This window comes from Staphylococcus americanisciuri (assembly GCF_024814435.1).
In the GTDB taxonomy this organism is placed as follows: Bacteria; Bacillota; Bacilli; order Staphylococcales; family Staphylococcaceae; genus Staphylococcus; species Staphylococcus americanisciuri.
In genome coordinates, this window is record NZ_JANUXY010000007.1 from 57,672 (window position 1) to 115,049 (window position 57,378).

62 protein-coding genes, 1 tRNA gene, 1 other RNA gene and 1 riboswitch (1 of these 65 cut by a window edge) are annotated in these 57,378 nt (G+C 36.8%); of the genes, 11 read left to right on the plus strand and 53 right to left on the minus strand.

Annotated features, from left to right (window positions below):
- From NXS11_RS07900 to NXS11_RS07910, 3 genes are all read right to left on the minus strand, one after another.
- On the minus strand, positions 1-564 hold the 5' portion of the coding sequence (locus tag NXS11_RS07900) for an NAD(P)/FAD-dependent oxidoreductase (protein ID WP_259200371.1). The gene continues 639 nt to the left of window position 1, outside the view; 564 of the gene's 1,203 nt are visible here — the first part of the coding sequence; its start codon is at positions 562-564; its stop codon lies beyond the left edge, outside the window.
- A gap of 332 nt (positions 565-896) precedes the next feature.
- Positions 897-1,256: a HesB/IscA family protein gene (locus NXS11_RS07905; protein WP_259200372.1), complete on the minus strand. Its 360-nt coding sequence runs from the start codon at positions 1,254-1,256 to the stop codon at positions 897-899.
- A 12-nt stretch (positions 1,257-1,268) separates the two neighbouring features.
- The gene (locus NXS11_RS07910; protein ID WP_259200374.1) at positions 1,269-1,505 is read right to left on the minus strand and encodes a YuzB family protein; all 237 of its coding nucleotides are present in this window, start codon (positions 1,503-1,505) and stop codon (positions 1,269-1,271) included.
- A gap of 408 nt (positions 1,506-1,913) precedes the next feature.
- On the opposite strand from NXS11_RS07910, the gene NXS11_RS07915 reads away from it, so the two are divergent.
- Positions 1,914-2,978, plus strand: a complete 1,065-nt coding sequence (locus NXS11_RS07915) for an NAD(P)/FAD-dependent oxidoreductase (RefSeq protein ID WP_259200375.1) — start codon at positions 1,914-1,916, stop codon at positions 2,976-2,978.
- Between the two features lie 52 nt (positions 2,979-3,030).
- On the opposite strand, the gene NXS11_RS07920 is transcribed toward NXS11_RS07915, so the two are convergent.
- Positions 3,031-3,273, minus strand: a complete 243-nt coding sequence (locus tag NXS11_RS07920) for a NifU family protein (RefSeq protein ID WP_044360536.1) — start codon at positions 3,271-3,273, stop codon at positions 3,031-3,033.
- Between the two features lie 103 nt (positions 3,274-3,376).
- On the opposite strand from NXS11_RS07920, the gene NXS11_RS07925 reads away from it, so the two are divergent.
- Positions 3,377-3,712: a YuzD family protein gene (locus NXS11_RS07925; protein ID WP_259200377.1), complete on the plus strand. Its 336-nt coding sequence runs from the start codon at positions 3,377-3,379 to the stop codon at positions 3,710-3,712.
- Between the two features lie 52 nt (positions 3,713-3,764).
- On the opposite strand, the gene NXS11_RS07930 is transcribed toward NXS11_RS07925, so the two are convergent.
- The 3 genes from NXS11_RS07930 to NXS11_RS07940 are packed head-to-tail and all read right to left on the minus strand — an operon-like array spanning position 3,765 to position 5,955.
- Positions 3,765-4,730, minus strand: a complete 966-nt coding sequence (locus NXS11_RS07930) for a 2-hydroxyacid dehydrogenase (protein ID WP_259200379.1) — start codon at positions 4,728-4,730, stop codon at positions 3,765-3,767.
- A gap of 4 nt (positions 4,731-4,734) precedes the next feature.
- Positions 4,735-5,520: a 5' nucleotidase NucF gene (gene nucF, locus NXS11_RS07935; RefSeq protein WP_259200380.1), complete on the minus strand. Its 786-nt coding sequence runs from the start codon at positions 5,518-5,520 to the stop codon at positions 4,735-4,737.
- Between the two features lie 3 nt (positions 5,521-5,523).
- The gene (locus NXS11_RS07940) at positions 5,524-5,955 is read right to left on the minus strand and encodes a DUF86 domain-containing protein (RefSeq protein ID WP_259200381.1); all 432 of its coding nucleotides are present in this window, start codon (positions 5,953-5,955) and stop codon (positions 5,524-5,526) included.
- 98 nt (positions 5,956-6,053) lie between these two features.
- Between NXS11_RS07940 and NXS11_RS07945 the strand changes: the two genes are divergently transcribed.
- Positions 6,054-6,320 (plus strand): DUF3055 domain-containing protein, encoded by a 267-nt coding sequence (locus tag NXS11_RS07945; RefSeq protein ID WP_259200382.1) that lies wholly within the window; start codon positions 6,054-6,056, stop codon positions 6,318-6,320.
- An 87-nt stretch (positions 6,321-6,407) separates the two neighbouring features.
- On the opposite strand, the gene NXS11_RS07950 is transcribed toward NXS11_RS07945, so the two are convergent.
- The 8 genes from NXS11_RS07950 to NXS11_RS07985 form a co-directional block, all read right to left on the minus strand.
- Entirely contained in the window at positions 6,408-6,782 is a 375-nt protein-coding gene (locus NXS11_RS07950) for a YutD family protein (protein ID WP_259200384.1), read from the minus strand.
- A gap of 18 nt (positions 6,783-6,800) precedes the next feature.
- Complete coding sequence (lipA, locus tag NXS11_RS07955) at positions 6,801-7,718, minus strand: lipoyl synthase (protein WP_373319394.1); 918 nt, start codon at positions 7,716-7,718, stop codon at positions 6,801-6,803.
- A gap of 85 nt (positions 7,719-7,803) precedes the next feature.
- Positions 7,804-9,123, minus strand: coding sequence for a bifunctional metallophosphatase/5'-nucleotidase (locus tag NXS11_RS07960; protein WP_259200385.1), 1,320 nt, complete (start codon positions 9,121-9,123; stop codon positions 7,804-7,806).
- A gap of 16 nt (positions 9,124-9,139) precedes the next feature.
- Positions 9,140-9,964 (minus strand): sulfite exporter TauE/SafE family protein, encoded by an 825-nt coding sequence (locus NXS11_RS07965; protein WP_259200387.1) that lies wholly within the window; start codon positions 9,962-9,964, stop codon positions 9,140-9,142.
- Between the two features lie 12 nt (positions 9,965-9,976).
- Positions 9,977-10,825 (minus strand): DUF72 domain-containing protein, encoded by an 849-nt coding sequence (locus NXS11_RS07970; RefSeq protein ID WP_259200389.1) that lies wholly within the window; start codon positions 10,823-10,825, stop codon positions 9,977-9,979.
- Positions 10,826-11,279: 454 nt separating this feature from the next.
- On the minus strand, positions 11,280-12,278 hold the full coding sequence (locus tag NXS11_RS07975; protein ID WP_259200390.1) for a hemolysin family protein: 999 nt from the start codon (positions 12,276-12,278) through the stop codon (positions 11,280-11,282).
- A gap of 414 nt (positions 12,279-12,692) precedes the next feature.
- Positions 12,693-13,550 (minus strand): MFS transporter, encoded by an 858-nt coding sequence (locus NXS11_RS07980; protein ID WP_308445706.1) that lies wholly within the window; start codon positions 13,548-13,550, stop codon positions 12,693-12,695.
- Positions 13,551-13,553: 3 nt separating this feature from the next.
- On the minus strand, positions 13,554-13,883 hold the full coding sequence (locus tag NXS11_RS07985) for an MFS transporter (protein WP_259200391.1): 330 nt from the start codon (positions 13,881-13,883) through the stop codon (positions 13,554-13,556).
- Between the two features lie 525 nt (positions 13,884-14,408).
- Between NXS11_RS07985 and NXS11_RS07990 the strand changes: the two genes are divergently transcribed.
- Positions 14,409-15,188: a hypothetical protein gene (locus NXS11_RS07990; protein ID WP_259200392.1), complete on the plus strand. Its 780-nt coding sequence runs from the start codon at positions 14,409-14,411 to the stop codon at positions 15,186-15,188.
- Positions 15,189-15,337: 149 nt separating this feature from the next.
- Here the strand turns inward: NXS11_RS07990 and NXS11_RS07995 are convergent, their stop codons facing one another.
- From NXS11_RS07995 to sufC, 7 genes are all read right to left on the minus strand, one after another.
- Positions 15,338-16,063 (minus strand): hypothetical protein, encoded by a 726-nt coding sequence (locus NXS11_RS07995; protein WP_259200393.1) that lies wholly within the window; start codon positions 16,061-16,063, stop codon positions 15,338-15,340.
- A gap of 45 nt (positions 16,064-16,108) precedes the next feature.
- Entirely contained in the window at positions 16,109-16,768 is a 660-nt protein-coding gene (locus NXS11_RS08000; protein ID WP_259200394.1) for a HipA family kinase, read from the minus strand.
- Between the two features lie 141 nt (positions 16,769-16,909).
- Positions 16,910-18,307: a Fe-S cluster assembly protein SufB gene (sufB, locus tag NXS11_RS08005; RefSeq protein ID WP_259200395.1), complete on the minus strand. Its 1,398-nt coding sequence runs from the start codon at positions 18,305-18,307 to the stop codon at positions 16,910-16,912.
- Positions 18,308-18,373: 66 nt separating this feature from the next.
- A complete protein-coding gene (gene sufU / locus NXS11_RS08010) occupies positions 18,374-18,832 on the minus strand; it encodes a Fe-S cluster assembly sulfur transfer protein SufU (protein ID WP_103358340.1) in 459 nt (152 codons plus the stop codon).
- Positions 18,822-20,063, minus strand: coding sequence for a cysteine desulfurase (locus NXS11_RS08015; protein WP_373319395.1), 1,242 nt, complete (start codon positions 20,061-20,063; stop codon positions 18,822-18,824). Before NXS11_RS08015 ends, sufU begins: the two co-directional genes overlap by 11 nt.
- Positions 20,064-20,091: 28 nt before the next feature.
- On the minus strand, positions 20,092-21,399 hold the full coding sequence (sufD, locus tag NXS11_RS08020) for a Fe-S cluster assembly protein SufD (protein ID WP_259200398.1): 1,308 nt from the start codon (positions 21,397-21,399) through the stop codon (positions 20,092-20,094).
- A gap of 27 nt (positions 21,400-21,426) precedes the next feature.
- Positions 21,427-22,194, minus strand: a complete 768-nt coding sequence (gene sufC / locus NXS11_RS08025; RefSeq protein ID WP_259200399.1) for a Fe-S cluster assembly ATPase SufC — start codon at positions 22,192-22,194, stop codon at positions 21,427-21,429.
- A 302-nt stretch (positions 22,195-22,496) separates the two neighbouring features.
- On the opposite strand from sufC, the gene popT reads away from it, so the two are divergent.
- Positions 22,497-23,345, plus strand: a complete 849-nt coding sequence (gene popT / locus NXS11_RS08030; protein ID WP_259200401.1) for a polyprenyl-phosphate transporter PopT — start codon at positions 22,497-22,499, stop codon at positions 23,343-23,345.
- A 59-nt stretch (positions 23,346-23,404) separates the two neighbouring features.
- Here the strand turns inward: popT and NXS11_RS08035 are convergent, their stop codons facing one another.
- The 10 genes from NXS11_RS08035 to NXS11_RS08080 form a co-directional block, all read right to left on the minus strand.
- Entirely contained in the window at positions 23,405-23,608 is a 204-nt protein-coding gene (locus NXS11_RS08035) for a hypothetical protein (protein ID WP_259200403.1), read from the minus strand.
- Positions 23,609-23,751: 143 nt separating this feature from the next.
- Positions 23,752-24,285, minus strand: coding sequence for a hypothetical protein (locus NXS11_RS08040; protein ID WP_259200404.1), 534 nt, complete (start codon positions 24,283-24,285; stop codon positions 23,752-23,754).
- A complete protein-coding gene (locus tag NXS11_RS08045; protein ID WP_259200407.1) occupies positions 24,285-25,487 on the minus strand; it encodes an AAA family ATPase in 1,203 nt (400 codons plus the stop codon). The genes NXS11_RS08040 and NXS11_RS08045 overlap by 1 nt, the downstream gene beginning before the upstream one ends.
- 273 nt (positions 25,488-25,760) lie before the next feature.
- On the minus strand, positions 25,761-26,582 hold the full coding sequence (locus NXS11_RS08050; protein WP_259200409.1) for a MetQ/NlpA family ABC transporter substrate-binding protein: 822 nt from the start codon (positions 26,580-26,582) through the stop codon (positions 25,761-25,763).
- Positions 26,583-26,698: 116 nt separating this feature from the next.
- Positions 26,699-27,517, minus strand: a complete 819-nt coding sequence (locus NXS11_RS08055; protein WP_259200411.1) for a MetQ/NlpA family ABC transporter substrate-binding protein — start codon at positions 27,515-27,517, stop codon at positions 26,699-26,701.
- Between the two features lie 23 nt (positions 27,518-27,540).
- Positions 27,541-28,236: a methionine ABC transporter permease gene (locus tag NXS11_RS08060; RefSeq protein WP_259200412.1), complete on the minus strand. Its 696-nt coding sequence runs from the start codon at positions 28,234-28,236 to the stop codon at positions 27,541-27,543.
- On the minus strand, positions 28,229-29,257 hold the full coding sequence (locus tag NXS11_RS08065) for a methionine ABC transporter ATP-binding protein (RefSeq protein ID WP_259200413.1): 1,029 nt from the start codon (positions 29,255-29,257) through the stop codon (positions 28,229-28,231). The genes NXS11_RS08060 and NXS11_RS08065 overlap by 8 nt, the downstream gene beginning before the upstream one ends.
- 100 nt (positions 29,258-29,357) lie before the next feature.
- Positions 29,358-29,466: riboswitch (SAM riboswitch) on the minus strand.
- A 39-nt stretch (positions 29,467-29,505) separates the two neighbouring features.
- Complete coding sequence (locus tag NXS11_RS08070) at positions 29,506-29,820, minus strand: thioredoxin family protein (RefSeq protein WP_259200414.1); 315 nt, start codon at positions 29,818-29,820, stop codon at positions 29,506-29,508.
- A gap of 129 nt (positions 29,821-29,949) precedes the next feature.
- Positions 29,950-30,330, minus strand: a complete 381-nt coding sequence (gene gcvH / locus NXS11_RS08075; RefSeq protein WP_259200415.1) for a glycine cleavage system protein GcvH — start codon at positions 30,328-30,330, stop codon at positions 29,950-29,952.
- A 69-nt stretch (positions 30,331-30,399) separates the two neighbouring features.
- Positions 30,400-30,753: an arsenate reductase family protein gene (locus NXS11_RS08080; protein WP_259200417.1), complete on the minus strand. Its 354-nt coding sequence runs from the start codon at positions 30,751-30,753 to the stop codon at positions 30,400-30,402.
- A 192-nt stretch (positions 30,754-30,945) separates the two neighbouring features.
- Here NXS11_RS08080 and NXS11_RS08085 point away from each other — a divergent pair, with 192 nt between their 5' ends.
- Positions 30,946-31,269, plus strand: coding sequence for a thioredoxin family protein (locus NXS11_RS08085; RefSeq protein ID WP_259200418.1), 324 nt, complete (start codon positions 30,946-30,948; stop codon positions 31,267-31,269).
- A gap of 55 nt (positions 31,270-31,324) precedes the next feature.
- Here the strand turns inward: NXS11_RS08085 and NXS11_RS08090 are convergent, their stop codons facing one another.
- The 3 genes from NXS11_RS08090 to NXS11_RS08100 are packed head-to-tail and all read right to left on the minus strand — an operon-like array spanning position 31,325 to position 33,673.
- Positions 31,325-31,873 (minus strand): nitroreductase family protein, encoded by a 549-nt coding sequence (locus NXS11_RS08090; RefSeq protein WP_259200419.1) that lies wholly within the window; start codon positions 31,871-31,873, stop codon positions 31,325-31,327.
- A 54-nt stretch (positions 31,874-31,927) separates the two neighbouring features.
- Positions 31,928-32,650 (minus strand): type I 3-dehydroquinate dehydratase, encoded by a 723-nt coding sequence (gene aroD / locus NXS11_RS08095; RefSeq protein ID WP_259200420.1) that lies wholly within the window; start codon positions 32,648-32,650, stop codon positions 31,928-31,930.
- 18 nt (positions 32,651-32,668) lie between these two features.
- Positions 32,669-33,673: a D-2-hydroxyacid dehydrogenase gene (locus NXS11_RS08100; RefSeq protein WP_259200421.1), complete on the minus strand. Its 1,005-nt coding sequence runs from the start codon at positions 33,671-33,673 to the stop codon at positions 32,669-32,671.
- Between the two features lie 139 nt (positions 33,674-33,812).
- Here NXS11_RS08100 and NXS11_RS08105 point away from each other — a divergent pair, with 139 nt between their 5' ends.
- Positions 33,813-34,232, plus strand: a complete 420-nt coding sequence (locus NXS11_RS08105) for an Ohr family peroxiredoxin (RefSeq protein WP_259200422.1) — start codon at positions 33,813-33,815, stop codon at positions 34,230-34,232.
- Between the two features lie 64 nt (positions 34,233-34,296).
- Here the strand turns inward: NXS11_RS08105 and NXS11_RS08110 are convergent, their stop codons facing one another.
- From NXS11_RS08110 to NXS11_RS08170, 13 genes are all read right to left on the minus strand, one after another.
- A complete protein-coding gene (locus NXS11_RS08110) occupies positions 34,297-35,061 on the minus strand; it encodes a helix-turn-helix transcriptional regulator (protein ID WP_259200423.1) in 765 nt (254 codons plus the stop codon).
- A 976-nt stretch (positions 35,062-36,037) separates the two neighbouring features.
- Positions 36,038-36,398: a transfer-messenger RNA gene (ssrA, locus tag NXS11_RS08115) on the minus strand.
- A 73-nt stretch (positions 36,399-36,471) separates the two neighbouring features.
- Positions 36,472-36,936: an SsrA-binding protein SmpB gene (gene smpB / locus NXS11_RS08120; RefSeq protein WP_259200425.1), complete on the minus strand. Its 465-nt coding sequence runs from the start codon at positions 36,934-36,936 to the stop codon at positions 36,472-36,474.
- Between the two features lie 16 nt (positions 36,937-36,952).
- On the minus strand, positions 36,953-39,298 hold the full coding sequence (gene rnr / locus NXS11_RS08125) for a ribonuclease R (protein ID WP_259200426.1): 2,346 nt from the start codon (positions 39,296-39,298) through the stop codon (positions 36,953-36,955).
- A gap of 43 nt (positions 39,299-39,341) precedes the next feature.
- A complete protein-coding gene (locus NXS11_RS08130) occupies positions 39,342-40,082 on the minus strand; it encodes an alpha/beta hydrolase (protein ID WP_259200427.1) in 741 nt (246 codons plus the stop codon).
- 101 nt (positions 40,083-40,183) lie between these two features.
- Positions 40,184-40,417, minus strand: a complete 234-nt coding sequence (gene secG, locus NXS11_RS08135; RefSeq protein WP_044360909.1) for a preprotein translocase subunit SecG — start codon at positions 40,415-40,417, stop codon at positions 40,184-40,186.
- A gap of 68 nt (positions 40,418-40,485) precedes the next feature.
- Complete coding sequence (locus NXS11_RS08140) at positions 40,486-40,953, minus strand: hypothetical protein (RefSeq protein WP_259200433.1); 468 nt, start codon at positions 40,951-40,953, stop codon at positions 40,486-40,488.
- A gap of 372 nt (positions 40,954-41,325) precedes the next feature.
- Complete coding sequence (eno, locus tag NXS11_RS08145; RefSeq protein WP_259200434.1) at positions 41,326-42,630, minus strand: surface-displayed alpha-enolase; 1,305 nt, start codon at positions 42,628-42,630, stop codon at positions 41,326-41,328.
- 155 nt (positions 42,631-42,785) lie between these two features.
- Entirely contained in the window at positions 42,786-44,303 is a 1,518-nt protein-coding gene (gene gpmI, locus NXS11_RS08150; protein WP_259200436.1) for a 2,3-bisphosphoglycerate-independent phosphoglycerate mutase, read from the minus strand.
- A 1-nt stretch (position 44,304) separates the two neighbouring features.
- Complete coding sequence (tpiA, locus tag NXS11_RS08155; RefSeq protein ID WP_259200437.1) at positions 44,305-45,066, minus strand: triose-phosphate isomerase; 762 nt, start codon at positions 45,064-45,066, stop codon at positions 44,305-44,307.
- 191 nt (positions 45,067-45,257) lie between these two features.
- The gene (locus NXS11_RS08160; RefSeq protein WP_259200438.1) at positions 45,258-46,448 is read right to left on the minus strand and encodes a phosphoglycerate kinase; all 1,191 of its coding nucleotides are present in this window, start codon (positions 46,446-46,448) and stop codon (positions 45,258-45,260) included.
- Positions 46,449-46,646: 198 nt separating this feature from the next.
- Complete coding sequence (gene gap, locus NXS11_RS08165) at positions 46,647-47,654, minus strand: type I glyceraldehyde-3-phosphate dehydrogenase (protein WP_259200439.1); 1,008 nt, start codon at positions 47,652-47,654, stop codon at positions 46,647-46,649.
- A gap of 28 nt (positions 47,655-47,682) precedes the next feature.
- A complete protein-coding gene (locus tag NXS11_RS08170; protein WP_259200440.1) occupies positions 47,683-48,711 on the minus strand; it encodes a sugar-binding transcriptional regulator in 1,029 nt (342 codons plus the stop codon).
- Positions 48,712-48,991: 280 nt separating this feature from the next.
- On the opposite strand from NXS11_RS08170, the gene NXS11_RS08175 reads away from it, so the two are divergent.
- Positions 48,992-49,201, plus strand: a complete 210-nt coding sequence (locus tag NXS11_RS08175) for a hypothetical protein (RefSeq protein WP_259200441.1) — start codon at positions 48,992-48,994, stop codon at positions 49,199-49,201.
- Between the two features lie 367 nt (positions 49,202-49,568).
- On the opposite strand, the gene NXS11_RS08180 is transcribed toward NXS11_RS08175, so the two are convergent.
- Positions 49,569-50,192: a DUF4887 domain-containing protein gene (locus NXS11_RS08180; RefSeq protein WP_259200442.1), complete on the minus strand. Its 624-nt coding sequence runs from the start codon at positions 50,190-50,192 to the stop codon at positions 49,569-49,571.
- 410 nt (positions 50,193-50,602) lie between these two features.
- Here NXS11_RS08180 and NXS11_RS08185 point away from each other — a divergent pair, with 410 nt between their 5' ends.
- Positions 50,603-51,508, plus strand: coding sequence for a TIGR01777 family oxidoreductase (locus NXS11_RS08185; RefSeq protein WP_259200443.1), 906 nt, complete (start codon positions 50,603-50,605; stop codon positions 51,506-51,508).
- A 34-nt stretch (positions 51,509-51,542) separates the two neighbouring features.
- On the opposite strand, the gene NXS11_RS08190 is transcribed toward NXS11_RS08185, so the two are convergent.
- Both NXS11_RS08190 and clpP read right to left on the minus strand, forming a co-directional pair.
- Complete coding sequence (locus tag NXS11_RS08190) at positions 51,543-52,031, minus strand: GNAT family N-acetyltransferase (RefSeq protein ID WP_259200444.1); 489 nt, start codon at positions 52,029-52,031, stop codon at positions 51,543-51,545.
- Positions 52,032-52,240: 209 nt separating this feature from the next.
- Entirely contained in the window at positions 52,241-52,825 is a 585-nt protein-coding gene (gene clpP, locus NXS11_RS08195; RefSeq protein WP_259200445.1) for an ATP-dependent Clp endopeptidase proteolytic subunit ClpP, read from the minus strand.
- Positions 52,826-52,954: 129 nt separating this feature from the next.
- On the opposite strand from clpP, the gene NXS11_RS08200 reads away from it, so the two are divergent.
- Both NXS11_RS08200 and NXS11_RS08205 read left to right on the plus strand, forming a co-directional pair.
- Positions 52,955-53,026: transfer RNA gene (locus NXS11_RS08200), tRNA-Arg, on the plus strand.
- Between the two features lie 491 nt (positions 53,027-53,517).
- Positions 53,518-53,718, plus strand: coding sequence for a cold-shock protein (locus NXS11_RS08205; RefSeq protein ID WP_259200446.1), 201 nt, complete (start codon positions 53,518-53,520; stop codon positions 53,716-53,718).
- A gap of 58 nt (positions 53,719-53,776) precedes the next feature.
- On the opposite strand, the gene NXS11_RS08210 is transcribed toward NXS11_RS08205, so the two are convergent.
- Both NXS11_RS08210 and NXS11_RS11150 read right to left on the minus strand, forming a co-directional pair.
- Positions 53,777-54,139, minus strand: a complete 363-nt coding sequence (locus tag NXS11_RS08210; protein ID WP_259200447.1) for a DUF1304 domain-containing protein — start codon at positions 54,137-54,139, stop codon at positions 53,777-53,779.
- A 195-nt stretch (positions 54,140-54,334) separates the two neighbouring features.
- On the minus strand, positions 54,335-57,378 hold a 3,044-nt coding region (locus NXS11_RS11150), incomplete at its 5' end, for an SdrD B-like domain-containing protein (RefSeq protein WP_444544738.1).

A 57,378-nucleotide genomic window follows, 5' to 3' on the forward strand; every position in this document is an offset into this window, starting at 1 on the left:
CACACCATATTTATTAGCTAATTCTGGAATACGGTCTGTCAACTCACCTAAAAATTCGACACCTGTAAAACCTGCGCCTCCAACTAAAATAGCTAAATCTTTATCATCTTTTGTTTTTGATGCAGCATAATTTGCAAACTTGTCTTCAATATGACGTGAAATTTGACGTGCAGTATGAACATTTTCAATTTGGAATGCGTGTTCTTTCATGCCTTCAATACCAAAAGTTTCTGATTCAAAGCCTAAAGCAACAACTAAAATGTCAAAATCGAAAATGCCACGTGTTGTCTCAACCTTTTTAGCATTACGATCAATTTTTGTTACTTCTGCTGTAACAAATTCAATATGCTTTTTAAGCACGCTTTTAATAGGATACAATAAGTCTTCGTAACTGATTGTTCCCGCTGAAGCCTCGTGTAACCAAGTTGATTCATAGTGATAATCATTTTTGTTAATTAACGTAATTTGTGCATCTTCTTCTGAAAGTTGTTTTTGGAGTTTTGCCACAGTTTGTAGTCCTGCATAACCAGCACCTAAAACGAGTACTTTTTTACGTTCTGCCATTCTCTTCACCTATTCCTTCATCATATTATTAATACATTTGATACTGTATACCCACGATTATTTAACAGTACACAAATTGTTAAAGTTAGTCATCTATTAGTTTATAGTTTTTCAATAGTGAATTCAAGCTTTCAAACAATTTCTTTCATATTTATTACCCTATTTTGAAAACGCTTCAACAAGCAAAATGGAAACAATCCATCGCTTTTTCTTCACCAATTAGATTATTTCCACATATCCTACATTCTTATATATTTAATTATGAATTTAGCTATCAAACTATAGCTGCCTGAAAGAAAAATAATGCTTTTTCAAGCCACTTCTTATTTTCCCTAACACTCTTCAGGCGTACCTGCAACTTTTTCAGTACGGAATGAACTACCACAACCACAAGAAGCAATCGCATTTGGGTTGTCAATTTGGAATCCACCACCCATGAGTGATTGTTTAAAATCAATTGTAGTCCCATTCAATATTGGTGCATCTTCTGGATCAACTAGTACTTTCAACCCATAAAATTCTAATACTTCGTCCTGTTCTCCAGGCGCCTCTTCAGCCGTCATACCATATGTCAGCCCTGTACAACCACCACCGTTGACTTTGACTTTTAAATAGCCATCGGGCATATCATTTTGTTTCAACATATCTTTAACTTCATATACTGCTGCCTCAGTTAATGTTACTGTAGCCATTATAAACCCTCCTTAAAATATCCAAGTTTCTTCTATATGTGCATAAATATTTTGTAACAATTCATCAGAGGTATCGCCTTCTACCAAATCACCATTCACTAACGCATATAGCCCTGAACTACAAACACCGCAATTTTGCAAACAGCCGTAGTCCAACACATCAACGTTCGGATCTTGATCTAAAGCTTCAAATACAGCTTGTGAACCTCTCGCTAAATTCGAGATACAGAATTCGACAATTGGATTCATCTTACACCCTCTTTTTATTATGGTTTGAACATAGTAGAAGTTGCGTACAACTAGCAGACCATTTCTCAGCTTCTGGACAATCATTAAATGCTAGCTTCACAACCTCATTATCAAATTAACTGCTGTCATTATAGCAAATATTATATCTCGTCGCTATAACAGGGCTCATATAATCACTGAAACCGAAACGATATAGCGCTACAAACCACATGCGCTTTATTAACTCATGCACTCTGTTTCTCTCACAACCTTATTTTATATCATTGTAAGCCCTTCAAAAAAAGTCTATAATTAAATATGAACAATTATCAAACTTTTACGTTCTTGCGTATGATATGCGTACAAGAAAAGGGGCATTGTTAGTGTACGCTAATATTCTTATCTTCGTGATTAAAGGGGAGTCAAAAGATGAAAAGTTTAGTTTTATTAGGTGGCGGTTATGGTAATATGAGAATCTTGTCTAAGATTTTACCCGAGGTATTGCCACAAGATTATCAAGTGACATTAATAGATCGTATGCCATACCATGGCTTAAAAACCGAATTCTATGCACTTGCTGCAGGCTCAAAATCTGACAAAGACGTTCGTGTCAACTTTCCAAAAGATGAACGAATTAACACTGTTTATGGAGAAATCACTGATATTGACCTTGATAGTCAAATTATTTCTGTTGGGCAATCACGTGTAGATTATGATGAGCTTGTAATCGGTCTTGGATGTGAAGATAAATATCACAACGTACCAGGCGCCAAAGAACATACATATAGCATTCAAACTTTAGCTGCTGCACGTAAGACATACCATGATATCTCTGAGTTACCAAGCGGTGCGCAAGTAGGTATCGTAGGCGCAGGATTAAGTGGTATTGAACTAGCAAGCGCTTTGCGTGAAAGTCGAGATGACCTTGATATCTTTTTATACGATCGCGGTGAGCGTATCTTAAATCAATTTCCTGAAAAATTGAGCAATTATGTCAAAAAATGGTTTGATGAACATAACGTAACTGTTGTACCTAACTCAAATATTGTAAAGGTATCACCTGGCGTTTTGTATAACAAGGATACAGAAAATAAACACGACTTAATCGTTTGGACTGCGGGAATACAACCCGTGGCACTTGTGCGTAACTTACCCGTGGAACATAGCCAAAGTCGTCGTGTGATTGTCAACCAATATCATCAAATTCCGACGTATCCAAATGTCTATGTTGTTGGCGATTGTGCTAACTTACCTTTCGCACCAAGTGCACAACTTGCAGAAGAACAAGCCGATCAAATTGCCTATGTTCTTAAGACAATCTGGCAGGGCAAACCACTACCTGAAAAAATGCCTGACATTAAAATTCAAGGTTTTTTAGGTGCTTTAGGCGAAAAGAAAGGCTTTGCTTATTTGATGGATAAAACAGTCACTGGACGTCTAGCTTCTATTTTAAAATCTGGTGTCCTCTGGTTATACAAACATCATAATGGCTAAAATATATTAAGAGCCCGTGGCGCAAAATACCACAGGCTCTTTATCTATGTTATTAAAATACTTGTTCTACCTCAATCACACCTGGTACTTCTTCTACAAGCGCACGTTCAATACCTGCCTTTAGTGTAATCGTACTACTTGGGCATGTTCCACAAGCACCAAGCAATTGAAGTTTTACAATCCCATCTTCAACATCAACTAATGCACAGTCACCACCATCACGCAATAAAAATGGGCGCAACTTCTCGATAACTTCCGCTACTTGATCATACATCGTTGTATCTTCAGTTGGCATATGCAATGCCTCCTTTCAAGGTAAATGGTTCATATTCTTTCTTTTTCTTATTATAATAGAAATGGTATTGAAAATCTATTGTATTAATTAGGGGGATACTCAGATGACAAAAGTAAGCGTAATAGTATATGGTGCTGAAACCGTATGCGCAAGTTGTGTCAATGCACCGAGTGCACGCAATACATTTGATTGGTTACAAACACTATTACCTAAAAAATATCCAGAGCTTGATTTTTCATTCACATACATTGATATTATTAACGATGTCGATTGCTTAACAGACCATGACGAACAATTTATTGAACAGATTCGCAATGACGAACTCTTCTATCCGCTTATCACAATGAACGATGCTTATGTGGCAGATGGCTATATTCAACTTAAACCACTAAAACGCTATATCACAAAGACGTTTGGTGTCACTGATACAACGGACTAATCGTTAAAAAACGGCAATATCTCCTAACAAAACTTGAGATACTGCCGTTTTTTTATTTAGCAAATACTTGATTACGTGCAGATTTACCATGTACAACGTCTTCAATATTTAACACACATGTTTGTACCATCTGATCACGTGTTAACACCGTAGCACTACCAATATGTGGTGTGATCAGTGCATTCGGTAACTTGAGCAGTGGGTGATCCATACGAATAGGTTCATCGCGTACTACATCTAAAGCACAACCCGCAATTTCACCAGTCTTGAGTGCCTCAACTAAATCTTCTTCTACCACAATATCGCCACGACCAATATTGACAAATATGGCGTCATTGCGCATCATTTTAAATACTGCTTTGTTGAACTTATTCTGAGTTTCAGGCGTTGATGGTGCTGTACACACTATAAAGTCACTCTCACGAACCAGTGTTTCAAACGAAGTATAAAATGCACCAAGCTCATGTTCCGCCTTCGTATTACGTGTACGATTATGGTAAAGGATGTCTGCATTAAACCCTTTTAAACGGCGTGCTAACGCTCTGCCAATCTCACCCATACCAAATATACCGACTTTCGCGCGATAAATGTCTTTACCAGCAAGAAGATAGGGTCCCCAGCTTTCCCATTTACCTTCTCTGACATAATCAATTGCTTCAGATAAACGGCGAGAAGCTGCCATCATTAATGAGAACCCTAGCTCGGCAGTAGTTTCTGTTAGGACATGCGGCGTGTTAGAAATTACGACTTGACGTTGTTCTGCTTCAACTAAATCAATATTGTCATAGCCTACTGCCATATTTGCAACAATTTTCAAATTCGGTGCATGCTCAAACAATGTACGATCAATTTGCTCGCTCAAAGTCACAAGCAATACTGTTTTATCCGCTGCAACGTCTAAAAATTGGTCACGTGGCATTGGTGTTAGATGATGATCCCACATTACGACTTCACCGAGTGCTTCTAAACGTTGCTTAAATTTTTCAGGAATTCGGCGTGTTACTAAAATTTTCTCCATGTCATCACTGCCCTTTTTCAATTTCATTCAACAAGACTGTTAAATCTTTAATACTATATGTTGGTGGTATGTCTTTTGCTAACGCTTCTTCTTTGGATGTTACACCTGTTTGCACATGAATCGTATCAATTCCAATATTAATACCTGACATAATGTCTGTATCGTATAAATCACCAATCATCGCAACACCTGATTTGTCTAACTGCAATATATCTAACGCTTTTTGCATAATAGGTTTTTCAGGTTTGCCAATAAATATTGGTTCCGTTTTGGATGAGACTGTTACAACACTTGTCAAAGAACCATTACCTGGTAAAAAGCCCTGCTCTTTAGGAATCGATGGATCTTTATTTGTTGAAATGAACGTTGCACCACGTTGAACGGCTAGTGTTGCCTTTGTTAATTTTTCATAGTTAATCTGTTCATCCAAGCCAACAACGACGTAATCCACATCAATTGCATCTTTTACAATCAAGCCCGCGTCTGTTAATGCCGATTTCAAACCTGTATCGCCAATCATATAGACTGTTGCTTCTGGCTTTTCGCTACTAATGTAATCTGCTGTCGCCATTGCAGACGTTACCACTTCTTCTGGTTGTGCTTCAATACCGATTGATGCCAACTTTTCTACCACATCTTCGGGTGATTTCGTCGAGTTGTTCGTCACATATAAGTGTGGAATATCGTAACGATTCAAGCCATCAATAAATGCCGATGCCCCTTCGATTGGTTGGCTCCCTCTATAAAGCGTACCATCTAAATCTATTAAATATGCTTTGTATGTTTTCATCTACTATTGTGCTCCTTTGCCAAATGCTGTTACTGGTACATTTTCATTTTCCAAAAAATGTAAGACTTCCTCAATAAATTGTTGATAATAAGGTATCGCTCGATCGAACAAAGGTACTAAAGACGCACTGTCCAGCGTATCGTAAAGGTGAACAAATTGACGACGCACATCAATTGTTTCATGGAGTACGACTTTTGTCTCTTCTGATATTGCACCTTCTAATGCCAAAATATCAACAACATCTTTATAGTTGCCCGGATCGCGTAAAATGAATGCATCAATAATCATATTACCGATATCAACAGATGCCTCAATCAACATCTGAGCAACACGCTCAAATGCGTAGTGATTGGCTTTGACTGACTCATAATCTTCTGTTAATTGCTGTAAGTATGTGAGTTTTTTTGATAGTTGTTCTTTATCTACAAAATACATACACGTCACCTCTATTCCTATCTATCATATCATAATTTTGCACCGAACTTCATTTCTCGCTATACTTGCTATAAATGAATTTAAAGGAGTCGCTAAAAATGATAGATATGTTTTTATATGATGATATCGAGCCCTCACAAGTTCGGTTCGTTGGCTTTATTGGGGAAGAAAGTCGCTATGATCTAATATTACTCCAAACAGATAGACATTATGGCAAAACACTTGTGCTGAACACACAAACAAATAAATTCGGTATTATTGGCACAGATGACTTAGAGGAAGAAGGTTACATTGCTTATATTCTAGGTGTCAATGAAGCGGAAGGCAAAGAAATCACAGAATATCTCAGTGATATCATTGCCTAACTGGGCAGTATGCCAACGCTTCAATGATACAAAAACACCCTTTATACAAAAGATGTGCTGATGCCTCTCATGCATAAAGGGTATTCATTATGATTCGCCTTGAATTGTCGGCTGAATTTTGACGTCTTTTAATTTATCTGCTTCATCAATATCAGCTGCTTCTAATGCGTGATATTGCTCGACTTCTTGTTTAGATAAACGACGAACAACGAAATAAGCACAACCAAAATTACAATACTCTAATAAATAATCTTGAATTGTAGAAAAACGCTTATTGAAATCCGCCTTTTTATAAGAATCTCGATAAAATCCTTTTAATCGGAGTTGGTCATAACCATAATCTCCGACAACAAAATCATACTTGTCGAGAATTTCTGAGTAGCGTGCGATAAAATCCTCTTCATTAAAGCCAGACCGATATGATTCAATCAATTCGAAATAGTGATTGCCTGCCTTGATCATCCTCGTATCACCTAATTATTATGAATTAAGCTGCTCATCGCCAAGACGTTGCTTTGCTTTAGCTGCCTCATTAACTTGCTCATCAGCATGATATGAACTACGTACTAACGGACCAGCTTGACAATGTTTAAAACCTTTTTGCATTGCAACTTTGCGCAGTTTACCAAACTCTAGTGGTGTGTAATATTTTTGTACTTTTAGATGCTTACGTGATGGTTGTAAGTATTGACCAATTGTTAAAATATCTACACCATTCGCGCGTAAATCATCCATTGTTTCATGAAGTTCTTCAATGGTTTCACCTAAACCAACCATGATACTTGATTTCGTTGGGATATCAGGTTGTAATTCTTTAGAACGACGTAAGAATTCCAGCGTACGATCATAAGTTGCACGTGCACGCACTCTTGGTGACAAGCGACGTACTGTTTCGATATTATGATTCAAAATATCTGGACGTGCAGCCATTAAAGTTTTCAACGCTTCATAATCCCCACCCATATCTGATGGTAAGATTTCGATTGTTGTATATGGGTTACGTTCACGAACTTTGCGTACTGTTTCAGCATATACATTAGAACCTGCATCCTTCAAGTCATCACGTGCAACAGCCGTAATAACAACGTGCTTCAAGTTCATCATTTCTACAGACTCTGCCACGCGTTCTGGTTCACCTAAATCCAATTCGTTTGGCAACCCTGTCTTAACAGCACAAAAACGACACGCTCTCGTACATACAGCGCCTAATATCATAAATGTAGCTGTACGACGTGCACCCCAACATTCATGTATATTTGGGCACTTAGCTTCTTCACATACGGTATGCAAGTTTTTCTCACGCATCATCTTCTTAAGGCCAGTGTAGTTCTCGTTAGTATTTAACTTTATTTTCAACCAATCTGGTTTGCGTAAAATTTCTTCATTTTTTGTAGCCATAGCAGCGGATACCCTCCTGTGAAATTTAACTCTTCGTTTATTATAACGGACTTTCTGTAAAATTAAAATGCACTTGCTTTATGTTTTAACTGCGTTGAAGGTGTGCTTTAAAAATATCTCTCAAAAATTCCGGCATTAGATATTCCATCTTTTGCCCTTTCAACATTGGAAAATAGCGACCAAAAGTGTACATATCAACTGTCCCGAGCACATATATTTTATCATCTTCTATTTCTTCACCTTTAATAAAATAGCGATTGCTCGATGCGATATAACCGGCATCATATAAAATATATCCACCAAAAACATCTCCTCGAAAACCCAGACCTTGAGCTCGTTCATACATATACGTCTGTTCACGTGCAGTGAGCAAGATTTCTTTAAGTGTACGCCCAGAAACTTTGGCACGCACCGTATTAATAGGATGCGGTAACATTTGGTGAATATCGTACTCTGTTAATACTTTATCTTGATAGCCTGTAACCATAAGACCAGCATTAATAATCGTACAATCCGCACCTATAAATTCATGAATACTTTTCGCCAATTCATAGCTGGCTTGTGTGATAAAATTCGTCTCTCTCTGCAACGTCATTGCTTGAGAAACTACTGGCTGATCTAACAATTGACGCCCTTCTTCATCAAAGTAAGTCGACACTTTGGGCAAAGTTTCTAACGGATGTAGTATCGCTTGCTTATTGACAATTTGCTTGTTCTCAATATCCAATGTCACTTCGCCTAAAAAATGACCATATTTACCTGCTGCAGCCATCAACACACCATTCACCATTTTACCTTCTAAAAAATGATGATGTGTATGTGCACCAAGTATCACATCCGCTTCAGGTAATACTTCACACAACTGTTCATCGAAAAAGATACCTACATGACTCAATACAATCAAGATATCGTATGCTCCTGCATATCGCTTCACTTCATCTTGTATCGCCGCAAGTGGATCTGTCACAACCCAATCTAATGCACGATAAAAAGGGGTAAAGGCTGCGGTCACTCCAACAAAGAGAAAACGCACGCCTTCTATCTCTCTAATATGTGCCTGAACAAAATGATTGGGCAATTGTCCCTTTACATCAAAAACATTTGCACATGTCACCGTAAAGCGCGCATCATCATACAACGTGTTCAAGGCATCATGCGCCATCGTCATACCTTCATTATTACCAATTGTCACAATATCGCACTGTGCTTCGTTCAACAATTGCACATTTCGTTTCCCCATCGTACCTTCTGTCACGGGTAAAGATAAATCTATATGATCACCAATATCTACATATAACGATGGATGATCAAGCTGAGGACGATGTTCTGCCATGTACGCAGAAATGCTCATGAATGCATCGAGATGACTATGTATATCATTCGTATGATAAAGTGTGACACGCATCTATATACACCTTCCTTTAGCTAAAAAATGAGCTTGTAATTAAATAAATACCTAAGATTAACATGACAATTCTTAAAATAAGCACCACCGTATCTGACTTAACCGTTCGATTAATTTTAACGCCAAGTTGCGCCCCTAGCCAACTTGCAATAATTAATATCAGGCTATAGCCCCATAAAACATGGCCCAAGACGATGTGACCAATCGAACCTGTGATACTCGAGAAAAAAATCATCATCATACTCGTACCTACAGCAACATGTGGTGGAAAACGAAATACGAGTAACATCAATGGTGTCATCAAAGCACCCCCACCGATACCAAATAAACCTGATGTTAGACCAATAAGGAATGACATAGTAATTGCAATAGATGGGACAACACCGTAGCGATATGTTTCACCATGTGCGTCAGTAAATGATTTCATATAACGTTCCTGCTGAAATGCTTGGATAGGTGGAATTTTATGACGAATCATTAATAAAATCGCAATAAAAATTAAAAAGATACCAAAGTAACGATTGAATGAATGTAATGTTAAAAATTGGCTAAGATAGGCACCAATGAGCGCCCCAGGAATAATACCCACGGAGAAAATCATACCGTTTTTAACATCAACTTGTTGTTGCTTTAAGTAACCAAGCGTAGATGAGAGCCCCGTTACAATCAGAATAATTGAAGATGTTCCAATCGCAGTCTGTGGAGTAATCCCTTGAAGAACATCGAGGGTAACACCAAAATAAATTAATGTTGGCACGATGATAATACCGCCACCAATACCTACAATAGAACCGATAACAGCTGATAAAAAACCAACTAATATTAAAATAATGACACTCATAATAACGTCTCCTTAAAATAGCTTTAACTGTTGTGGTGCCAACCCCTCATAATCAATACCGAGATAGCGCTGCAATGTTTTAGCGTTTCCTGCCGCATGGCCTCCCGAATTATTGTTAAAAATCACATAAATCTTCTCTGCCTTATGTTCAAGTATCCGTATATTCGTCGCTAATTCTGTTAATTCTTCGTCGCTATACTGGTACAAGTAACGAACATTGCGCCATTCTTGATCCGTCATATCTTTTTTCGTCCAACCATTTACATTACGCCCATGCAAACGAACTAACCCCGTTGCATGTGTAATACGATTCACAAACGGCACACAGCCTTCACCAACCTGTGGCTCATCACATACCGCATGAATCAATTGGTTGTCAGTTAAAAAAGTAAGCGTATGTTCTTTCATATCATCAGAAAACCATGAACGATGTCGAAACTCAATACATACAGGGAGATTTTCTAATTGCTTACGCACATAACGAATATAGTTCACATTCGGTGTTGTACAGTCAAACCATGGTGGAAACTGTACTAGCACCATCGCTAACTTATCCGCTTCAATTAACGGTTTCAACATTAACCGAAATTCATGAAATAAATCGTCTATCGATTCCGCAAAATCGTGATAATCTGCATGTAACGTCAACGCTTGATGAATCTTCACAACAAACTTAAAGCGATTCGGTGTTTCTTTCACCCATTTCACCATATTACGTTCAGGTTGAATAGCATAATATGAGGCATCCAACTCCACAATTGGAAAGTAACTCGCATATGTCGTTAATTTGTCTGTTTTTCTCTGTAAATCTTCATATAAGCTATCATGGTCTCCCCATCCTGTCAGGCCAATCTCTATCATTCAATTTCTTCCTTTCTATTTTAGCACATTCATCGTACCACACTGACAACAACACCTTATAGCATTCTGTTTTCACCTCTAAAAAGCAGGCACAACTACAAGTTGAACTGGTCTACTTATAGTTGTGCCTCCGTCATAAGTTGATGTATCAAATTTTTACATCTGTATCTCTGGATAGTCGTGCACCTTGTCCACTCCATATATGTGTCCATTCCGCTTGACCATTTTTGCTGCTGTTGCACGTATTTGTTTTGTCAAATCATTTTGAATTGGCTATGGCAAAACTTGATGCTTAATGCCTCCTATCAATATCAGCATTTCGTATCCCTCTTGTTGCTTTACCACTTAAGATTCTGTTTCAATGCTGTTTAAAATAACTGATGCGCCGATTTTACGCCACTTTCTCAAGTCGTTAAAAATGCAGTGCCAAGTTGAACATACGCTTTATTTTCTACTAACGAATACGATTTAACTTTTCTTGTTCTTCACGATCCAATTCATCTTCAATTTCCATGCCTAACATTTCTTCAATTAAATCTTCATGCGTAACAATTGCGTCCGTACCACCGTACTCATCCAAAACAATCGCCATATGTTTACGTGTAATAGTCATCTTACGTAATACCCACTCTGCACGGTTGTGCTCGTACACAAATAATGGTTCAGAACAAAAGTCCATCAATGTTTTTTCAGGTGTTTTACTCCACGCCAACAAATATTTCGAGTGAAACACGCCAACCACATTGTCTATATCTCCTTCATAGACTGGATAGCGTGTATATGGGTGATTCATCACAACATCGTAAACTTCATCGTACGTATCTTCTACTGATAAAGATGTCACATTGACCCGTGGCGTATTGCTGACATCATCAATCTTTAAACGATCAAAATTCATGACACCTTGAATACGATTGCGTTCCATCTCATTGAAAGCACCTTCTGTTCCAGCAATGGCAACCATTGTCCGAACTTCTTCTTTCGACATCTTCTCTACTTCACGTCCGCGCGATAAAAAGTGTGTCAAACCATCTGTAATCGCATTAAGAATGACTGTAACAGGTCGAAAAATAATCATGAAAAAACGAATGATTGGAAACACGAGTCGTGCAATTGGGTCAGCGAATGTCGCAGCAATAGACTTAGGAATCACTTCCGCAAACATAATAATGACTACTGTTAAAATTGCTGATGCCACACCAACGTTGATACCCATATCCACAGCAAGAATTGTCACAAGTGTCGGTAATAAAATATTGGCGATATTATTCCCTATTAAAATTGTTGTAATAAATTCGCTCGGTTTCTCTAATAACTTTAATAACTTTGTAGCCTTTGCATTTCCATTATCAGATTCTGATTTGAGCTTTACTTTGTTTACTGCAGTCAGTGCTGTCTCACTTCCCGAAAAGAAAAATGATACAAAGATTAATAAAATGATCGCAATGATCACTAAGCAGTCCTCCTCATCAACTGTTGCATTTAATAAAAAACGCTTCTACCATCTTTTATTGGCGAAGCATTATATACAATTATATTTTCTTATATGACTGTTTGAAAAGCAAGCAACAGGTATCCATATTCTACGATGGAACAATGCAAGAGGGACAATCATGAAATTTTATGAACACCGCACATTGAACAACGTTTTATTCAGTAACAACTAATCGTTCAGGATACCTTATTGCTTTTCAATTCTATGTGCAAGTGTCATAACCCATAATTTCTGTTTCTATTCGTTTGTCACCCTCATTTCTTTGTCTTGTTCATCTGACATTTCGTTTTATTTATCAGCAGCTACAAGTGATATTACTTTTACTTCGCTTATAAAGCTTTCAAATCGACTAGCATACATTCTCTAACACCATTAATCTATAGTGACACCTGTAAATGGCTTCATCAATGCGATAGCACCAATAACGATCATACCTAATAAACCATATATTAATATCGCTTCTACAATCCCCACTTTTTCAGAAATCACTCCTGAAAGGGCGTAACCAACACTTGATAAACCAGTTGATAAAGCAACCATGCCACCCCTCACTCTGCCTAGATAAGAGTTAGGTACATATTTCTGTAAAATTGTCGTAAATGGCACATTGAATAATGAAATAAACGTACCTAGTAAAAATAATAATACCATTGCTATACCGATTGTGTGATTAAAACTTAAACAGATAATACACATACTTTGTAACAGAGCTGCAATAATAAACCAATGAAATAGTTTTTGTATTTTGAATTTGCCAATCAAATAAGCCATACTCATACCACCTAAAATACTAGCTATTTCTAATATAGAGTAATGAAATGATTGACCTTGTAACACCTTAGACGTATACGGAATAAGCAATGTGACCGTCGGCGTAATCGCTAAGTTTGCTGCAATAGCAGTGACCGCAATCCACAATAACCACCTTGTTCTAAAAATATAAGTAATCCCATTTTTCCATAGTACAAAATAATTAGTTGATTCCTCTGTTTCTTCATTAACTTTATACGTTTCTTGAAGAAAATAGAGTAAAATATAGCCGATAAAAAATGAAACTGCCTCGATAAGTAAAATCATTTCCATCTCAATGACTGCGATAATAATACCACCTAATAACATCCCTATTAAAAATCCCATACGGTCAAGTATAGATAACCAAGAATTTGCTGTGACATATTCATCTTCTTTAACAATCCTTGTAATAATCTTAATTGATGAAGGATCATAAATAGATTACAAAGCAACTAAGAGAATCATCATAGTGACCATATAATAAATGCTTATATCAAAAAAATACATCATCAATCCTACAGAAAGTAATAATATACAACGAATCAACATCGTCGTTCTCATCAAAATTTTAGGATCATATTTATCGCAAAGTGGCGTTAAAAACAAATTGAACACAAAGCCCGCTAAAAAAGTTGCTGTTGTTAACAATGTTAATGATGTGACCGTCGTCTGTTCAAAATAATACCAATACAATGCAATATATGTCATAGATGCCCCCAACGTCGACACACAAGATGCTAAAAATAATAATGTATAATTCTTGTTAATCATTGTCCGATCCCCTTTTATAACATTCAGTAAATATATGGTGTGATTTCTTTTGATACAAATTTCATTTAAGTTAGCCACCTATAACTATTGAATCACTCATCAATTTTGGTTGTCGAACCTGTTGAGAATGGATTAATTTTAATTCTTCTAGCCTCAACAGGTCATCAAAGCTAAGTATTTAGCCTTGGATTATTTAATAGAGACTAAATACTGTGCCATTTCATGATGTGCTGTACTGTAATTCAAAATCTTATCTAGGATAGTCATTCATATATTATTGTATTTTCTTTATAAATAATTCTGAGATATTAGATATATTATGTGCTTTCGGTATAAAACGATGAATCATTTTTTATTAGTTTTCACTAGTTCCAATTTGAATTCATTGTATCAAATCACTATATCAATAGATTATCACATCAATTTACTAATAATCATTTTGTTAGAATTTTGTACAAAAATCTTAATAAAAAGATAATTACGGTATAATGATACTTTAATATTATATTGAGAAGGAATGATAAAATGAATATTCTTCATAATATTAGAGACGGAAAAAACCTGTCAAAATTCGATATTTATAATGGCTTAATGTCCAAATATGCATATGATAAGCTAGAAAAAGATATATCTAATGCAATTGTAGGAGACCTTCTATTATCATTAGATAGGTTAGGGATTTCTATTGAAGAATTTATATTTTTATCTAAAGATGATAGTAAATTATCAAAGTATCATTTGATAAAGGAAATTAAAAAACTAGAAATTTCAAACAATGAAAATGAACTTATGTGTTTAATGGAAAAATACAAGTCGTTAGATAAAAATATGTACTATCTTTTAAAAAGTATCCATTATATGCATCACAATGAGTATGATAAAGCTAAAAACTTCGCCCAAAAAATATGGAATAGCTTGAAGTCTTTTAACGCCTATACGCCTAGTGATATCTTTTTGTTATCTCATATCTTTTATCTATTTCCATTATCTCAAAGCAAAGGCATTATACAGATATTAGAAAAAAATTTTGTCGCGCTTAGAAACTTTGACGAGTTTTATAAAACAGAAATTGCATTTTATTTAAACGCTGGTAGATATCTATCTGAGTTAGATTTTCAGAAAAGTAAATCATTTTATGATAAAGCATTAAAACTAGCTATAAAATATGAAAACGGTAAATACGCTGGTATTGCTTATGTAAGAATTGGACAATTAACTAAAAATATAAACGATATAGAAAAAGGAAAGTATTTATTAAATATTTTTTCACCTAGTATATGGCATTATCTTAAAGATGATATTTAACGGCCACTATTTTCCCATCATAGAGGCTGAACAACCTAAAAAAGGTATCAAGCCATCTAAGTAAACGTCTTAAATGGCTTGATACCTTTGATTTATTAATCTATAGAAAACGACTTATTCTATTATTAACATGATATATACAAGAGTAATTAACGAATTCCTATTATTAAATCTTTTCTTTCAATTACTTTGATGTTCTCTTGATTTAAACTCATAATATAATCTCTTTCACTTTCCATATCTTCTTCAAGGATAAATGTTAATTTTTCTTTATTCATGATTGCATGTAATGCAAGTGATCTTATTGTATGCATTGCCTGATTCGACTTATTGATTATTTTAAAACTTTGTGCTCTACCATTAACATCATTAACCATAAAATCGACTCTTATTCTGTCTTTTTTATTTTCTCCTCTAATAACATAAGACTTATTAACTTCTTCATATGTTTTTCTCAAATATGCATCAATATATTTTTTCTTTTCTTTATCTGTCATTTTCTTGTCATCACTCATAGAGGGGTACAAAACATATCTTGTTGTGTCCTCAATAAATTTCTCCGCTTCTGCTAAAGTACTAAATAATTTTGTACTAATATTATCAAACTTAAAATTATTAACATAATGAAATGTGAATTTTGACAACTCTCCATGGTAATTTAGAATATTTTCTTTTATGGCATTTAACATCATATTAGTAAATAATGGATCAAGCTCATCATCAAATGTATAAAGTTTTTTCTTTTTAGGCATTATATTAAAGTAATTTTTATAATACGACTCACCCTCAACTTGAAATGCAACTGCCACTGCTATATTTGATATTAAAAATACATCAGGATAATAATTCAAACTAGCATACTTAACTTTAAACATTTTAATCACCTCACTAAATAATGCTTTATCTCTTTTATTATATAATCAAAAGCCCGTATATTCCTGGATAGATATCTTTTTAAAATCTCGGGCAACTTCATCTATTGTCTTTTCATCAATTGTTCTATTTTCAATCAAATTTTGATGTCCACCATAGGAAAATACTTCATCAACAATTTCTTTTATACTTGGTAATGGTTGTCTCAAAACATCAATCCATATGCATTGCCCGGGGAAAATGTGCGTATAATCAATTGGAAATAAACGTGCTTTCTTCCCTTTTTTTGGCATCTTTAATAATAAATTCCCTTTATTTCTATCGTAATTTGCAATAAACACATCAAAAATTATTAATTTAATAATTTCTTCAATATCGATTGCCTCTGTGTATACTGGGCTATCAATTTGTATCACTGCATTTTCAAGCTTTGTATATGAAAAAATATCATCATTTTTGATTGAATACTCAGGTGCCAAATAATTCTTGGTTTTATTCTCTTTAAAAATAGCAAACCCATATTCAGGAGTTGGAATACCTAGTTTACTTGCCAAAGAATATCCCACATATTCATTAAATAAAGCATAATGACCTTGAGGATTGTTTATGTGTTTAACAACAACAACTTTATTTTCTATTTTGGCATATAGCGGGTCTGTCGAAAAATACTCTCCTACTAAACTCGTGATTTCTGTTAATTGTTCCACCAATCTTTTCTCCTTATATATTTAAGTGTTTGGAGTTTACTATATATTCTGAAAAATATCTAGAAAAATATTGAACAATCTAAAAAAGGTATCAATCCATCTAAGTAAACGTCTTAAATGGCTTGATACCTTTGATATATCTTAACCGATACTTCCTTCCATTTCGAACTTGATCAAACGGTTCATTTCAACTGCGTATTCCATTGGTAATTCTTTTGTGAATGGCTCAATGAAGCCCATAACGATCATTTCTGTCGCTTCTTCTTCAGAGATACCACGTGACATCAAGTAGAAGAGTTGTTCTTCAGATACTTTAGATACTTTTGCTTCGTGTTCTAAAGAAATGTTGTCATTAAAGATTTCGTTGTAAGGAATTGTATCTGATGTTGATTCATTATCTAAAATCAATGTATCACATTCGATGTTAGAACGTGCACCTTTCGCTTTACGTCCGAAATGTACGATACCGCGATAAACAACTTTACCGCCATCTTTAGAAATTGATTTTGATACAATTGTTGAAGATGTGTTCGGTGCTTTGTGAATCATTTTCGCACCAGCATCTTGAACTTGTCCTTTACCTGCGAATGCGATAGATAATGTGCTACCTTTTGCACCTTCACCTACAAGGACACATGCTGGGTATTTCATTGTGAGTTTAGAACCCATGTTACCGTCTACCCATTCCATGTTACCGTTCGCATGGACAAGCGTACGTTTTGTTACAAGATTGTACACGTTGTTCGCCCAGTTTTGAATTGTTGTATAACGAACGTGTGCGTCTTTGTGTACGATAATCTCAACAACTGCTGAGTGCAATGAGTTAGTTGTGTACACTGGTGCCGTACAACCTTCAACGTAGTTTACTGATGAACCTTCGTCCGCAATGATTAATGTACGTTCGAATTGACCCATGTTTTCAGAGTTGATGCGGAAGTACGCTTGTAATGGTGTATCTAACTTCACGTTTTTTGGTACATAGATGAATGAACCACCTGACCATACTGCTGAGTTCAATGCAGCAAACTTATTGTCGGCTGCTGGAATTACAGATGCAAAGTACTCTTTAAATAAGTCTTCGTTTTCTTTTAAAGCTGTATCTGTATCTTTGAAAATAATACCTTTTTCTTCAAGGTCTTTTTCCATATTGTGATATACAACTTCTGATTCATATTGTGCAGAAACCCCTGCCAAATATTTTTGTTCTGCTTCCGGAATACCTAATTTATCAAAAGTACGTTTAATTTCTTCAGGTACTTCATCCCAAGAACGCTCTGAACGTTCTGATGGTTTAACGTAGTATGTGATATCGTCAAAATCTAATTCTGACAAGTCGCCGCCCCATTGTGGCATTGGCATTTTATAGAATAATTTTAATGCTTTGAGTCGGAAGTTTAACATCCATTCCGGCTCATCTTTCATATTTGAGATTTCACGTACAATATTTTCTGTTAGGCCACGTTCTGATCTGAAAATCGATACGTCTTCATCATGGAAGCCATATTTATAATCGCCCACATCAGGTGCTTTCTTAGCCATCAATCATCACTCCTCTATATTCTTAATACCATAACATGCGTGATGCATGCGTTATATCATCAAGCACTACTCGTCTTCTGTTGTGCCTTTACCTTCTTTTTCAACAGTTCCTTTTTCCAATGCTTTCCATGCAAGTGTTGCACATTTGATACGTGCTGGGAATTGTGACACGCCTTGTAGTGCTTCAATGTCTCCCATATCTTCGGTGATTGTATAATCTTCACCAAGCATCATTTTCGTGAACTCTTGGCTCATTTGCATTGCTTCTTTCAAGCTGTGTCCTTTAATCGCTTCTGTCATCATAGACGCACTTGACATAGAAATCGAACAACCTTCACCTTCGAATTTTGCGTCATGTACAATGCCATCTACAATATCGAATGTTAAGTGGATACGATCGCCACATGTTGGGTTATTCATATCAACAGTCATCGTTCCATCTTCAATAACCCCTTTGTTACGTGGGTTTTTATAGTGATCCATAATCACAGAACGATACAATTGGTCTAAGTTATTAAAATTCATATGAGAAAAACTCCTTCGTTTTCTTCAATCCTTCGACAAGTTGATCAACATCTTCTTTCGTATTGTAAATGTAGAAGCTTGCTCGTGCAGTAGATGAGACGTTCAACCATTTCATAAGCGGTTGTGCACAATGATGTCCAGCACGTACTGCTACACCTTCTGTATCAAGTGCTGTCGCAACATCATGTGGGTGGACGCCATCCATATTGAATGTAATCACACCGGCACGTTTATCTACAGCTGGACCATATATCGTAATACCTTCAATTTGAGACATTTGTTCATAGGCATATTGTGTTAATGCTTGTTCATGTGCATGAATCGCATCAAACCCAATCGCTTCAAGATATTCGATAGCTGCTTGTAAACCAATCGCTTGTGCAATAAGTGGTGTACCTGCTTCGAATTTCGTCGGTAAGTCTGTCCATGTACTCTCATAAAGCCCTACAAAATCAATCATATCGCCACCAAATTCAATAGGCTCCATATGTTGTAAGTGCTCACGCTTACCGTATAAAACACCGATACCTGTTGGTCCTAGCATTTTATGACCGCTAAAGCTATAAAAGTCTACATCAAGCGCTTGGACATCTATTTTCATATGTGGTACTGATTGAGCACCATCAACAGCGATAATCGCACCATGTGCATGTGCGACCTCAGCAATAGCTTTCACATCGTTAATTGTCCCTAGAACGTTAGAAACATGTGCTACAGCCACAATCTTCGTCTTATCTGTCACTGTTTCCTTAACAGCATCAAGTGTCAATTCGCCATCTTCTGTCATCGGAATAAACTTCAATGTTGCACCTTTACGCTTAGCCAGCTGTTGCCATGGCACAATATTCGCATGGTGTTCCATTTCTGTTACAACAATTTCATCGCCCGCTTCAATGTACGCATCGCCATAGCTGTGTGCTACAAGATTAATAGATGCCGTTGTACCACGTGTGAACACAATTTCTTCAAAGTAACGTGCATGAATGAAGCGTCGCACCGTTTCACGCGCGCCTTCATATCCATCCGTTGCCAACGATCCAAGTGTATGCACACCGCGGTGAACATTCGAATTGTAGCGCTCGTAATAATCGTCTAACGCTGCAATCACTTGCTTTGGCTTTTGGCTTGTGGCAGTCGAGTCCAAATAAGCAAGACGTTTACCATTCACTTGTTGTCCCAATATTGGAAAGTCTTGTATGATTGCTTTTACATCTAATTGTGTGTCAGCCACGTCTATCACAGACCTTTCTAAAGTTATGTTATTTACCTACTTTAAGCTCGATAACTTCACGTAATTGTCGTTGTACATCTTCAATCGGTAATTCACGAACAACCGGATCTAAGAAACCGTGGATAACTAAGCGCTCTGCTTCTTCTTGTGAAATACCACGACTCATCAAGTAGTAAAGTTGTTCTGGGTCTACACGACCGACAGATGCTGCGTGACCTGCTTCTACATCATCTTCATCGATTAATAAAATTGGGTTCGCATCACCGCGTGCATTTTCTGACAACATTAAGACACGAGATGATTGATTCGCTGCTGAACCTTTACCACCGTGTTTAATGTGACCAATACCGTTAAAAATAGATGATGCATTTTCTTTCATAACACCATGTTTTAAGATGTAACCATCTGTTTCTTTACCATATTGTACAATTTTAGATGTTAAGTTAATTGTTTGATCACCACGACCCACAACGACTGATTTCAAGTCTGATGTTGAACGATCACCGATTAGGTTTGTAGTGTTATCAATAATTTGGTCGCCTTCATTCATTAAACCAAGCGACCAGTTAATAGACGCATCAGCAGCTGTGACACCACGACGGATGATATAACCAGTAAATCCTTTGTCTAAGAAGTCCACAGAGCCATATGATACCTTCGCATTCGGTGCGGCAATCACTTCCGAAATAATGTTGATTTGGTTACCTTCACCACTCGCTGTAGATAAGTAGTTTTCAACATATGTGAGTTCTGCACTTTCTTCTGTCACGATTAACACATGATTGAAAAAACTTGCATTTTCATCGTCATGTAAAACTACATATTGAATTGGGTCAGCAACTACAACATTTTTAGGTACATATACAAATACCCCACCATTCATCAATGCTGCATGCAATGCTGTTAAACGATGCTCATCAACAGTTACTGCATCTTTCATATAGTATTTTTCAACAAGGTCGCTGTGATTTATCAGCGCTTCACTAATATGTTCAATAATCACACCGTCTTGCTGTGCTTGTTCATTCACTTTTGTAAAAGCTAAAGCGTTGTTGTGTTGAATAATGAGATTTTCTATATTTTCAACATCAATAATACGATCAATTTCTGATGGTAAGTCATTGAGATTATCAAATGTAGCACCTGTTGTATGGTGTTGTTTGAAAGAATCGAAATCCCATTTGTCGATTTTTGTTTTATCTGGTTTTGGCATTTCTAAAGACTCAGCTTGTACTAACGCTTCTTTTCTTAGCGTTGTCATCCAAGAAGGTTCGTTTTGAGCCTGTGAATAATCAACAAGTTGCGCTTCAGAAATATTTAATGTTTCAGTCGTCATAATTATTTCCTCCTATATTGATGATTATTACTTCGCTTCTAACGCTTCGTATTCTTCTTTAACCCACTCATAACCTTCTTCTTCAAGACGTTTCGCTAGTTCAGCTCCACCTGATTTTACAACAATACCGTTGTACATTACGTGTACGTGGTCAGGTGTGATGTAGTTCAATAAACGTTGATAGTGCGTAATGATTAATGCACCGAATTCTTCGCCACGCATTTCATTGATACCTTTTGATACAACTTTTAATGCATCGATATCAAGACCTGAGTCAATTTCATCAAGGATAGCGAATTTAGGTTGTAACATCATTAATTGTAAAATTTCGTTACGTTTCTTTTCCCCACCTGAGAAACCTTCGTTCAAGTAACGTTGTGCCATATCTTTATCCATTTCTAAGAAGTCCATCTGTTTATCTAACTTCTTAATAAATTGCATTAAGTTGATTTCTTGACCTTCTTCACGTTGCGCATTGATTGCTGAACGTAAGAAGTCTGCGTTTGTTACACCAGTGATTTCTGATGGATATTGCATTGCAAGGAAAAGACCTGCCTTAGCACGTTCGTCAACTTCTAATTCAAGAACGTTCACACCATCTAATAATACTTCTCCTTTAGTAATTTCAAATGATGGATGTCCCATGATTGCAGAAGATAATGTTGACTTACCTGTACCGTTTGGACCCATGATTGCATGTATTTCACCAGTGTTAATTGTTAAGTTAACACCTTTTAATATTTCTTTATCGTCAATAGAAACATGTAAATCTTTAATTTCTAATACTGATGGCATTGATATTCCCTCCAAATATATGTTTGATTCCTTATACCAGTTTATAATAATTTTAATCTAACGTCAAAATCATTCTTTAATTGTACACGCCTTATTATAACTGAAATAACGTGTTTTATAAACCTATTAAGATTGCAAATCCGTGTGTTAAATGATTCACGAATAAATCCAATTTTAGAACTGTTATTGATAAAAAGTTGTATGCTGTTCTCAATCAGTCTTAAGTCCTATGATTATTGATCAACAGTTGTGGCAATATTATGGTATGATGAAAAGACCTATGATGAAAGGAAATACTTTTTATGTCTAAATTTAAACTTTCGAATATTCCACGTGGGTTTGCCATGGGTATTAGCGATCTTATTCCCGGCGTCAGTGGTGGTACAATCGCTTTACTATTAGGAATCTATGATGACTTTATTGCCTCAGTAAGTGGCGTATTCTCAAAAAACTTCAAAAAAAGCATCGCATTCTTACTACCCATTGTGATTGGTATGGGGCTTGCGATCGGTAGCTTAAGTAGCGTGATTAACTACTTACTAGCAGAACACCCTATGCCAACGATGTTTTTCTTCTTTGGCTTAATTTTAGGAATTATTCCATTTTTAGTACGCATTTCAAAAATCAAACAGACTTATACAGCTAAGCATTGGATTATTTTAGTTGTATCGATTGCGTTGCTTGCGGTAATGGCTTTCTTTAAAGGCGACGCAGCACACGGTGCACCATCACATATTGATTTATCTGCACCCATGTTAATCAAATATTTCATTGCTGGTATTTGTGCTTCAAGTGCAATGCTATTACCAGGTATCTCTGGTTCTTTTGTATTATTATTATTTGGCGTATACAGTACTGTGACCTATTCAATTTCAGAATTTGTACGTTTCAACTTCCAAGGTCTGCCCGTTCTTATAATTGTCGGTTTAGGCATTGTATTTGGATTTTTAGTAGCAAGCAAACTTATCACATACTTGTTACAACATTATACGTATATGACATATGCCGCTATTTTAGGTTTGGTTATTGGATCTCTCTTCTCTGTCTTCCCAGGTCTACCATCAAGTGTTTTAACATGGATTATCTCAATCGTTACCCTTATCTTAGGTTTTGTAATTAGCCATGTCTTAGGAAAATACACAACCGCTTAATCACATTTTAAAAGCAGTATCACAAGTTGTTCACACGACTCATGATACTGCTTTTCTTTTTATATCATCTGAATAATATAGGCTATAACAAGAATAACTACTGATAAGGCTACCGTAACAATACCAATGGGTGCGTACTTATTGACTAATGCTTCATATTCGCTATCTGGTGCTTGTCGTCTTTTCAAGTTCCAAACATTGGTTAACAAATACATTGACTCAACTAGCGATACGATTAACACGATTGTAAGGATTGTTACCATCTTAATCCCCTCTCCATCAATATACTCATTTGTACATCACATAATTTCTTACAACACCATTTAAACAAACCATCACAATTATGTCATCTACTTTTATTGATGATTTATATTATTTTAATTTCATTCCTATCAAAATAACATCCTTACTTTAATAAGTTATATATTGTATATTGCGATTTGTCAGGTCTGATTCTGTGATATTTTTTTATCGCATCAATTAAATCATATTGGATATAAAAATCTTCAACAAATTTAATATTCTTCACTTTTTTACCGGTGAGTTGATTCATAAATAATGATGGTTTCTGATCGCTTTTCACTTTTTGATATTCTTTATATTTATTCATAGCCATAATCATCAACATTTCAATTTCAGGACGAGTTACAACACAAAGTTGCTGATCCACATTGTGTGAAAACATCTTTTTTAATTTTAATTCATGCTGTTTGTCCACTACTAAGATAATCGTTATTTTATTCTCATACTTCAATGTGAGATATTTTTGTGTGAACTTTGTAGCATTTCTAAATTCGCCACCTAAAGCCTTCTCATCAATTAGACGACTTCTATTAAAAAACAACCTATTTTCATCAAGTAACTTGTCGATTATATACTTTTCGCATTCTCCCTCGCATATCAGAGCAATGTAATTATTGTTATTAATTATACTGCGCATTAGTTCCCCCTTAAATAATGACTAATATCTTTTTTAATATTTTGATAGCTCTTGTAATCAGGAACAGTATCCACTACTCCACTTAAAAATATTTCACTTTTTTTCTTATCAGATCTATCATATTCACCCAGTCGATCAGACAACTTTTTCACTTTAATCGCTTCTTCTTTATTTAAAACATATATACTATCACTTCTATCAATTCCATCTAATATCTCAACATAATGTGTACTAAATAGTAAAGTCGCTTCATTGTTATTAATATCAGACAAGAAAAACTCTAAAATACTTGCAACGATTCGCTTATTTAAATGATTTTCAATTTCGTCAATTATCAGATACCCACCTCTTGATAGAACCGTTACTATATTGGCAAATATATTTAGTCCTTTGATTGTCCCGGATGATAAAATATCTCCTAAATCAGCAATACCTGAAGTGTGTATCACATCGGAATTTTTAAATTTAATTTCAAATTTTGGTAAAGTATGTTTTTTAAAATGATACTTTTCCTCATCTTTAATTCTAAATATCTCCACACTAGGATCTAAATACCTTATAAATGATTCATTAGTCAAATTGTTCAAGTAATATGCAAAAACATTCGTATCTGTTAGATTAATCAATTCAAATACTTTCCCACTTCTGTTTTCTTTTTCATTTAAGACTGCTGAGAAAATTGAGTCTTCATCTTTCAAATATGAGTTATTTAAAACGCTTCTATTTTGTATGTGGTCATATAACTCATCATTAAAAATATTTTTCTTATTTACTCTTCTACTGACTTTTCTCAAGTACAAATCCTCATCATAGAAATATAATTTAGAGTTGGCATCTTCTTTATTCTCTTTCATTATAGTGGATTGAATTAGATAGATATCGTTTTCCTTCTCATCGTACAAGTACATTTTTACGTTTAATTGATCACTAAAATTCTTTGATAAGTTAGTATGAAATAAGATGCTATCATTATCTATATAAATCGATAATAAACTTTCTATTATTGCTAAAGTTGTTGTTTTACCAGAAGCATTAATACCAACAAATGATATTGAATTTTGTTTATAGATACTATTAAATAAGTGCGTAACAGTTGCATTAGTCTCATAGGCACTAACTTTTTTACTTGCTATAAAATCAACCTTTAATTCTTCATTTTCAAAGTTACTCAATCCATTTACTATTATTCTTAAAGCTTTCATAATAACATCCTCTTCTCATAATTAGCTTTAATTTATATTAACGTATTTTCTGTAATTTTACTACACTTGCGGCGAATATAAGTTGATATCGCTTTTTAATAACATATTTTTCGTTTTTAGTTACAATCATGCTTATTCAATCAGTATTATGCTAATAAATATAAAACACTTCTTCTCCAAATACTCCCTTATTAATATTAATCAACTTCTCTAAACTAACCTTATTTATAAAACCCCATAAACGCTCGTTTACAGGGTTTTGTGAATATTGTATTATTTCGCTGGAATTACCGCACCATCATACTCTTTATTAATGAAATCACGTACTTCATCTGATTGTAAGGCTTTGATTAAGTCTTGGAACTTCTTGTCATTCTTATGTCCTTTTTGTACAACTAATACGTTAGCGAATGGTGAAGATTCATCTTCTACTGCAATTGAATCTTTTAACGGTCTCAATCCATTATCAATGGCGTAGTTAGAGTTCATGATGACAGCATCACCTTCATTATTATTATATGTTTTCGGTAAGAACTCTGCGCCTTGTTGGTTATCAAACTCTAAATGTTTTTTGTTTTCAATAATATCATCTAGCTTAGCATCTTCTATTTTGATACCTGGTTTTATTTTTATCAGACCTTCTTTGACGAAAAATGATAAGAAACGACCTTCTTCTGCCGGATTATTAGAAATATAGATTTTTGCACCGTCTGGTAAGTCTTTCAAGCTTTTATGTTTCTTACTGTATACGGCCATTGGTGTTGTTAATACTTTACCTACTTCTTCAATTTGATAGCCGTGAGATTTTTGCTCAGCTTTTAAATAAGGGACATGCTGGAACATGTTAGCATCAACATCCCCTTTGTCTAATAACTTGTTTGGAATTTTATAGTCATTTACTTCTCTCACTTCAACGTCATAGCCATCTTTTTTTAGAATTTCTCCGGCTTTTCGTGCCACTTCACCATGTGGTGTTGGTGTCGCCGCTATCACAATTTTTTTATCTTCTTTAGCTGCTTCTTTTTTATTACCACATGCAGTTAATGCAATAGCAACTGCTGCTAACAAAACGATTACAAATCTTAAATTTTTCATGAAATACCCCTTTCTTGTACCCATCTACATTGAATTTAGTTATAAAAAAAGACGGGGTCACGCTGTGATTCATAACAACGTGCTCCCATCTTGCTTATTTAGTTCTCAAGGTAACTTTATTTTGCTGGTACTACAGCACCTTCATATTTTTTGTTGATAAAATCTTTAATATCTTTTGATTGTAAAACTTCCATCAATGCTTTGATTTTCTCATCATCTTTGTGACCTTCTTGAACTGCAATCAAGTTAGCGTATGGGTTGTCTTTACCATTTTCAACAGCAATAGAATCTTTTTGTGGGCTTAACTTTTGCTCAATCGCAAAGTTAGAGTTGATGATGACTGCATCACCTTCATTGTTTTGATAAGTTTTTGTTAAGAATTCTGCTGATTGCTTGTTGTTGAACTTGATATTTTTTTTGTTTTCTACGATGTCATCAAATGTTGCGTCTTGGATTTTAACACCATCTTTGATTTTGATTAAACCTTCATCCACAAAGAATTTTAAGAAACGACCTTGCTCAGCTGGATTGTTTGAAACAAAGATTTCAGCACCATCTGGTAAGTCTTTCAAGCTTTTATATTTTTTTGAATAAACAGCCATTGGCTCCAAGTGTACGTTACCTGCAGATTCAATTTTATAACCTTTTTCTTTCTTCTCAATCTCTAAGTATGGCGTATGTTGGAAGAAGTTAGCATCTAATTCTCCAGCATCTGTTAATTTGTTAGGTGTCGTATAGTCATTGATTGTCTTGATTTCTAAGTCATAACCTTTTTCTTTCAAAAGTGGTTTGGCTTGTTCTAAAATTTCAGCGTGAGGTGCTGGTGAAGCGCCAACAACAATTTTTTTGTTGTCTTTCGCTTCATCTTTGTTGCCACATGCCGCAAGTGCGACAGCTAAAACGAAAATAAGTGCAATGGATAAAATTCTTTTCATATTTTTAAGCTCCTTTTTTTGAATTATCGTTTATCTATTTTATTTGTAAACCAATCCCCTAAGAATTGAATCACAAAAACGATGACTAAGATTAAAATAGTTGAAACTAAGATGACATCATTTTGATTGCGTGTAAAACCAGTCAAGTACGCTAAGTTACCTAGCCCACCTGCACCGATAACACCGGCAATTGCAGTTGAGCCTACAAGTGCAATTGCTGTAACTGTTATACCAGAGATTAATGCTGGCAAGGATTCCGGAATCAATACTTTCCAGATAATTGTCCATGTATTTGATCCCATTGAACGTGCCGCCTCAATTACACCTTTATCAATTTCTTTAAGCGCAATCTCTACAAGACGTCCATAGAATGGTGAAGCACCAATAATCAATGCTGGTAGCGCGCCTGTTGGTCCACTAATCGTTCTAAAGACTAAGCTTGTAAATGGAATTAACAACAGAATTAAGATGATAAATGGAATCGCTCGGAATAAGTTAACAAAGAATGATACGATACTATAAAATACTCGCCCAGCTTTGGACCTACTCTTAGATGTTAGAAATAATATCACACCTAAAATTAAACCGAGAATAAACGAAAAGATTGTTGCAATGACTGTCATATATAGCGTTTCATATGTTGCTACCCAAACATCTGGCCAACGCACATACGGCATTGTGATCATCTCTTGAAGTATTTCGCTAAAACTTTTACCCATGTCTGATCACCTCTACTTGAATGTTTTGTGTAGCTAAGTCTTGCTGGATATGCTCAAAATTCTGTTGTGAAATCGACGGAATATGAACCAATAAGAAACCAGCAGCCCCTGTTTTGGCTTGCTTAATATTCCCTTCTAAAATATTGACGGTCACATGATGTTTCTGAGCAATATCTGACACGACAGGTTGTGTCGTGTTATCGCCAGAGAATGTAAGCTTGATAACTTTATCATCTTGTCCTAAATCTAAAGTATTTACAATCGCTTCAAAGTCTTGCTTTGGTTGTAAATCTTCTTGCACAAAGCGCTTTGTTACCTTATGCTGAGGATTTTCAAATACTTCTGAGACACTGCCTTGTTCGATCACTCGACCATTTTCCATGACAGCCACCTCATCACACACACGACGAATAACGTGCATTTCATGTGTGATGATAATAATCGTCAAGTTTTGTTCTTTTTTCAATTGTAATAATAAATCTAGAATCTCATCTGTTGTTTGTGGATCTAATGCGCTTGTTGCTTCATCGCAAAGTAGTACTTCAGGATCATTGGCAAGTGCTCGTGCTATACCAACACGCTGTTTTTGACCACCTGATAGTTCAGACGGATAAGCATGCTCTCTTCCTGCTAAACCAACACGTGCAACCAATGCTTTAGCCTTTTTTAATGCTTCAGCTTTTGGCACACCAGCAATTTCTAGTGGGAATTTGATGTTTTCAATTACTGTTCTTGACCATAGCAAGTTGAAGTGTTGGAAAATCATGCTTACTTTCTGGCGTTTTTGTCGCAATGCTTGTTTGCTCAATGTGCCAATATTATCACCACCGATAATGACATCTCCCGCAGTTGGTGTCTCTAAATAATTAAAGAGTCTAACCAATGTACTTTTACCCGCTCCAGAAAATCCGATAATCCCGTAAATAGTACCTTTATCAATATTGAGATTCACGTGATCAACAGCAGTCACAGTTTTGGATTTGCTCTCATATTTTTTAACAATATTTTTCAACTCGATCATGTTGCTCCTCCTTTGTTCAAAGCATTTCCCTCATAATTCAAAAACAAAAATTGCCTTCTCTTTTTGTAATGAAAGAGAAGGCAATTTTGAAAGTACCATTCTCTCATCTTCAAAAGTTTAAAACAACTTTATGTGACTTGGCACCATTTCTATTCCTAGACGGTTGCCGGGCTTCAAAGGGCACATCCCTCCACCACTCTTGATAAGAGTTTTCTGAATATTGAATTGTTTAAATCTTACCACCTTAATCAAATTTCGTCAATGGCTTTTTTTATTTTTTCTAACAAAAACGGAACTGATTGAAATGCGTACAATCTGTCATGTTCTCGATTACGTTTCATAATCAATAATACGGGAACTGATTGTATCTCATGTTCTTGATTAAATATCGGATAATAATTCAAATCGACTTTGGTCAATGGGAGCTTTACAATATTGTTTGCGACATCCAACATTCGTTCTGAAACTTTACATGTACCGCACATAGTTGTATAGCCAAATATAAGATGGATATCTCGATCAAAATATTGTGTAAGTTTTTCTTGAGATTCGTCACGATGCATTATCTACTATTCCTTTTCTATTGATAGTCCTTTGAGCATAGCACTTTTTCATTGTTATCCGCAATATACCTATCTAAAAAACTCGGCTTAGAACGTCATCGTCTAAACCGAGTCAAGTCATATTGTGTATTATTCACCAATCATCGCTTCATAGCTAGCTGCATCCATCAATGCATCTAACTCGCTTTCATCTGTTAACTCAACTTTAACCATCCATGCATTTTCATATGGCGACTCGTTAACAGCTTCAGGTTCATCTTCTAAATTTTCGTTCACTTCAACAATCTTACCAGAAACAGGAGAATACAATTCTGATACCGTTTTAACTGATTCAACGCTACCAAATGTATCACCTTCAGATACTTCATCGTCAACTTCAGGAAGTTCAACAAATACGATATCGCCTAATTCATTTTGTGCAAAATCAGTAATACCAATAATTGCTGTATTTCCTTCAACTTTTACCCATTCATGCTCTTTTGAATACTTTAAATTGCTTGGCACTGCCACTGAAATCCCCTCCAATTGTTAGTGATATATTTATCATGACACATTGATGTATTTCTATCAACTATTTTCTTATAACCATGTATCACGATAAGTTTCTTCTTTAAAGCCAACTGTCACTTTATCGCCCAATACAGCTAATGGTCGCTTAACTAACATGCCATCTGAAGCTAATAATGCAAGCATCTCATCTTCTGACAAAGTACCAAGTTTTTCTTTCAAGTTCAACTCGCGATATTTAGCACCATGTGTATTAAATAGTTTTTTCAATTCAATCCCAGTTGTCTCCACAATTTGTTGAAATTCTTCTTTTGTTGGTGTGTGTTGTACAATATCAATCGGTTCAAAGCTAACACCATGTTCTGTTAAAAACTTAGCTGCTTTTTTACATGTTGTACAATTTTTATATTGATAAAACTTTATCATATGAACGCCTCCTATAATGACTTAACTTAAATATAACAAAGGTTTGAAAAAATTGCTCTTTATATAAATTCTGTTAACTTATATTGTGTATAATACGCTTTCTTATCCTCTACTGCAAGTTACAATTCGCATGACTTCTCCTTATAAGTTCGCTATAATGAGCATACGAAAGAATAAGAGGAGGTATTTTTCATGCAAGCAGTTAAAGATATTGCACAATTCAATGAGGTTATCCAAAGTTCAGAACCGGTTATTATTAAATTCGAAGCAGGCTGGTGCCCTGATTGTAAAGTAATGGACATGTGGATTGATCCAATTGTTGAAAAATATAATGACTATTCATGGTATGTTGTAGACCGTGACGAAGTAGAAGAAGCAGCAGTAAACCACGATGTAATGGGAATTCCAAGCATTTTAATCTTCCAAAACGGCGAAAAACTTCACCACTTACACTCTGCAAATGCAAAATCACCTGAACAAGTTGAGAACTTCTTAGCAGAGAGTTTGGGTAAATAACAAAACACCGCATATGAAGCAGGAAATTGATGTCCTGTCCATATGCGGTATTTTTTTAAATATAATCTGTAATAAGTCCTCGGTTTTGTCTTTCGCATCTTTTCATTTTATCTTCATCTTGTAAATCGGTTAAATAAATAAAACCTACAAGGCGTTCATCAGGTAGTACAGTAAATGCTTGACGTACTTTCGGATTGAAAATATATTGTGGTGTCTTCCAACAAGTACCGATACCTTGTTCATACAAAAGTAATAATAAATTTTGAGCAAATGCACCGACTGCCAAATAGTTTTCATTCTCTTCACGTTGGCGTGCATCACATTTCATAATCAATGCAATAAATCCACCAAGTTTCGTTACAGCATCATAATGACTCTGTTGTTTCTCAGCCTCTCTTGGAAAAGCATATTTTGAAATCTCTTGACTCATCACACCCAACTTATGTTTAGGTACGTATACAACACGCCATGGTTCTCTCATACCATGGTTTGGTGCTTCTGCAGCATCTATTAAAGCTTGACGCACGGCCACGTCATCTATATGCATATCATGCTTGAATTTTTTGATACTTCTTCGATACTTAATAGCGTCTTGAAGTTCCATCTCTATTTCCCCCTTATTGATTGATAATGATTATCAATTATACGCAAAATCGCATTAATTATCAATTATCTCAAACAGCTTAACTGTCTCAAAAAGCTGCTTTACAGGAACTTGCCCCGGTGCTACAGCTGTATCTAATGCACCGAATGTTAAACACCCACCAAAAGTTGCTTGTGCTGTTCGTGTAATCAACCCAAGATGTGACATCGAAATGCCTGTAACCCACTCCGTTAGTGCATCACTCGCTTCTGACACTGCTTGCAGTAACACTAAAACGTCCTGACGATTTTGTGGCATCACTGCAATTTTCAAGTGACTAGCTTGCATCTGTGATAGATGGAAATACGTCTTCTTTAATACGTCTAAAGATGGTGTTTCGTCAAAATTATGATATGAGGCTACAATCATACCACCTTGAGCAATAATCTTACTGCAAAGATCCAGCCGATTCACAGTTGGTGTCCATTCAACATCGACAAAATCTACTTGCGGAACCTTACTGATATCCACTAACAGTTGCTGATAATCTGATTCGTCCAATCCCCCAGTCCCCCCTTGACTTTGAGTACGATACGTTACCAACAATTGAAAATCACCTTCAAGTTGCTTTATTGTCGCAACCATCTGTGACACACTTTCTACATCACACTGTGGAATGGCATCAATACGCAGCTCCAAAATATGAAAATACGCTATATTTTCAGTTACCTTTGCTAATTCTGCAGAGGTTAATGTTCGCGCAGTCGGCATAAGACTTGCTACAATTTGTGACTTCACATCATTCACCTTTTCTTCTTATGGATTGACAATATGTTCAGCTGTCTGATTCTTAATATATGATAATACCTCATCTAATGGTATATCAACTAAATTTTGCACTGCTTCATCTGTATAGAAAGCGACATGTGGCGATATAATCACATCATCACGTTCTAATAAATGACTTAACACAGGATCTTCTAACGGTTTATTCGTCCAATCATTTTTAAAATAAGGGCCTTCATTCTCGTACGTATCGATTGCTGCACCGGCAATAGTCTTGTCATCTAACTTTCTGATCAACGCCTCTGTATCCAACACAATCCCTCTCGCTGTGTTCACGACAAGCAGCCCTGCTTTTGCTTGATTCAACACTGCCTCATTCACTAGATATTTATTTTCCGGTGAACCTGGAATGTGCAATGTCAGTACATCAATATCTTTTACTAATTCTTCCAACGAGTCCACATATGTTAAGATACCTTCTAGCTCTGAATTCGGTGCAATATCGTAGGCATAGACTTGGGCACCAAAACCGTGGAAGATTTTCGCAACACGACTGCCGATGCGCCCTGTTCCAAGCACACCGATTTTTAATGATTCAATCGTGCGTCCTTGCACCGCTAAATCCCATGTAAAGTCTTGCAAGGCAACATTGCGATCAATACGATGTGTGTGACGAACCAATGCCAATGTTCTCGTAACCGCAAATTCAGCAATAGATTGCGGTGAATAACTTGGCACATTCGATATTTTAATACCCGCTTCATTTGCTGCTGGCAAGTCATACATATCAAAACCAGCTGAACGTTGTGCAATATGATGAATGCCGTTTTGTGCTAATACTTGAAAATATTCCGGATTAAAATGTGTCGTTTGTGAGATGGACACACCATCAATATCTGCCAGTTGTTCTAAATGCTTTCCTTCCAAACTATCTTCAGTCAGCACGACTTCTACTTCATCTGCATGCCGTTCAATCCATTGTTGCAATGCTGCTTGCTCATCAACTCTTACATCAAATACTTTAATTTTTGTCATACTATCCACCTCTTAGTTATCAGTCTTTTCAGAATAAAATAACTATATCGCATATTTAATGTTTTGAAAAGGCAAAATCATTTGCAATGCACCTTATGAATAGTATAATGAAGTCACAATTTTTAAGGAGGATATAATTATGGCAACAATTTATGAAACAACTGCAACTAATATTGGAGGTCGCAAAGGTACTGTTTCTACTGATGATAAAGCGCTTGACTTACAAATCACACCTCCCGATAATACAGACACAGATTCAACAAATCCTGAACAATTATTCGCTGCAGGTTATGCATCATGTTTCAACGGTGCATTCGACTTAATTTTAAAGCGCAACAAATTCCGTAATGCTGAACCTGTCGTAGCGATTACAGTTCGCTTAGTAGATGATTCAGAATCAGAAAGCCCAAAACTTGAAGTAGACATTCATGCTAAAGTTAAAAATATGAGCCAAGAAGATGCTGAAAAATCTTTAGAAGAGGCACATGCTTTCTGTCCATACTCAAAGGCCATTAATGGCAATGTTGACGTTGCTCTAAGTGTTGAAGTGGTAGAGTAATAACTGCTGTTATATACAAAAACAGGATATGCTAACGACAAAGTTAGCATACCCTGTTTTTATTTTATTGCTTTTTATGATTGGTAGATAAATGATTTTTTAAAAATTCTGATGGCGTCATATCAAATGTTTTTTTGAAATTTTTCAAGTACGATTCATATGATTTAAAACCATAGTCTTTCCAAATATCTTGGTCAAATCCTAATGTTACAATGTCTGATGCAACATTATACATTTTAATTTTACGTATATACTTCAATAGCGGAATATTTAATGTTTCAGAAAATAATCTTGACAGATAACTTGCATTCACAAAAAAATGCTCGGCTATTTTACTGACCGTCAACTGGCTTTTGTAATTCTCATTAATATAATGCAACACATTGACAATGAGTGGATTGGTAACATTAGAGTAATTATTATTGTAACCACCTAAATGTATAAAATTAATCAACCGTATCATATGTAAATCTGTCGCAAACTTAGCTGTATCGTTACCAGTACGAATAATGTTAAGAATTTCCTGTTTGATTGCTGCATCAATATCCTCTACTTCTAATTCTTTGGCATACGCTTGATTAGAATTCAACAACGAAAACCTATTAAAGCTACGTTTATTGATTGTTAACTCTAACACTTCTCCATTGTTATTAAGAATAATCGGTGGTGAGAAGGGTTTCACCAAAAAGAATTGATCCTCTCTAAATACTTTGACTGTTTGATTTTTGTTGATTTCCACTTCACCAGACAATATATAATATATAACAATATGTTCAAAACTGGACTGTATGTTCAAATTATCGCTCAAAATTCGTTGTTTATAATCCATAGCTCTCCCCTTTTCACATTCATGAGATTGGACAAAAGCACTCAAGATTTAAACAGAATGGGTATACAATCATCGACTAGCATTCACAAATATCTCATACACTGCTAATCAGCTTGGCTAAAATACCGCACTGAAAGATGATGAAATAATGCTATACACACTTTTTCGATGATTATGACTCTGTTAAAATCACACTTTTGGGACACCGCTACTTATTAGTCTCGTAGAGCATAAATTAATCATGCCTCAACCTCGTTCATTCAATAAACACCCACTCATCGATGTTATGTTTGAAAATACGACAAGAACAAACCACTCCTCACGTCGTCACTAACTAAGTCTCAAAATAATACAAAGATAGAATCAATAAACCCTAATACTTTAAGTCAACTATTTGATTGTAGCTAATAGGGGCTATTACGTCACTTAATATAAAGTTAAAAAGCACCGAAACATCAGATTCTAACAAACTTTATTTCTTATTTCCAGCACCTTTTTAGTTTTTACAATAACTTATTTAAAATTTTTACAAACAAACATTTTTATAATGAGTGATTATTTTTTGATTTTACATTAAATTTCGTCGACTTTATTGACATGATAATCTCTATTTTTTACTATGTTACTTTTTATATACAATTGTTCTATATTGAAACCAGTGGGAAGCTCATAAAATGTGAAAATTCGCTATATAATAAGCTAGAGAATCTTGTGTCATATTATAAAGTTCACAATAAAATGATGTGGATAGCACTAACTGAAATCAAAATAGGCTTTTCCAAGTTTTTTCTCCTCGCAATTTAGTTTCGATATATCATCATGCAGTTCTATGATAAGTCCAGCGCTCTTTGTTTTAATCTTTTTGACACCCGCACCGCCAGTTTAGAGGGAAGTAATCTTAGTTTATCCCTCCATGATTGCTAGCCTTTCAATTCAAAAAATAAAAGCCCACAACCACAACGGTCATAGGCTTAGGTAGTGGAGACGGCGGGATTTGAACCCGCGTCCAAAGGTCCTGATACAAATGTTTCTACGTGTGTAGTCTATCGATAAATTTCGCATCATGCAAGGTGACAGACAACCAACACGATACTAGTTTGATTAAGCTCTCCACGTCAGACTTCAAACGGCAGTGACGTGTGTAGCCTACTTCAGTTGAATCACGTTAACCGCACATAGGCGATGCGGTTAGGTGATGCAGAGTGCGCTTAGGCAGCTACTGCTAAGTTATTGTTAGTTTTGCCAGTTATTATAAACTGAGTGTGTTGATGACGGAGCCAACCCTCCGACACGCTTCATAAGCTCGGGGGACCCCTGTCGAATCCATAAACGTCCCCATGCGTATATAATGTGCTTTATTTCTATCAAAGCACATTATATCATAACAAATATTACAGCACGGCGCAATATTTAGTATTTATGCGACATTGCACGTGCCATATCACGTTTAACTGCTTTTTCTTTTAAAGATTGACGCTTGTCGTACTTTTTCTTACCACGTGCAATACCTAACAGGACTTTGCAGTTACCATGCTTCAAATAAAGTTTGAGTGGCACAATAGCGTAACCAATCTCACGTGTACGCTCTCCTAGTTTTAGGATTTCACGCTTATGCAGTAATAGTTTGCGTGAACGGAGTGGGTCATGGTTAAAGCGATTGCCTTCCTCATATGGCGCAATGTGCATGTTCTGTAGATAAATCTCGCCATTTTTTACTTGCGCATAGCTATCTTTCAAGTTTGCACTACCGCGTCGAATTGATTTAATTTCTGTACCTTGTAACACAATGCCCGCTTCAATCGTATCCTCTATCTGATAATCATGTCTTGCTTTACGATTTTCTGCTAAGGTTCCTTTGCCTGACTTTTTCGCCACGGGGATTCACCTCAACTTATTTTTTCTTTCGTCGTGCTTTTTTCTTAATACTTTTGTCTTTATAAAAAGGCTTGTTTTTAGACTTGCCTTGTTGACGTTCATTCTTACCTTTTCGCTGCTTACGCTTTTTCTTGTTGTCATTCTTACCTTTGAATTGCTTGCCTTTCGTCTTGATTTGAATCGTCTTGCCTTGCTGCTTGATATCACGACTGCCCTTCAAATCAATTGGCATACCGACAACTTGGAAATCAATTTGACGTTCATCAACATCTACATGTACGACCTTCACTTTAATTGAATCACCAATGCGATAAACGTGCGCTTTATGTTCACCAATCAGCGCCATATGATGCTCATCAAAGTTATAATAATCATCAGTCATATTTTGAATACTAACGAGTCCTTCAATTGTATTCGGCAATTCAATAAACATACCAAAATTGGCAACGGAACTAATAACACCCTCAAACTCATCACCAATGTGCTGAATCATGTACTCTGCCTTCTTCAACTCATCTGTGTCTCGTTCCGCCTCAATTGCACGACGTTCACGATTTGACGTGTGTGTTGCAATCTCAGGCAGTCTTTCTTCCCACTGGTGCATCGCTTTTGAATCCATTGACTGCTCAATCAAATATTTACGAATTAGGCGATGTACGATTAAATCAGGATAACGACGAATTGGTGATGTAAAATGTGTATAATAATCTGCCGCCAAGCCAAAATGTCCGAGATTATCCGCTTCATAGCGTGCCTGTTGCATCGAACGTAACATCATGGTTGCAATAACACGATCTTCTGGACGACCAGACGTCGTTTCAGCAATATTTTGTAACGTACTTGGATGAACCGCTTCACCTGTACCATTAACCATAATACCAAAGTTCGTAATAAAGTCGAAAAATTGGCGTAGTCGTTCTGACTTAGGTTGTTCATGTATACGATATAAAAATGGTACATCTTTCTTATTAAAATGCTCAGCAATCGTTTCATTCGCCGCAAGCATAAACGACTCAATCAATCGCTCTCCCTCACCACGTTCACGAACAGTCACCGCTTCAGGCAAGCCCTCAGCATTGACATGTACTTGTGCCTCAGGAATATCAAAATCAATCTCACCACGACGTTGACGCATCGCAATCAAACGATTAGACAGCTCCTGTGCCAAGTCTAACATTGGTGTCACATGTGCATAATGTTGACGAACCGCCAAATTGCGTTCTGTGATTATCTCATTTACCGCATCATATGTCATACGTGCATCTGAATGAATCACACTATCGAAAATTTCATGACGCACCACTTCGCCTCGCTCATTAATCTCCATGCGACAACTCATCGTTAAACGGTCAACGTTAGGATTCAATGAACAAATACCATTACTGAGTCGATGTGGAATCATCGGAATAACACGGTCAACAAGATAAACACTTGTCGCACGATCGTATGCTTCACGATCCAATGCACTGCCTTCCTTAATATAATAACTCACATCTGCAATGCTTACCGTTAATTCGATGTGGCCATTATCAAGTTGTTTCAGTGCAATCGCATCATCCAAGTCTTTGGCATCCGCCCCATCAATGGTGATTGTTAAGTCATCTCTTAAATCTCGACGCCCCTTAATCTCGTCAGCTGTAATAGCATCTGGAATCGCTTCTGCTTCTTTCAACACATCATCTGGAAATTCAATCTCAATACCATGTTGATAAATAATTGATAAAATATCAACACCGGGATCATTTTTGTGTCCTAAAATAGCTGACACATGCCCTTCTGGATTATTCGTTCCATCTGAATACTGAGTGATTTGTACGAGTACTTTATGCCCTTCTACCGCACCTAAATCGTGTCCTTTAGGTATAAAGATATCTTGCATAATGCGTTTATCATCAGGAATGACGAAGCCGAAGTGACGCGCCTCTGAAAATGTCCCAACCACTTGTTGTACGGCATGACGTTCAATTGCTTTGACTTCTCCTTCAAACTTACCTTTACGATGATCGCTACGAGACTTTTGTACTTCTACAACAACCGTATCACCGTCCATCGCATAATGAATCTTGCTTGGCGGTATAAAAATATCTTCCATCTCTTCTGTTTCTGGGCGTAAAAATGCAAAGCCCTTTTTATTCTGACTTAAAGTACCTCTAACCAATCCAGATTTTGGCACTTTCTTCTGATAACGATCTTGTTTTGTGCGCACTACAAGCCCGTTCTGTTCCAACTCATTCAGCACCTTGATTAAGTCACGAAATGATTCTGCACTGCTTAACCCGAGTACATCTTGAAAATCAGATACAGACATCGCTTGGTAATCTTCTTGTCGTATAAGTGTTAAAATTTCTTGTTTTAAATCCATCATGTGCCTCCTTTCCTATGAAACTCTTATCTGTCACTGTGTCTTATTCAGACCAATCCAGTGACTCTAAAAATTGATAGACTTCTTCAAATACTTGTTCTTTTTCTTTATCGATTGTAATAACATGACCCGAATTATGATACCATGAGATTTTTTTCGTCTCAGAAATGGCGTTATCATAAATAACATTCGCTGAGTCTGTGTTAATCATTTCGTCATGTTCCGCTTGGATGACTAATAATGGATCCATTACTTCATCTAAGCTATCTCGCACGCCTTGAATCGTTTGTTGTAATTCTTTTAACGTTTCAGTCGGATGAAATACTTTCATTTCACGTTCGATTGTCTCAGTGTCCTTACCTTCATAACGTTTAAAGTTACGCGCATAATCCAAAAAGCCTTCGAACATAGAACCTTCAGTTTTAATATAAGCTGGTGCACACATCGTTACAATACCCTTTACATCACGATTTAAGCTTAATTTCAAAGCAAAAACGCCACCTAAGGATAAACCAGCAACAGCAATCTCATCATAGCCTTGATCTACCAGATAATCATAACCGTCCAATGCATCTTTGAACCACACATGTGGACTGGATTGCAAAATTTCTTCTGGTGGTGCTGCATGTCCTTCATAATGTGGTGCATGTGATGTGTATCCCTTTTTTTGAAGGTAACGCCCAAGTTGACGCACGTCTGAGCTATTCCCAGTAAAACCATGTAACAACAAGACTGCACGCTTTCCTCCCTCAAATAAAAATGGCTTTGGAAGTTGAATTTTCATACTAAAACCGCATCCTTTCGCAATGACATCATATAATTACATTCTAGCGATTTACAAATCACCGTACAAATAAAAAAGTCCGACTACACAACTGTCGGACTCTACATATTAAAGTAACTGATACCTAACATTAATACAAAGAAAATAATTGATAGTACAATTGTCAATCTATGCAAAAATAAATCTATACCACGTTGTTTTTGTTTACCAAATAATTGCTCAGCCCCACCACTAATGGCACCTGATAAGCCGTTACTCTTACCTTCTTGCAATAAAACAACCGTGATGAGTGCGATACAGTCAATAATTAGTAATACAACAATAAAAGTATGCATCAGATTGTCCTCCATTCATCATATACGAAAGCTATTTTAACACATTATTTGCATTACGACAATGCTGACTATCGATTGAATGTTGTTTTACGCTTCACACTCATTGTAATCATCATTGCAACAACAATGATTGAACCGATAACCGCAACACCATATGGTACTAATGCAAAGAAACCTTTGACATGAAAAATCGCACTATACAATAATGGTGGATTCAACAATGCATTAAATATTTGTGAGATAAATACTGCCAGCATAAACCACCATAGATATGGATGCTGAAACTTGATTGCTACAACGCCAGCTGAGTATGCAAGAATGTATAAAATCCCTGTATAGCGCAAACTATTATTAATCGCATTAATCGAGTTTTGCGTTACTTTGTTTCCTGACTGCTCGAGCATATAGCCAATCACATGATTATCCACAATGACAACTTGATGTACGACGAGACAAACCGCAAATAAAAATGAAACATATGCTAATAATTTTCCCGTATTATTGGCACGCATCTCTGTGTCTGTATGTTGAGACATAACGATATTCCTCCATGTTAATATAACATCACTATACCAAATTCATGCACTAAATAAAATACAGAGCACTACCGAAATCTAAGTTTTAGTTAAAATTCCCCGCAGTAATCTTTACATTTATTATTTTAAATGCCTTTTATTGATTTGAACCATGCATACGGTTCATTGACATATGTCCATAATAAAGCATAGTAAGCGGTTCAAAAGTGAGATCCATTCCACCTGTATTCACCCCACCACAAAAGCTGAACAGCCAATAAAACTAGGTACTTATACTTATCTTGCCACCACAGAAGCTGAAGAGCTAAAAAAGCACCGGACTTATACGCCCTAAAGCGCATAAGTCCGATGCTCCTATTTAAGATAACAATCTTATTTATCTAAGTTGTAGAAAGATTTGATACCTTCATATTTAGCTGTTTCGTATAATTCATCTTCAATACGTAATAATTGGTTGTATTTCGCAATACGGTCTGTACGTGATAATGAACCAGTTTTGATTTGACCCGCATTTGTTGCAACAGCAATGTCCGCAATTGTTGTATCTTCTGTTTCACCTGAACGGTGTGATACGACAGCTGTGTAACCAGCTTTTTGAGCCATTTCGATTGCTTCAAATGTTTCAGTTAATGTACCGATTTGGTTAACTTTGATTAAGATTGAGTTACCGATGTTGTTCTCGATACCTTTTTCTAAGATTTCAGTGTTTGTTACGAATAAGTCATCCCCGACTAATTGAACACGATCACCAATACGTTCTGTTAATAATTTCCAACCGTCCCAGTCGTTTTCATCCATACCGTCTTCGATAGAAATGATTGGATATTTGTTAACTAATTCTTCTAAATAGTCAACTTGTTCAGCAGCTGTACGTTTAGCGCCTTTATCGCCTTCGAATTTCGTGTAATCATAAATACCGTCTTCATAGAATTCTGATGATGCACAGTCGAATCCTAAGAATACATCTTCACCTGGTTTGTAACCAGCTGTTTTGATTGCTTCAAGAATTGTTTCTACAGCATCTTCTGTGCCTTCAAATGTAGGCGCAAAACCACCTTCATCACCCACTGCAGTTACAAGACCACGTGATTTTAAGATTTTTGCTAAAGCGTGGAATACTTCTGCACCGATACGTAATGCTTCTTTAAATGTTGGTGCACCTACTGGTAAGATCATGAACTCTTGGAATGCGATTGGTGCATCAGAGTGAGAACCACCGTTAACAATGTTCATCATAGGTGTTGGTAATACTGTTGCGTTGAATCCACCTAAATATTTATATAATGGTTGACCTAAAAAGTCAGCAGCTGCACGTGCGACTGCAATTGACACACCTAGAATTGCGTTGGCACCTAATTTACCTTTGTTTGGTGTACCATCTAATTGGATCATCATTTTGTCAATTGAATTTTGATCTAATACCGCAAATGCGCCTTCCATTAATTCAGGTGCGATGATTTCATTAACGTTTTCAACCGCTTTTTCTACACCTTTACCAAGGTAGCGTGATTTGTCACCGTCACGTAACTCAACTGCTTCATGTTCACCTGTTGATGCACCTGATGGTACGAGTGCACGTCCGAATGCACCACTTTCTGTTAATACTTCTACCTCTACTGTTGGGTTACCACGTGAGTCTAATACTTCGCGAGCGTATACATCTGTAATAATTGGCATAATGATTAAATCTCCTTTTTGTTAAGATACACGAGGTTGTGGCATAACAAGTTAGTATGCTGGGAAACCGATAAACGGTATCCCTACCTCAGTCTATCTTTCATTTTGTCTTCTCAATGTTATTATAACGATTGTGCATCGTTTCTCAAAGTTTTTTAGTGCTGAATCAATGTTTCACCTGTCATCTCTGCTGGTTGTGTAATACCTAGCAAATCGATTAATGTTGGCGCCAAGTCACCTAGACGACCTGTTGAACGCAATGTAACGCCTTCTTTCGTCACAATAACAGGAACTGGGTTAGTTGTATGTGTTGTCATTGGTTGATCATCGTCTGTTAATACTTCATCAGAGTTACCATGGTCAGCTGTGATAATCGCTGTACCACCCATATCGATGATTTTATCAACAACCGCACCTAAGCATTCATCTACCGCTTCGATTGCTTTAATTGTTGGCTCTAACATACCACTGTGACCAACCATGTCTGGGTTAGCAAAGTTAAGGATGATTAAGTCTAAATCACCTTTATCCAACTCTTCTAATAGTGCGTCACGTACTTCATACGCACTCATTTCTGGTTTAAGGTCGTACGTTGCAACTTTTGGTGATGCAATCAAACGACGACGCTCACCTTTAAACTCTTCGTTTTGACCGCCACTCATGAAATATGTCACGTGCGGATATTTTTCAGTTTCAGCAATTCGCAATTGTGTTAAACCATGATCTTGTGCAACTTCACCAATCGTATTTTTCAAGTCTACCTTTTCAAACACGATATGCGCATCAACATGATCGTTGTATTTTGTGAATGTTGCATAGTAAAGATCCTCAACTTGTTCCACCGGGAAGCCGTCGAATGCTTTGTTTGTAAATACTTCTGAAAGTTGTGCTGCTCTGTCAGGACGGAAGTTGTAGAAAATAACAGCGTCACCGTCAGACACGCCATTGTTTTGACCTGTTACAACGAATGGCTCAACAAATTCATCTGTTAGACCAGCTGCGTAGTTCGCTTCGACACCTTCACGTGCTGATGCATATTGCGTTTCACTAAAGCCACGAATAGCGTCATACGCTTTTAATTCACGCTCCCAACGTTTGTCACGGTCCATTGAATAATAACGACCTGACACAGATGCGAATTGACCTACACCGATTTCTTTAAATTTCGCTTCTGTTTCATCGATATATGTTAATGCTGATTTTTGATCAACATCACGGCCATCTAAAAAGGCATGTACGTATACTTTATCAAGACCTTTGCGTTTCGCTAATTCTAAGATCGCAAAAAGATGTTTGTAGTGACTGTGTACGCCACCATCTGATAATAAGCCAAAAATGTGCAACGCTGCATCATTGTTTTTCGCATGATCAATCGCATCATTTAATACGCCATTGTCATAGAAGTCACCGTCAGCAATTGATTTGTTAATACGTGTCAAACTTTGGTACACGATACGGCCAGCACCAATATTCATATGACCTACCTCAGAGTTACCCATTTGACCTTCAGGAAGACCAACATCTAAGCCACTTGCTTCGATTTGCGTTGTTGGATATTTTGCAGCATAGCGATCAAAGTTCGGTTTATGTGCTAATTTAACCGCATTGCCATGTTCTTCTTCACGGTTTGCAAAGCCATCTAAAATAATAAGGGCTGTTGGTTGTTTTGCCATATTATTTTGCACCTTCTAACAATTGAACGTAGTCTTTCACTTTCAATGAAGCACCACCGACTAATGCACCGTCGATGTCTGTTTCTGCCATATATTCTTTGATGTTATTTGGTTTTACACTACCACCGTATTGAATGCGTACTGCTTGTGCTACGTCGTCGTTAGTTAACTTAGCAACTGTTGCACGCACAGCTGCACACATTTCGTTGGCATCTTTAGCTGTTGAAGATTTACCTGTACCGATTGCCCAAATTGGTTCATATGCAATCACAAGTTCTTTCACTTGTTCTTCAGATAAACCTGCTAATGCTTTTTCAACTTGACCTTCAACGATTGCGTTTGCTTTACCTTGTTCACGCTCTTCGTCAGTTTCACCAACACAGATAATTGGTGTCATACCATGTTTAAATAAAGCATGTGCTTTTTTATTAATATCTTCGTCAGTTTCGTGGAATAAGTCACGGCGTTCTGAGTGACCGATTACAACATAGCTCACACCTAAGTCAGCTAATGCCACAGGTGATGTTTCACCAGTAAATGCGCCGCTCTCTTCAAAGTACGTATTTTGTGCACCAATTTTCAAACCAGGTGCAACGCCTTCTTTTGTTAAAGTAACTAACGCGTCTAATTGAATTGTTGGTGCACAGATGACTGCTTCTACTTCGTTTGTATCTGGCAATGCTGGTAGTGCGTTGACAAAGTCTTTCGCTTCTTGAACTGTTTTGTTCATTTTCCAGTTACCTGCAATAATTGGTTTTCTCACTTATATCACTCCTAGTTTGTTAATATCTTAGCCTTACAAAGATCCAGCAATTAAACACTATCACCATTCGTTGTAAAGCTCGGCATGGGCTGTGTTATCATGCGTTTGTATGTTGGAAGTGGGACAGGAATCTTATTGTTCTAAAAAGATTCCGTTGTCCCAGTCCAACCTCAGTGCCCTATCTCAATCATTTATTTGTTTGCGATTGCTTTAATGCCTGGTAATTCTTTACCTTCTAAGTACTCAAGTGATGCACCGCCACCAGTTGAAATATGTGTGAAATCATCTTCAAAGCCTAATTGCATTGCTGCTGCAGCTGAATCGCCACCACCGATGATTGTTGTTGCGTCTTTTAACTCAGCAATTGCTTCACACACACCAATTGTACCTTGTGCAAAGTTACTGAATTCAAAGACACCCATTGGTCCATTCCATACAACTGTATGCGCACCTTCAAGTTGTTGTTTGAACAATTCAACTGTCTTAGGTCCGATGTCTAGTGATTCTTGATCTTCTGGAATTTCGTCGACAGATACTTCTGTAATCTCAGCATCGTTAGAGAATTCTTTTGCTACTTTACCGTCAACTGGTAAGACAATTTGATCGCCTGCACGTTCAAGTAAATCTTTAGCAAATTCAATTCTATCTGCTTCTAATAAAGAAAGACCGATTTCTTTGCCTTGTGCTTTTAAGAATGTGTATGCCATGCCGCCACCGATTAGAACTTTGTCAGCAATGTTGAGTAAGTTTTCAATTACACCGATTTTGTCGGATACTTTTGCGCCACCAAGAATGGCCACAACAGGTTTATCAGGGTTTTCAACGACACCACCGATAAATTTAATTTCTTTTTCCATTAAGAAACCTGCAACCGTTTCAAGATGTGTTGAAATACCAACGTTTGATGCGTGTTCACGGTGTGCTGTACCGAATGCATCGTTAACGAAAACATCACCTAAAGATGCCCAGTATTTACCAAGCTCAGGATCGTTTTTAGATTCTTTCTTACCATCTACGTCTTCGAAACGTGTGTTTTCAAACATTAAAATTTCACCTTCATTTAACGCTTGAATTGCAGATTCTAACTTTTCACCACGTGTTTCAGGAATAAACGTAACTTCTTTATCTAACTTTTCGGATAAGCGTTTTGCAACAGGTGCTAATGATAACTTGGCTTTGTCGCTTTCTTCTTTCACTTTACCTAAGTGTGAGAATACAACGACTTTACCACCTTGTTCAAGAATATATTGCAATGTTGGCAATGCTTGAACAATACGGTTATCGTTTGTAATTTCGCCATCTTTCATTGGCACGTTAAAGTCTGCACGTACAAGAACCACTTTCCCTTTTAACGCTACATCAGTTACATCTTTTTTTGCCATTTTTAAAATCCTCCTCAAAACAATCGTTTATTTCAGTTTAAACCATATCTTGCTTTTTATTAAGAATTTTATTACTTACCTTCTATACTTTCCTTTTAAAATAGGCGGAGAAGCGTTTGTGCTCCCCCGCCTACTATCAAACTACACATCTGTTAGAAGCATGCACCGCGTACTTGCTTAACTTGTGATATCACACGCTTATTTTGCGTGGTCTGCTAAATATTCTAAAGTACGTACTAATTGTGCAGTGTATGACATTTCGTTATCATACCAAGAAGCCACTTTAACTAATTGACGGTTACCAACAGTCATTACACGTGTTTGTGTTGCATCGAATAATGCACCGAAAGTCATACCTACTACGTCAGAAGATACGATTTCGTCTTCAGTGTAACCGAATGATTCGTTTGTAGCGTCTTTCATAGCTTGGTTTACTTCTTCAACTGTTACTTCTTTTTCAAGAACAACTGTTAATTCAGTTAATGAACCTGTTGCTACTGGTACACGTTGTGCGCCACCGTCTAATTTACCAGCGATTTCTGGAATTACAAGACCAATTGCTTTTGCAGCACCTGTTGAGTTAGGAATGATGTTTTCTGCAGCTGCACGTGCACGACGTTTGTCGCCTTTACGGTGTGGTGAGTCTTGTGTATTTTGGTCACCAGTGTATGCGTGAATTGTAGTCATAAGACCTTCAACGATACCAAATGAATCTTGTAATGTTTTTGCAACTGGTGCAAGTGAGTTTGTTGTACATGATGCACCAGAAACAACTGTTTCAGAACCATCTAATAATTCATGGTTAACGTTGTATACAATTGTTTTAACGTCGCCTTGACCAGGAGCTGAGATTAATACTTTTTTCGCACCTGCTTCGATATGTGCTTCAGCTTTTTCTTTAGATGTGAAGAAACCTGTACATTCAAGTACTACGTCTACACCTAAGTCAGCCCATGGCAATTTTGAAGGTTCTGGTTCTGAGAATGATTTTACTTCTTTACCATTCACACGGAAACCTCCGTCGATTACTTCTACTTCTTCAGTAAAACGTCCTTGCATTGTGTCATATTTTAATAAGTGAGCAAGCATGTCATCGTCTGTTAAATCGTTAACTGCTACTACTTCAATATTTTCTACATCTTGAATTCTTCTAAACGCTAAACGTCCAATTCTACCAAATCCATTAATTGCTACTTTTACTGCCATGTGAGTGGCCTCCTTAAAATAATTTAATTTAATTTTTTAAAAGATCTTGCGTGATAATCTTTGCTGCATACTCATCTGTTACAAGTATGGTATTCTCAGGTGCAATTTCTAAATAAGCTTTGATAGCATTACCTTTCGAACTTCCACCTGCCACAGCAAAAATGTGTGACTTCGATTGCACTTCTTCAAGTTGAAGACCAATCGTTTTTACCTTATAAATGATTTCACCTTGTTGGTTAAAATAATAACCAAAGGCTTCACCAGCGGCATTATGATGTTGAAGTTTTGCGATAACTTCAGGTGTTGACTGTCTACGATTCGCCATTTTCAGCGCATCACCAATGCCGTGTATAATAAATTGTGATTGTCTGATTCTATTTAATGTATTCACCACAGAGGGCTCATGCATTAAATTTTGATACGTTTGTTCGCTTACTTGATCTGGGACATAAAGTGTTGTGTAACTTCCACCTGTACGCTGTGCCATTGTAGAGCATATCGTATTGGCTTGGAAAACAACATTCTCACCGAGTCCGCCACGCGCAGGTACAAACAATACGCTAAACGGAAGCTCTGTCATAGCGTTACTAACTGATGCCATTGTAGAACCCCCAGTAACCGATACAATCGCATCTTCATACAATTGCTTCTCGAGTAACTGTCCTGTAACCCGACCTAACTCAACTTTGACATTTAAATCTGTATCACTATTACCAGGGATAACATGTACGTCTTTAATGTTGTAATGTTCGCGGATCATCTTAGCAAAATGATGTTCGTCTGAATAATGACTGAAATAATCTTGCAGTTGCTTTATTACATCTACACCCTCTGAAGTAAGTGTCATGCCTGTAGGTTTCACCAAAATTAAATTTTGATGTTTCAACAAGTCCGTTTCTGATCTCAATACTCTTTCTGTCAAATTTAAAATTTCACTCAGTGTACGTCGACCAATCGGTTGGTATTTCTGTATTGCTGTCAAAATTGAAAACCGTCGATACATTTTATCTATCAAGTCAGGCACTAATTTTTGTTGCACTTGAATCATACGTTTCAAAAGTTACGCCTCCTTAATAGTGAACAGGGGGTCAACTTCGAGCCACCATAGTGACGTTTTAAGTCCCATCGACTCCAAAAAAATTTATTTCATTTCCTGTTTACAAATACATCATACTACGTTCAATTTAAAAATGCAAGTCAAAAGTAATCCCGCATTTAAATTCACCGGGACAATTTAAGTCCATCTATATTTTTGTAATTCCTATTCTTTTTTTTACATCTTGTATATCTCTTCTTTTTCCAAACTTTCTCCTCTATAGTAAATATGAGGTGATGATATGACCAATACAAATCAACAACCGGAAGTGATAGAACCACATGACCCCCGTTATAAACGCCCTGAAGATTTTAATCATGAATATGCGCAACATACACATCATGTCTATACGCATTCATTCGGTTGTACACCAATAGGATGTCTTCCTGGTTGCTTATTTTCAATTATTGTATCCATTCTTCTAACAGTATTGCTCAACTTATTATTTTAGACTACCAACAAGAGGCAGTTCACCTTCTATAGTGACGTCACTCGTTTGGTTTATATTGTCGTTCCAGCTAAACCCATCTTGATTTAGGGAGTGGGACAGCAATCTTATTTTCCTTAAAAGATTCCGTTGTGCCAATCAGGCAAGGCTGAGTGAGAGTGGAAAAGCATAGGAAATTGTATTCTCACTTTAGATAGTTTTTCTATTAATGTCCAATCTCTTTTGGCATACTAAAAAGAAAAAGGCAGAATGGCTCATCATGCCATCCCACCACCAAAAATGTAGGTTCAAAAAATAAATTAGAGGTTGGAACATCATACCTTTGTACACTGAGTATGTGCCCCAACCTTCCACTCTATCTTAATTTATTTTATTGAGAAGTGTTGTTATCCGGTACTTGCCTTGACTGCGTTTGTGTGGAGGACTGTGATGCTGCTTGTTGTGCTGATTGGCTTGGCTGACTTTGTTGCGTCTGTTGATTTTGCTGTGGTGCTACTTGTTGTTCATGATTGGATGATTGTGATTGTTGAGCATCTTGACGTTCTTTCGAGGCATTATCTGCTTTTTCTTCCTGTGCCTTTTTCTCTGCTTGTTCCGCCGCTTTCTCTTCGGATTCTTTCTTTTGCTTAGAAGCTTGATTTTGACGTTGTTGTTGTGTTGCTTGTTGTTGCGCTTCTCTTGCAGCAGCTTCTCTTTGTTGTTGTTCTATACGCGCTTGTTCTTCGGCAGCTTGGCGTTCTTCTGCTTCACGTTTCTCTTGTTCTTTTTTCTTCTTTAACACTTCTTGCTTTTCTTTTTGTTCCTCAATTTTTTGGTCTTTCAAGCGTTGATCACTTTTATGTGATTGATCAACAAACGCAAAAACTGCAAACACAAGACTTCCTATTAAAAATAGTACGATGATTATACTTAAACAACCACCAAACTTCTTACCTGAGTTTCTACCATCATCTCTATATCTAGGTCCTTGACTACTTCTTTGTGGTACTGCCATATTAATTACTCCTTCTCTTTGCTATCCTTCCAATACGCACTCAATTTTATGCCTCACAATATTATATTAGAAGAAATACTTTACATGATAATCTTACCCTATTGCAAGTAAATCAATCTTTCAATTTTAATTATAACTATTTATTTAGCAATTCGAAATATATTGGGTATAATTGGGTATAAAAAAAGACCGGAATGCTGCATCATTCCAGTCCTACTAAAGGGAGTCAAAATAACCTTCGTTTTGTATATTATGGGGTATACTGTTTAATTAAGAGATGTATTAATTCATTCGAAGGTACTTCCATTATAACGCACTTTGTGAAAAAATAAACAAATTTGATTTGAATATTATATGGCTTTTTAATTTCTAAACATTGAACACTCGAATATATGAAAGGATGATGTATGATGACAACCTATTTAATCAGCGGTGGCACAGGGCTTGTAGGGCAACGCTTGCTGCAACGTCTAACACAATCACAAACGAATACTGTCTATATTTTGACTCGTTCGTCACAGCAATCACATCAACGACAAATCACATATATCGATTGGTCACAAGAAAACTGGGAACAGCACGTGCCTGACAACATAGACATAGTCATTAATTTGGCAGGCACGACATTAAACCATTATTGGACATCTGCACACAAACAGCGTATGATGACAAGTCGTATACAAGCTACTCGTGCGCTATATGATTTGTTTCGTCAGCGAAGTAAATCACCTGACGTATTATTCAACGCAAGTGCGATTGGTTACTATCCACCATCTCAATCAACCATCTATACAGAAGAAACACAACGATTACCACATGACTTACTATCAGAAATTGTCTACCAATGGGAGCAGCAAGCCGCATTATTTAATAACTTAGGTACACGTGTATTATATGGAAGATTTGGTTTGATTTTTTCCAAGCATGGCGGTGCGCTACCAATGATGGCACTGCCTTATCACTTATTTGTCGGTGGAAAACTAAGCAGTGGTCACCAACCGTATTCATGGATTCATATTGATGACTTAGTGTCTGCCATTCTCTATTTAATTGCGCAACCGTCCGCAAATGGCCCGTATAACTTTACTGCACCCAATCCAACAACACAACATCAGTTTGGACGGGTTTTGGGACGAATTTTACACCGGCCCCATTATACCCGTGTTCCCGGTGGTTTACTGCGCCTATTACTTGGACAAATGGCGACTTTAATACTCGATACACAATATGTATTGCCTGAACGTTTATTACAACAAGGATTCACATTTCAATATCCAAATCTCGATGAAGCGCTCAAAGAAATATATACGCATTGACGCAAAAAGTGAACTGAAACACGATTCTTTTAATTCACTTCAATTGCTTCTGATAAAATGCTAAGTCCAGCCACTGATCAAATTTAAAGCCTACCTTTTTCAATGTACCTACATGAGTGAAACCGTGACGCTCATGTAATTCTCTACTTCCTTTATTAGCTGAATCTATTCCTGCAACAACTGTTTGATAACCTCTTGCTATCAAAGTCTCTTCCAGTTGCTTGAGTAAACGAGATGCAATGCCCATTCGCTGATAATCAGGATGTACATAAATGGAATGCTCAACCGTATATTGATAAGCCGGCCAATTACGAAAAGAACCATACGTCGCAAAGCCTACTATTTTTGCGTCGTGAATATACACATAAACGGGTATACCCGCTATGACTTTATCAATAAACCATTGCTGACGCTCTTCTAAAGTGGTCTCATCATATGTGTAAACAGCAGTTGTATGCACAATAGCATGATTGTATATCACCAAAATTTCTGGCAAGTCTTGTGTCGTCGCTTCTCTAATCATACGGACACCCTCTCATTGTATATTTATCATTATTATACCTTTATCTCATCACATAGACTACTTCAATTTCACTCGGTGTCTGTCATCGTGCTACCATCAGGTGTAATGTGTGTTTCAACAATATGATTAAGACAAATATGGAGATCTTAGTTACCGAAAAAAAGACATACCACACATAATGTGATATGCCTTATCATTTACCTACAATATTATTTTTCTGGTACCATCACTTCATCAATTAAGCCATATGCTTTTGCTTCTTCAGCTGTTAAGAAGTTGTCACGGTCAGTATCTTTTTGGATTTTTTCAATTGATTGACCTGTACGTTCAGATAAAATTTTATTTAATTTCTCACGTGTTTTTAAAATATGGTTTGCAGCAATTTCAATTTCCGTTGCTTGACCTTGTGCACCGCCTAATGGTTGGTGAATCATTACTTCAGCATTTGGTAATGCATAGCGTTTACCTTTTGCACCTGCAGCAAGTAAGAAAGAGCCCATTGACGCTGCCATGCCGATACAAATTGTTTGAACGTCTGGTTTAATATGTTGGATTGTATCATAAATCGCAAAACCAGCTGTCACACTACCACCTGGTGAGTTGATGTAAAGATAAATATCTTTTTCAGCATCTTGTGCTTGTAAAAATAATAATTGTGATACAATTGAGTTTGCAACGTTATCATCGATTGCAGAACCTAACATAATAATACGGTCTTTCAATAGACGTGAATAAATATCGTATGCACGTTCTCCACGATTTGTTGTCTCTATAACTGTAGGAATTAAATTCATAAGTTCCTGCCTCCTATTTTACATGTATTGTTTGTTTGTTTATAGTTTAACCCAAAAGTCAAAAATGGTCAAAAGTTAAACATTATCAGATTTCATGTTATACTTAGAAAAGCTTAAAATACTTACCAACTCCTCGTAGTGTAATGGATAACACTTAAGATTCCGGTTCTTACAATGAAGGTTCGATTCCTTCCGAGGGGGTTCATAACACAAAATTAAGCATATTTTAAATCCAAGAACCCCACAGCCACGGGGTTCTTCTTTATTCCACTCATAATTACACTCCATTAGTGACTTTTTAGAAGCCCAGACGTATTAACCCCTACCTATTCGACAGATGAGATTCTATTTTGTTCAAGTTACTGTGATTATTGTATAGTTTTTAACGGTGATTAAAGATAAAAGGGCTATTTTATTTTCTATTTCTCTGCTTTCCAATTTGAGTCCTACTTACCTTTCTCAATGCTCACACTTTCATGCCTTCATTTTTTAATGGTTACTCCTTATTTTCAACATTTTTAACTTTTTATTTAAATTCCCTTTACTTTTGATTCGAATGACTGTATAGTAGTCTTTATCGTAATAAAAGCTCGTGTAATTAAATTGTAGTTTATTTTCAAGAATATACTCCTTTTGATGAATGAATTTTTTTACAGAAATAAAACGTGCATTACGCACACGGAGGTATTCTTATGTATAACGGTACAGTAAAATGGTTTAACGCAGAAAAAGGCTTTGGTTTCATCGAACGTGAAGAAGGTAACGATGTATTCGTTCACTTCTCAGCAATCGAAGGCGATGGCTACAAAACTTTAGAAGAAGGTCAACAAGTTGAGTTTGATATCGTATCAGGCGACCGTGGTGACCAAGCATCTAACGTTATTAAGCGTTAATTTGTTATCATTAAGAGTAACCGAGACATTTCACATTATATGAAGTGTCTCGGTTTTTTTATGTCAAAAATAGACTGATTAACGCAAGAATTGGTAGTGTCCCTTGTTTAAAGAAAATGCTTTTATCACTCGATATTCCCCCATATAAGGCTACACCAATAATATAGACCAACAATGCCATACAGATTTCTTTAGGATTTGATGAAATAAACGTGCCGTATAATAATAGCATCCCTATTAAACCATTATAAACGCCTTGATTCTTAAGTAATGTTTGAATATTGTCATCTTGCAATTTTTTCTTCTCAATATTGAAAACTCTGCTTGTTGTATCCGAGGTTGGATTGATGGTTTCTAAATACATAATATAAAAAAATTCTAAAGCCACTAAAACAACAAGTATAGTAGATAAAATTGACATACTTTCTTTTCCTCCTTTTTATGTAATTGAATGTTTCTCACTTTATAAATGTTTCAAATATATTCAATTACAATTAAATACACTCTAACAATTTAATTCTTTTCCCTTATCTATGACAAGTAATTTAACTTATCTCTTACAAGAAATAGAAAAGCCGTGCGAATATGCACGGCTTTCTACTATTATAAATAGCTATTAAGAACGATCATCGCGTTTTTGACGACGTTTTCTTCCTAAGAAGATTGCACCCATACCAGCAAATAATGAGCCAAGTAACGTACCATTCATATCTTTCTCGTTACCTGTGTCAGGTAATTGGTCTTTGCCATTACCTTTATTATCTTTGCCATCTGAATCTTTATCTCCATTGTCGCCTTTATCATGAGCATCAGAATCGCTGTCTGCATCTGCATCTGCATCAGAGTCGCTATCGCTGTCAGAATCTGAGTCGCTATCGCTGTCAGAGTCTGAGTCGCTATCGCTATCAGAGTCTGAGTCGCTATCGCTGTCAGAGTCTGAATCGCTATCTGAATCTGAGTCGCTATCGCTGTCAGAGTCACTGTCTGAATCTGAGTCGCTATCGCTGTCTGAATCTGAGTCACTATCTGAATCTGAGTCGCTGTCGCTGTCAGAGTCACTGTCTGAATCTGAGTCGCTATCGCTGTCAGAGTCTGAGTCACTATCTGAATCTGAGTCGCTATCGCTGTCAGAGTCTGAGTCACTATCTGAATCTGAGTCGCTATCGCTGTCAGAGTCTGAATCGCTGTCGCTGTCAGAATCTGAGTCACTGTCTGAATCTGAGTCGCTGTCGCTGTCAGAATCTGAGTCACTGTCTGAATCTGAGTCGCTATCGCTGTCAGAGTCTGAGTCACTGTCTGAATCTGAGTCGCTATCGCTATCTGAGTCTGAGTCGCTGTCGCTGTCAGAGTCTGAGTCGCTATCTGAGTCTGAGTCGCTATCGCTGTCAGAATCTGAATCGCTATCTGAGTCTGAGTCGCTATCGCTGTCAGAATCTGAGTCGCTATCTGAGTCTGAATCGCTATCTGAGTCGCTATCTGAGTCTGAGTCGCTGTCAGAATCTGAGTCACTATCTGAATCTGAGTCGCTATCGCTGTCAGAGTCTGAGTCACTATCTGAATCTGAGTCGCTATCGCTGTCAGAGTCTGAGTCACTATCTGAATCTGAGTCGCTATCGCTGTCAGAGTCTGAATCGCTATCTGAGTCTGAGTCGCTGTCGCTGTCAGAGTCTGAATCGCTATCTGAATCTGAGTCGCTATCGCTATCAGAGTCTGAATCGCTATCTGAGTCTGAGTCACTGTCGCTGTCAGAATCTGAGTCGCTATCGCTGTCAGAGTCTGAATCGCTATCTGAGTCTGAGTCGCTGTCGCTATCTGAGTCTGAGTCGCTGTCGCTATCTGAGTCTGAATCGCTATCGCTATCTGAATCTGAGTCACTATCGCTGTCTGAGTCTGAGTCGCTATCTGAATCTGAGTCTGAATCGCTATCTGAGTCTGAGTCGCTGTCGCTGTCTGAATCTGAATCGCTATCGCTGTCAGAATCTGAGTCACTATCTGAGTCTGAGTCGCTATCGCTGTCAGAGTCTGAGTCACTATCTGAGTCTGAGTCGCTATCGCTGTCAGAGTCTGAGTCGCTGTCGCTGTCTGAATCTGAATCGCTATCGCTGTCAGAATCTGAGTCGCTATCTGAATCTGAGTCGCTATCGCTGTCAGAGTCTGAATCGCTATCGCTGTCAGAGTCTGAATCGCTATCTGAATCTGAGTCGCTATCGCTGTCAGAATCTGAGTCACTATCTGAGTCTGAGTCGCTGTCGCTGTCAGAATCTGAGTCGCTATCTGAGTCTGAATCGCTATCGCTGTCAGAATCTGAATCGCTATCGCTGTCAGAATCTGAATCGCTATCTGAGTCTGAGTCGCTATCGCTGTCAGAATCTGAATCGCTATCTGAGTCTGAGTCGCTATCGCTGTCAGAATCTGAATCGCTATCTGAGTCTGAGTCGCTATCTGAATCTGAGTCGCTATCGCTGTCAGAGTCTGAATCGCTATCTGAATCTGAGTCGCTATCGCTGTCAGAGTCTGAATCGCTATCTGAGTCTGAGTCGCTATCGCTGTCAGAATCTGAGTCACTATCTGAGTCTGAGTCGCTATCGCTGTCAGAATCTGAGTCACTATCTGAATCTGAGTCGCTGTCGCTATCTGAGTCTGAGTCGCTATCTGAGTCTGAGTCGCTATCGCTGTCAGAATCTGAATCGCTATCTGAGTCTGAGTCGCTGTCGCTGTCAGAGTCTGAGTCACTATCTGAATCTGAATCGTCTTTATAGAAACCTGAGTCAATAGACATATCGTCATCTTCAAGTGTTACTTTTACAACTAGACCATCTGAATCTTTTTCATCATCTGTACCTGCATTAGATGTTGTTGGTTTGTAACCTTCTGGTGTTTCGAATTCAACTGTGTAGTCTCCTGGTTCTAAACCTTCAAAGACATATCCACCGTTTTCATCTGTTGTTGTGCGACCAATTTCATTACCTTGGTCATCTTTCAAGATAACTGTTACACCACTGATACCTTTTTCGTCTGGGTCTTGAATACCATCTTTGTTAGTATCTTCCCATACGTAATCACCAAGTTTTAACTTAGGTTCTTTGTAGAATCCTGAGTCGATTGTTAAATCGTCTTGATGTAAGTCAACTTCTACTTTCAAACCGTCTGAGTCAGTCGCATCGTTGTCACCTTGGTCTACTTTCGTTGGAACATAACCTTCTGGTGTTTCAAACTCAACTGTGTATTTACCTTCATCTAAGTTATCGAATAGGTATTTACCATTTTCATCTGTTGTTGTGCGGCCAATTTCTTCGCCTTTATCGTTCTTCAAGATAACTGTTACGCCTGCGATACCTTTTTCGTCCGCATCTTGAATACCATCTTTATTTGTATCTTCCCATACGTAATCACCAAGTTTTAACTTAGGTTCTTTGTAGAATCCTGAGTCAATAGACATATCATCTTTATCAAGTGTAACTTTTACTACTTGACCATCTGAGTCTTTTTCTTTGTCTCCACCTTGGTTTGGTGTTGTTGGTTTGTAACCTTCCGGTGTTTCGAATTCAACTGTGTAGTCTCCTGGTTCTAAATCTTCGAAGACATATCCACCGTTTTCATCTGTTGTTGTGCGGCCAATTTCATTACCTTGGTCATCTTTCAAGATAACTGTTACACCAC

Bases quoted from the DNA above. Each gene is read 5' to 3' on its own strand.
- NXS11_RS08040 (WP_259200404.1), bottom strand. From the start codon at position 24,285: ATGCGCAGTATAATTAATAACAATAATTACATTGCTCTGATATGCGAG.
- NXS11_RS07950 (WP_259200384.1), bottom strand. From the start codon at position 6,782: ATGATCAAGGCAGGCAATCACTATTTCGAATTGATTGAATCATATCGG.
- NXS11_RS08080 (WP_259200417.1), bottom strand. From the start codon at position 30,753: ATGATAAAGTTTTATCAATATAAAAATTGTACAACATGTAAAAAAGCA.
- NXS11_RS08130 (WP_259200427.1), bottom strand. From the start codon at position 40,082: ATGAAAATTCAACTTCCAAAGCCATTTTTATTTGAGGGAGGAAAGCGT.
- NXS11_RS08085 (WP_259200418.1), top strand. From the start codon at position 30,946: ATGCAAGCAGTTAAAGATATTGCACAATTCAATGAGGTTATCCAAAGT.
- NXS11_RS07965 (WP_259200387.1), bottom strand. From the start codon at position 9,964: ATGAGTGTCATTATTTTAATATTAGTTGGTTTTTTATCAGCTGTTATC.
- NXS11_RS07995 (WP_259200393.1), bottom strand. From the start codon at position 16,063: ATGTTTAAAGTTAAGTATGCTAGTTTGAATTATTATCCTGATGTATTT.
- secG (WP_044360909.1), bottom strand. From the start codon at position 40,417: ATGCATACTTTTATTGTTGTATTACTAATTATTGACTGTATCGCACTC.
- NXS11_RS08060 (WP_259200412.1), bottom strand. From the start codon at position 28,236: ATGGGTAAAAGTTTTAGCGAAATACTTCAAGAGATGATCACAATGCCG.
- NXS11_RS08100 (WP_259200421.1), bottom strand. From the start codon at position 33,673: ATGACAAAAATTAAAGTATTTGATGTAAGAGTTGATGAGCAAGCAGCA.
- NXS11_RS08065 (WP_259200413.1), bottom strand. From the start codon at position 29,257: ATGATCGAGTTGAAAAATATTGTTAAAAAATATGAGAGCAAATCCAAA.
- NXS11_RS08180 (WP_259200442.1), bottom strand. From the start codon at position 50,192: ATGGCAGTACCACAAAGAAGTAGTCAAGGACCTAGATATAGAGATGAT.
- NXS11_RS07920 (WP_044360536.1), bottom strand. From the start codon at position 3,273: ATGCCAACTGAAGATACAACGATGTATGATCAAGTAGCGGAAGTTATC.
- NXS11_RS08045 (WP_259200407.1), bottom strand. From the start codon at position 25,487: ATGAAAGCTTTAAGAATAATAGTAAATGGATTGAGTAACTTTGAAAAT.
- gpmI (WP_259200436.1), bottom strand. From the start codon at position 44,303: ATGGCAAAACAACCAACAGCCCTTATTATTTTAGATGGCTTTGCAAAC.
- NXS11_RS07945 (WP_259200382.1), top strand. From the start codon at position 6,054: ATGATAGATATGTTTTTATATGATGATATCGAGCCCTCACAAGTTCGG.
- NXS11_RS07940 (WP_259200381.1), bottom strand. From the start codon at position 5,955: ATGTATTTTGTAGATAAAGAACAACTATCAAAAAAACTCACATACTTA.
- NXS11_RS07925 (WP_259200377.1), top strand. From the start codon at position 3,377: ATGACAAAAGTAAGCGTAATAGTATATGGTGCTGAAACCGTATGCGCA.
- NXS11_RS07905 (WP_259200372.1), bottom strand. From the start codon at position 1,256: ATGGCTACAGTAACATTAACTGAGGCAGCAGTATATGAAGTTAAAGAT.
- NXS11_RS08055 (WP_259200411.1), bottom strand. From the start codon at position 27,517: ATGAAAAGAATTTTATCCATTGCACTTATTTTCGTTTTAGCTGTCGCA.
- NXS11_RS08050 (WP_259200409.1), bottom strand. From the start codon at position 26,582: ATGAAAAATTTAAGATTTGTAATCGTTTTGTTAGCAGCAGTTGCTATT.
- NXS11_RS07910 (WP_259200374.1), bottom strand. From the start codon at position 1,505: ATGAATCCAATTGTCGAATTCTGTATCTCGAATTTAGCGAGAGGTTCA.
- sufD (WP_259200398.1), bottom strand. From the start codon at position 21,399: ATGACGACTGAAACATTAAATATTTCTGAAGCGCAACTTGTTGATTAT.
- NXS11_RS08205 (WP_259200446.1), top strand. From the start codon at position 53,518: ATGTATAACGGTACAGTAAAATGGTTTAACGCAGAAAAAGGCTTTGGT.
- NXS11_RS08175 (WP_259200441.1), top strand. From the start codon at position 48,992: ATGACCAATACAAATCAACAACCGGAAGTGATAGAACCACATGACCCC.
- lipA (WP_373319394.1), bottom strand. From the start codon at position 7,718: ATGGCTACAAAAAATGAAGAAATTTTACGCAAACCAGATTGGTTGAAA.
- NXS11_RS08160 (WP_259200438.1), bottom strand. From the start codon at position 46,448: ATGGCAAAAAAAGATGTAACTGATGTAGCGTTAAAAGGGAAAGTGGTT.
- NXS11_RS08035 (WP_259200403.1), bottom strand. From the start codon at position 23,608: ATGGTAACAATCCTTACAATCGTGTTAATCGTATCGCTAGTTGAGTCA.
- NXS11_RS07970 (WP_259200389.1), bottom strand. From the start codon at position 10,825: ATGATAGAGATTGGCCTGACAGGATGGGGAGACCATGATAGCTTATAT.
- NXS11_RS07990 (WP_259200392.1), top strand. From the start codon at position 14,409: ATGAATATTCTTCATAATATTAGAGACGGAAAAAACCTGTCAAAATTC.
- rnr (WP_259200426.1), bottom strand. From the start codon at position 39,298: ATGGATTTAAAACAAGAAATTTTAACACTTATACGACAAGAAGATTAC.
- NXS11_RS08190 (WP_259200444.1), bottom strand. From the start codon at position 52,031: ATGATTAGAGAAGCGACGACACAAGACTTGCCAGAAATTTTGGTGATA.
- sufB (WP_259200395.1), bottom strand. From the start codon at position 18,307: ATGGCTAAGAAAGCACCTGATGTGGGCGATTATAAATATGGCTTCCAT.
- NXS11_RS08105 (WP_259200422.1), top strand. From the start codon at position 33,813: ATGGCAACAATTTATGAAACAACTGCAACTAATATTGGAGGTCGCAAA.
- NXS11_RS08090 (WP_259200419.1), bottom strand. From the start codon at position 31,873: ATGGAACTTCAAGACGCTATTAAGTATCGAAGAAGTATCAAAAAATTC.
- sufC (WP_259200399.1), bottom strand. From the start codon at position 22,194: ATGCCATCAGTATTAGAAATTAAAGATTTACATGTTTCTATTGACGAT.
- NXS11_RS08070 (WP_259200414.1), bottom strand. From the start codon at position 29,820: ATGCATCGTGACGAATCTCAAGAAAAACTTACACAATATTTTGATCGA.
- NXS11_RS07985 (WP_259200391.1), bottom strand. From the start codon at position 13,883: ATGATTAACAAGAATTATACATTATTATTTTTAGCATCTTGTGTGTCG.
- NXS11_RS07960 (WP_259200385.1), bottom strand. From the start codon at position 9,123: ATGCGTGTCACACTTTATCATACGAATGATATACATAGTCATCTCGAT.
- NXS11_RS07915 (WP_259200375.1), top strand. From the start codon at position 1,914: ATGAAAAGTTTAGTTTTATTAGGTGGCGGTTATGGTAATATGAGAATC.
- eno (WP_259200434.1), bottom strand. From the start codon at position 42,630: ATGCCAATTATTACAGATGTATACGCTCGCGAAGTATTAGACTCACGT.
- nucF (WP_259200380.1), bottom strand. From the start codon at position 5,520: ATGAAAACATACAAAGCATATTTAATAGATTTAGATGGTACGCTTTAT.
- NXS11_RS08210 (WP_259200447.1), bottom strand. From the start codon at position 54,139: ATGTCAATTTTATCTACTATACTTGTTGTTTTAGTGGCTTTAGAATTT.
- popT (WP_259200401.1), top strand. From the start codon at position 22,497: ATGTCTAAATTTAAACTTTCGAATATTCCACGTGGGTTTGCCATGGGT.
- clpP (WP_259200445.1), bottom strand. From the start codon at position 52,825: ATGAATTTAATTCCTACAGTTATAGAGACAACAAATCGTGGAGAACGT.
- NXS11_RS07930 (WP_259200379.1), bottom strand. From the start codon at position 4,730: ATGGAGAAAATTTTAGTAACACGCCGAATTCCTGAAAAATTTAAGCAA.
- NXS11_RS08140 (WP_259200433.1), bottom strand. From the start codon at position 40,953: ATGTCTCAACATACAGACACAGAGATGCGTGCCAATAATACGGGAAAA.
- NXS11_RS08185 (WP_259200443.1), top strand. From the start codon at position 50,603: ATGACAACCTATTTAATCAGCGGTGGCACAGGGCTTGTAGGGCAACGC.
- gap (WP_259200439.1), bottom strand. From the start codon at position 47,654: ATGGCAGTAAAAGTAGCAATTAATGGATTTGGTAGAATTGGACGTTTA.
- sufU (WP_103358340.1), bottom strand. From the start codon at position 18,832: ATGAATTTTAATAACTTAGACCAATTGTATCGTTCTGTGATTATGGAT.
- NXS11_RS08110 (WP_259200423.1), bottom strand. From the start codon at position 35,061: ATGGATTATAAACAACGAATTTTGAGCGATAATTTGAACATACAGTCC.